Below are 57,671 nucleotides of genomic sequence, written 5' to 3'. Positions count from 1 at the left end.
CAAGGACCTGCTCAACGCTTGTGCCGGCGTCGACGTGTTTTTGCCCAATCTTGAAGAGGCCGAAGCGATCACTGGTCATTCTGACCCGGAAGCGGCCATCAGGGCATTGGAGCAGGCTTTTCCGATCGTCGCCCTCAAAGGCGGCGCACAAGGTGCATGGGTGTCTTCTGTCGCCGGGCTTCACCATGAGGCAGCTCAGAAGGTCCCGGTGGTCGACACGACCGGCGCGGGCGATGCGTTCAATGCCGGCTTCATCGATGCCTGGCTGCGACGAGAGAAAGAAAAACTGTGCCTTGAGGCCGGTATTGCAGCGGGAAGCCTAGCCGTGCAGGCGGCAGGCGGAGCACCGAAGGTGACCGCCGCCGCGTGAGGTTCCCTGCCCGCATCATTCCCCGCGCGGAAAACGCTGGTTTTCCTCCAGCACGTTAAGGTCCATGTGGTTGCGCATATAGCGTTCCGACGCTTTCTGCAGCGGCTGGTAGTCCCACGGATAATAAGCGCCGTTGCGCAGCGCCTTGTAGACCACCCAGCGCCGCGCCTGGCTTTCGCGAACGGCGGCGTCGAACACCGGCAATTGCCAACGCCGGCCAATCTCGGCGGAAAGCGATGAGAGTACATCGCTGAAAGCGGGATCGCCGGCAAGGTTGGTGCGCTCTTCCGGATCAGCCTTGAGATCATAGAGCAGCGGCGGGTCGGCCTCGCAGACCGACAGCTTGTAGCGGCCATCGCGGAGGGCGACGAGCGGTGCGATGGAGCCTTCGGCGGTATATTCCATCGGCACCGGACCACGCCCACCGGTACCGTGCGCCAGCGCCGCCAGATCCTCGCCATCCGTCCAGCGTTTGAGTGACGTAATATCGAGACCAGCCAACCCACACAGCGTCGGCGTGACGTCGAGTGTCGAGACTGGCGTGTCGATCAAAGCCGGCTGCCAGCCGGGTGCGGCCACCATCAGCGGCACACGGGCGGAACCTTCGAAGAAACACATCTTGAACCACAGACCACGCTCACCCAGCATATCGCCATGGTCTGACAGAAAGAGAATGATCGTGTCCTCCTCCATCCGCGTCGCCTTCAGAACCTCAAGGATTTCGCCGACCTTTTCGTCGATATAGGAGATATTGGCGAAATAACCGCGCCGTGCCCGGCGTATCTGCTCGCCTGTGATCTCGAATGCCCCGTGATCGCAGGCTTCCAGCAGCCGCTTCGAATGCGGATCCTGCTCCTCGAAGGCAATCGCCTGCGACTGCGGCTCGAGCGCCGGGCAATCCTCGTAGAGGTCCCAGAATTTGCGCCGCGCCACATAGGGGTCGTGCGGGTGGGTGAAGCTGACCGTCAGGCACCACGGCCGGTCGTCAAGGCGGCGCGACAGGTCGTAAAGCTTGCGGGTGGCGTTATAGGCCACCTCGTCGTCATACTCCATCTGGTTGGTGATTTCGGCGACACCGGCACCGGTGACCGAACCGAGATTGTGATACCACCAGTCGATCCGCTCACCCGGCTTGGTATAATCGGGTGTCCAGCCGAAATCCGCCGGATAGATATCCGTCGTCAGGCGCTCCTCGAAGCCATGCAACTGGTCAGGCCCGACGAAATGCATCTTTCCCGAAAGGCCGGTGTAATAACCCGCCGCCCGCAGATGGTGCGCATAGGTCGGGATATCGGAAGCAAATTCAGCGGCATTGTCGTAAACCCGCGTGCGGCTCGGCAATTGCCCGGACATGAAGGACGCACGGGCCGGCGCGCAGAGCGGGCTTGCCGTATAGGTGTTGACGAAGCGGACGGACCGCTTCGCCAGTGTTTTGAGATGGGGTGCATGGAGAAAATCGGCCGGGCCGTCGGGAAAAAACGTCCCGTTAAACTGGTCGGCCATAAGGATCAGGATATTGGGACGCGGCATTTCCACTTTCCGGCTTAGAGACCAAGCTTGCCCTTGACGGCGTCCACTCCCGGCTTGCCATCCAGCGTGGTAACACCCTGCAGCCAGCCATCCAGCGCCTGCGGATTGGCCTTCAGCCAGGCCGCTGCCGCCGCCTTCGAATCCTCGCCACCGAGAATGGAGCCCATCAGGCTATTTTCCATGCCGATATCGAATTTCAGGTTCTTGAACAGCGTCGCCGCATTCGGGCATTGCTGCGGCCAGCCGGTGCGGGCGAGCGTATAAACTTCCGCGCCGCCGAAATTCGGACCGAAATAGGCGTCGCCGCCGGAGAGATAGGCGATATCGATCTTCTCATTCATCGGATGCGGCGCCCAGGCGAGGAAGACCACCGCCTTCTTGTCCCTGCCCGCCCGTTCCACCTGCGCCAGCATGGCCTGTTCGCCGGATTCGACGAGCTGCCAGCCCTTCAGGCCGAAATCATTGGCGTCGATGATCTTCTGGATATTCTGGTTGGCGGGTGCGCCCGGCTCGATGCCGTAAATCTTGCTTTCGAATTCGTCGGCATGTTTGGCGAGATCGGCAAAATCCTTCACGCCCTTTTCCGCCATATAGGCCGGTACTGCCAGCGTGAACTTGGCACCTTCAAGGTTCTTCGTCATCACCTGCGCCGCCTTGGCAGTATTCAGATCATCGACGAAGGATTTCTGGGCAGGCATCCAGTTACCGAGGAAGACGTCGATTTCACCGTTTTTCATGGCCTGGTAGCCGATCGGCACCGACAACGTCTTGACGTCGGCTTCATAACCCAGCGCATCCAGAAGCACGGCGGCGACGCCATTCGTCGCGGTGATGTCGGTCCAGCCGGGATCACTGAGACGGATCGTCTTGCAGGCCGCGTCGTCGGCTGCATGAAGCGGGGTGGAGAAGGTCGCCACGGACAGAAACAGACCGGCTGCAATGTGGAAGAAACGAGAATCGGTTTTCATTGCGGCTCCCCTTTTATTAGTTGTGTTTATTGAACACCACATTGTTTTTGGCTGTGAAGCGGGTATTTTTCGATAATTGATATAAGGATTCTTAATGTCAGACCGGCCGCTCGATCTCGGATGGATGCGCATTTTCACCGAAATTGCCCGCCGCGGCAGCCTGACGGCGGCGGCGGGATCGCTGCGGCTGACACAGCCCGCCGTCAGCTATCAGATCCGCAGGCTGGAGGATGAGCTGGGCGTGGCTCTCATCCGCCGCAAACACCGTGGCATTGAGCTGACGGCCGAGGGGCAAAAGCTGTTCGATATCGTCTCGCGCAATGTCGACGCCATCGATCTCCTCGTCCACCAGCTGCGCCACACGGCAGAGCGGCAGACAATCCGCCTGCATACGGACTACGCCTTCTCGTCTCTCTGGCTCATCCCGCGCATGCATGGTTTTCGGGCGCTGAACCCCGATATCAACATCCAGATCGTCGCCACACAGGACCCGCTCGGACAGGGCAAACATGACAGCGACGTAATGATCATTTTCGGCACGCGGCAGGAGGCGGGTGACGGGGCGGTGTTGCTGCTTTCGGAAAAAGTCACGCCCGTTTGTGCCCCGGCGCTTTTGGCTGAGGCAACGGCCCCCTCGGGCGTTGCGGATTTTTCACGGCGGAAGCTCATCCATCTCGAAAACACCTCACAGGCGCACTGGTTCGACTGGCCCGCCTATTTCCGGCATTTCGGCGTGTTGAGGGGTGCCGAACATGATGGCGGCGATATCAGCTTCAACAATTACACCATGGTGGTTCAGGCAACGATCGGCGAACAGGGTTTCGCGCTCGGCTGGGCCGGGCTGGTCGATCCGTTGCTAGAGGCGGGGGTGCTGGTGACCGCAGGCCCAAGCCTTGATGCGCCGGGACGCGGTTACTGGCTGATACGGCCGAAAAGCAGCGACAGTGCGGTAAAAAAACTCACCGGCTGGCTGATCGACGAGCGGCGATGATGCCGCCCGCCGGCCAGCACTTCTTCCGGTTCAGATCGGATAATGCAGCGGACCATCCTGCAGCGTGACCCAGCGCAGTTCGGTGAATTCCGCAATACCCGCCGTACCACCGAAGCGGCCGTAACCAGAGGCCTTGACGCCGCCGAAAGGCATCTGCGCCTCGTCATGAACGGTGGGGCCGTTGATGTGGCAAATGCCGCTTTCGATGCGCGCGGCGACGGACAGCGCCCGCGCCTGATCCCGGCCGAAAATCGCAGCGGAAAGGCCGAATTCGGTTTCATTGGCGATGCTCACCGCCTCATCGATGCTGCCCGCCCGGATGATGGAGACGACCGGGCCGAAGCTTTCCTCTGAATAAAGCCGCATGGCCGGCGTGACCCCATCGACGGCGATTGCATCCAGCATGGTGCCGTTGCCGCCGCCGCCGGCCACAAGCCGCGCCCCCTTGGAGACGGCGTCATCCACCAGCGCGCGAATGCGCGAACTTGCCTCGGCGCTGACCAGCGAGCCGAGCGGGGTTTTTCCCTCGCGCGGATCGCCGGCCTTCAGGCTTGCCGCTTTTCCGGCGAAAGCGTCCACGAAGGTATCGGCGACGCTGTCGAGCACGATGATGCGCTCCGTCGACATGCAGATCTGACCCTGGTTCATGTAAGCACCGAAGGCCGCCGCCGAGACGGCCGCATCGATGTCGGCATCGTCAAGCACGATGAAGGGCGCCTTGCCGCCCAATTCCAGCAAGGCGGGTTTCAGGTAGCGACCCGCCGTTTCGGCAATCACCCGGCCGACGCGGGTGGAGCCGGTGAAATTCACCCTTCGGACCGCCGGATGGGCGATCAACGTTTCGACGATTTTCGCCGCATCTTCCGGCGCATTGGAAACCGCATTCAGCACGCCCTTCGGCAGGCCAGCGGAAGCGACCGCTTCGATGATCAGCGCATGGGTGCGTGGGCAGAGTTCTGATGTCTTCATCACCACCGTATTGCCGCAGGCAAGCGGCGTCGCGATGGAGCGCACACCGAGAATGACCGGCGCGTTCCATGGCGCGATGGAGAGCACGACGCCGGCTGGCTGACGAACCGCCATTGCCATGGTGCCCGGCCGGTTGGAGGGGATGATCTCGCCCTTGATCTGGGTCGTCAGGCTCGCCGCCTCGACCAGCATGTCGCTCGCAAGCTTCACATTGAAGCCGGCCCAGGCGTCCGTCGCGCCGATCTCTTCCTTCATCGCCTGCGTGATATCCGGCCCGGCGGCGAGAAGCGCCTGCGCCGCCGCAAGGAGTAGCCGGCGGCGCTCGCCGGGCGGCGTTGCCGACCAGACCGGAAAGGCGGCTGCTGCGGCATCGGCCGCACGCGTCGCATCCTCCGGCGTCGCCGCCGCCGCGTCGGTCGCCACCTCACCGGTGATGGGATTATGGCGTTCGAAGCGCTTGCCACCTGTGGCCGGGCAATGGTCGCCGCCGATAAAAAGATTGACAGTCTGCATATGTCTCCTCCTGTCGGGCGACCTTCTCCTCAAGGTCTTCCGCCCGTTATGACCGAAGTTTAGCAACGACAGCCCCTGATAAAATGCACTAGTATGGCTGCTTATTGTACTTTTGAGGGTTGAATGGCGTTTCAAAATCACAATGCCGGCAACGGCCAGGCCACGCTGGCGCGGATGTTGAATTCATCGCTGCGAGTGAGCGAGGTCAAATTGACGGCGGGTAATGCCCACCTCATCCTTCTTGCCGCCGGCCATGCGCAAATCATTCGGGAAAGCGAAACCATTGCCCTGCCCGCACCGGGATTGGCTTGGCTGCCCGCGGGCCTTACCGGGCGCCTGCGACTGGAGGCGGGAAGCCGCGCCTCGCTGCTTTCCGCCTCGGAAATCGGCCTTGCGCATGCAATGCCGGCAGGGACAAGCGCAATCACCCTTCGCAATGGCCTGCAACGGGTTCTGACTGAGACACTTGCGGAGAGGGATCATGCGGAGCTGGCAGGTTATCTGGAAACCATCGCCGCTGAAAACCTCAGACCAACAGCGGCCACGGAAACGATCATCACCAACCTTCTGTCCGTCGCGCTGATCCGCATATGCCAGCATGCTACAGCGGAAATCAGCGCGGTTTCCCTGCCGTCGAGCATGACGGAACGTTTTGTTCTGCTGGTCGCGCAATATAAACGCAACCATTGGAGCGTCGATGACTATGCCCACCACCTCGGCATCAGCCGCGATCGGCTGGGCTCAATCATCAAAAACGCGACAGGCCTTTCACCGCAGGCCTACATTCATCGCGAACTACTCGCGGAAGCGCGCGAGCTTCTTCTGAACTCTTCCCTGCAAGTCGCTGAAATCGCGTTTCGTTTGGGATTTCAGGATCCGGGTTATTTTAACCGCTTTTTCACCCGCAAGGAGGGCAGATCTCCCGGCCGGTTCCGCAGGGCAGCGATTCGGGCACAAGATATTCCTCCCCATTCCTATGCCGCTTGGCCGTGAATTTCCGCCAATAGCGTAACGCCCTGTCTGGAACCCACCCCTTCGTCATCCGTTGTGTCATGGACAAACCAGGACCAAGGGAGACAGTGATGAGCGAGAAAAAGGAAACGGGCAACGTCGCCGACAAGAAACGCGAAGAGCAGGGCCGTGGCGTGATTGTTGCCGGCCCCGATGCCCATGAAAATGAGAAGAATGGAAAGGCGCCTTCGGGAAAAACCGAAAAATCGTCACCTGAACGGCAGGTTCCGCCCTCGGGCCATCGCTGACCGATGAATATGGCGTGCCGTTGATCTCGACGGCGAGAAATAAAAACACCTCCCCGATCGCTCGGGGAGGTGTTGTTTTTTCGGCGAATGGGCTTTCCGCTCAGAGCAGGTCGAAACGGTCGGCGTTCATCACCTTCGTCCAGGCGGCGATGAAGTCGCGGACGAATTTTTCCCTGCTGTCGTCCTGCGCATAAACTTCCGCATAGGCGCGCAGGATGGAGTTGGAGCCGATCACGAGATCGACACGGGTCGCCGAATATTTGGCTGCGCCGGTCTTGCGATCACGGATCTCATAGAGATTGTTGCCGGTCGGAACCCAGGAATAGGCCATGTCCGTCAGCGTCGTGAAGAAGTCCGTCGTCAGTGCACCCGGCTTGTCGGTGAAGACGCCGTGCGCCGCACCACCGTAATTGGCGCCGATGACGCGCAGGCCACCGATGAGGACGGTGAGTTCCGGCGCGGTGAGGCCGAGAAGCTGCGCACGGTCGAGCAGCAGCTCTTCGGGGCTGACCACATAGTCCTTCTTGACCCAGTTGCGGAAACCATCCGCCAGCGGTTCAAGCGGCGCGAAGCTGTCGGCATCCGTCTGTTCGGCGGAAGCGTCACCACGGCCAGCCGCGAAAGGCACGGCGATGTCGAAACCGGCCGCTTTCGCCGCCTGCTCCACACCGTAATTGCCGGCCAGAACGATCACATCGGCGATGCTTGCGCCGGTTTCACGGGCAATCGGCTCGAGAACCGAGAGCACGCGGGAAAGACGGGCGGGCTCGTTGCCTTCCCAATCCTTCTGCGGTGCCAAGCGAATACGTGCGCCATTGGCGCCGCCGCGTTTGTCCGAGCCGCGGAAGGTGCGGGCGCTGTCCCATGCGGTCGAAACCAGATCGGCAACCGAAAAACCGGAAGCAGCGATCTTCGCCTTGACGGCAGCGACATCGTAGCTCGTCGAACCTGCCGGGATCGGATCCTGCCAGATCAGGTCTTCAGCCGGAACATCCGGGCCGATGTAACGGGACTTCGGCCCCATGTCGCGATGCGTCAGCTTGAACCATGCGCGGGCGAAGACCTCGGAGAAATGGTCCTGATCATCCTTGAACTTCAGCGAAATCTCGCGGTAGATCGGATCGACCTTCAGGGCCATGTCGGCATCGGTCATCATCGGAATGGTGCGGATCGAGGCATCCTCGACGTCGACCGGCTTGTCCTCTTCGGCGATGGTGATCGGCGCCCATTGCGATGCACCGGCGGGGCTGTGCGTCAAGGTCCACTCATGCTTGAACAGCATGTCGAAGAAGCCATTGTCCCACTTGGTGGGCTCGCTCGTCCACGCGCCTTCGATACCCGACACCACGGTGTCACGGCCGATGCCGCGACCCTTGGTATTGATCCAGCCGAGACCCTGATATTCCGGACCAGCGGCTTCCGGATCGGGGCTGAGATTGGCGGCGCTGCCATTGCCGTGCGACTTGCCGATGGTGTGGCCACCGGCGGTCAGGGCAACGGTTTCCTCGTCATCCATGCCCATGCGGGCGAAGGTTTCGCGCATCTGCGCCGCCGTCGCCAGCGGATCGGACTTGCCGTTGACACCTTCCGGGTTGACGTAGATCAGGCCCATCTGCACGGCGGCAAGCGGGTTTTCCAGCGTCTCGGGCTTGCTCACATCGCCATAACGGCCGTCGCTCGGCGCCAGCCATTCCTTTTCATCACCCCAATAGGTGTCCTTTTCCGGCGCCCAGATATCTTCGCGGCCGAAGGCGAAACCGAAGGTCTTCAGACCGGCGACGTCGTAGGCGATGGTGCCGGCGAGCGCGATGAGATCGGCCCAGGAAATCTTGTTGCCGTATTTCTTCTTGATCGGCCACAGCAGGCGGCGGCCCTTGTCGGTGTTGACATTGTCCGGCCAGGAATTGAGCGGTGCAAAACGCTGGTTACCGGTGTTGGCACCACCGCGACCGTCGGTCACACGATAGGAACCGGCGGCATGCCAGGTAACGCGCGCCATCATGCCGACATAGCTGCCCCAGTCGGCCGGCCACCATTCCTGGCTGTCGGTCATCAGGGCGCGCAGATCGGCCTTGAGGGCTTCGACATCAAGGGTCTTGAGCGCTTCACGATAGTTGAAGGAGGTGCCGAGCGGATTGGTCTTGGTGTCGTGCTGATGCAGGATATCGAGGTTCAGCGCGTTCGGCCACCATTCGGTAACCGATTTGCCAGAGGCCGTATTGCCTCCATGCATGACGGGACACTTGCCAGCCGGTTTTGAAGTTGCGTCCATTTCGCCCTCCGATGGGTTTAGCAATTAAACGAAATAATCAATTCGACATGTGCAGCATGCTGGAATTCTAGCCCGCGACGGACCCTGGGAAAACCCCGCAACGACGCTTCTGATCTTTCACAGCTACAGCCTCTTTCTGTCATGACGATGACTAACAGCCGGGTTCCATAATTTCCAATTGTATATTCTAAAGGCTGCGATATGCTGAGCTTATGATTGCGCTCTCCATGAAACATCTCCGCTATTTCGACGCGCTGGCCAAGATCGGCCATTTCGGGCGCGCGGCGGAATCCTGCGCCATTTCCCAGCCCGCGCTGTCTTTGCAGATCCGCGAACTGGAGGAACTGATCGGCGCGCCGCTCGTTGAACGGGGCAGCCGCCAGATCCGGCTGACGGCGCTTGGCGAGGAATTTGCCGAGCGCACCCGTGCAATCCTGCGTTCAGTAGACGAGTTGCAGGATCTGGCGCGCGCAGGGCATGGCCCTCTCAGCGGCCGCCTGCGCATCGGCGTCATTCCCACCGTCGCGCCCTACCTTTTGCCGCAGGTAATCAAGACGTTGACCCGGCACTATCCCGGACTGGAGGCACGCCCGCGCGAGGCGGTAACGCAGAAGCTCATCGAAGACCTTCTGGAAGCCCGGCTCGACATGGCGATCGTTGCGCTGCCCGTCTCGGAACCCGCGCTGGAAGAGGTTCCGCTGTTTTCGGAGGAGTTCATTCTGGTGCGGCCGATGGAGGATGCCGGCATGCCGGTTCCGAGTGCCGACAAGCTGGGTGAAATGCGCCTGCTGTTGCTGGAGGAAGGCCATTGTTTCCGCAACCAGGCACTCTCTTTCTGCAGCACTACGAATGCACCGCCGCGCGTGCTGATGGAGGGCAGTTCGCTTTCCACGTTGGTGCAGATGGTCGGCGCGGGCATCGGCGTCACGCTCATTCCGCAGATGGCGGTCGATATGGAAACGCGGCAATCCACCGTCTCGGTGTTTCGTCTGGCGGAACCGCGCCCGTCGCGCACCATCGGCATGGTCTGGCGCAAGAGCAATCCGCTTTCGGCGCAGTTCGCCCATATTTCCGAGATCGTCCGCGAATGCGGCCTTCAGAAACTCGGCCTCGCATCATGATGGCTCGGCCGGATGATCGCGCACATCGCAATGCGCGCGACCAGAGATGTGGCGGCTGACTTATCGCGATGCCGCCCCTGCGTGTCTGTCGGTCCATTCCGGTGGTGCGCCGAACTTGTCGGCCACCATGCCCTTCAAGCCGCGTGACCGGCCATAGGCGTCACATTCGACATATTTCGGTTTCCCGCCCAGAGCGGACCGAATGCGATGGCCGGAGGGAATGGAGAGGTTCAGCCCGTCGGAAACCTTGCCTGTCACCAGAATGCGCGCGAAATAATTGGAGAAATCAGCCGCAAGTCCATAAGCATCGCCGATTTCCGATACACGGGGGTCGCTGGTGATGGAATTCGCGCCCTTGGACCAGATGGCTGCCGCACGCTGGACACCGGTGTTATCCACCGCTTCCGCCTCGACGGCGAGACCGCCGAGCCCGAATGGCAGACGCGGCACACTGACCGGCAGGACAAAACTGCTGCCGAGCGACACCGCCGTCGATACCCCCGCCATAGTCTTGTCGGTCGGCACGAGATCGGTGATGACGGTGCGCACCGTCATGTCTGCCGGCTGGCCAAGCGCGGCGATGCGGTACTTGTCGCTGAGCGCCACGCAGATGGCACGATCAAGCGCGTTCGAGACAAGCGCGCGGTCCTTTTCCGATGTGACGCGCGACGAAGCGGCGAAGGAAAATGTGGTCGGCACGATGGCAACGGTTTTAACCGCCGCCAAGCCATAGGCGTCCACGAAGCTCCGCGATTTGGTGAACTTGCCCTTGGCGGGGCTCAGTTGTGCATAGGAGGTCAGCGTGCCACCCTCCTTGAGCGGCACGGAGGTGCAGCCGGACATGATGATGGCGAAGGGCAAGGTCGCAAAGGCGATGCCGCGGCTCCGGGCCGCCTTATCGCCGGAAGCCCGGGCAAACAGATTCCACTGCTGTTTCACTGCATATACTCCGGTTGGCATGGTTGAACCCCCGCCCACACGGTACGACGGCGAAAATTGCGGCAACATTACAATTACGCCTCTGTATGACATTCAGGACGGGCTCAAAAACGCAACCGGAAGGTGCTTCCGAAGGCGCTGCTATCCAGGAAGATTCGCCCGTCGTGATTGGCGACGATCTGCTTGACGAGGCTAAGCCCAAGCCCTGCCCCGGTGCTGCGCGGCGTGATGCGGTAAAAAGGCTCGAAAATCCGCTCCTGCTGGTCTTCGGCTATTCCCCGTCCCTCGTCGGAAATCGCGATTTCGCCGTTGGCGAGAACCGAAACATGGATCGTCCCACTGTTTCCACCGTGATCGATGGCGTTGCGCACGATATTGCTGATGGCGCGCGGCAGGGTGAACGGGTTGCCCTGCACCTCGTATCGCGCGCTCTGCGTCTCGAAGGAGATCTCATAGCCCGCCGAGAGCGCAAGCGGCGCAAGATCGGCGACGACGGTGCGTGCCATCTCGACAAGGTCCACCGTCTCGCGCCGGTCGTTCACCTGATCGTTGCGTTCGAAGGCCAGAAGCTGTTCGGTGGTTTCCCCAAGCCGCGCGACATCCTCCATCAGGCGCTGCTGTTCCGGCCCGGGCAAACCCTCGATCCGGGTCTGCATGATGGCAATCGGCGTTCGCAACTCATGCGCCGCATCGATGAGAAAACGCTGCCGCGCCCGAAACTGCTCCTCCAGCCGTTCGAGAATGCTGTTGAAGGCAAGGATCAGGGGAACGACCTCGCGCGGCACATCGTCGACGGGAAGCCTCGCGCCCGGCCGACGCGGATCGATCTCGGGCGCCTTTTTGACGACGGAACTGAGGCCGCAGAGCGCCTGGCGCACGATGCGCGGAACCGAGAAGAACACGGCAGGCAAAATGACGGCCAGCAGGGGAACGTAAATCTTGTAGGTTCCGGCGAGAAGCGTCAGAAACTGCCCGCTGACATGCGTGGCTCCGCCGAACATAACCCTTACGGGACCGAGATTCGTCTCCATGCTTTCAACCAGGGCGACCTCGACGATACCCTTTCCGCCGCGAATATCGGCATCCGTCATCAGATGCAGATACTGCGACAGTTCCTCATAAACGGCAGGTACGGCGCCATAGGTCGCCACCTGCCCGTCCAGCGTGGAAGCCACGAACCAGAGCGTTGAATTCTCCGCCTTGAGAGCCCGCAATGCCGGGCCTTCGGCAATGACCAATCCTTTTTGCGGATCGAGCGAAAACGTCCCGTCTAGTGTCGCCGACAGGTCGTCCCAGAGCGCAATGTTGGGCGAAAGCATCGTCACGCCATAAAAGCAGAGACCGATGATAACCACAGCGATCATGGCGGAGACGACGACGCTGAGCTGCCAGCTTAATTTCCACCACAATGACGGATTGGACTTGTCCTGCGCTGTCATGTCTCTTCCTTCAGCAGATAACCGATGCCGCGAATATTGTGCACGCCGACCCCGGCCGATGCATCGAGCAGGCGTTTTCGCAGCCGCGATATATGCGCATCGAGCGCATTGGACTGGATTTCCTCTTCGTAATTATAAACCGCCGCCTCAAGCGTGGAGCGCAATACGGATTTGCCCTTCCGTTTCGCCAGCGTAACGAGAACCAGAAGCTCGCGTCTCGGCAGGTCGAAGGGAACCGAATTGATCGTGACGCTCAGATGAAGCGGGTCGATGACGATGCGGCCGGCGGTGATCTCGGCCGGCGCGAGGTTTGCCGGCCGTCTTAAAACCGCGCGCACCCTTGCCAGCAGCTCTCCGATGAGGAACGGCTTGCCGAGATAGTCGTCGGCGCCGCCATCCAGTCCGGCAATCCGCTCTTCCGGCTCGTTCATGGCCGTCAGCAGAATGATCGGCGTATCGACGCCGGCGCGGCGCAACTGCGGAATGAAGGCAAGGCCCTCCCCGTCCGGCAGGCGACGGTCGAGCAGGATGGCGTCATAGACATGCTGGCGCGTCAGCTCCATGGCGTCGCCGAGCCACATCGTATGGTCGACGACAATGCCCTGCCTGCCAAGCGTTGCCGTCAGCGCATCCGCCATTTCCTTTTCGTCTTCGATCAACAGAAGTCTCATGCGTCACCGTCCCTTCGCCTTCCCTTGTCTGCCAGAAAGGTTGCGGCAGTATTGCGGCAAGGCGGCCGCGGCAGGGTAATGCTGCTGCAATTATAGGCGCTTATCCCTAAGCCATCAGCCTGCAGGACAGGCAACATGACCCAGCGGTCACAGGATATGAGTTTTGCCTGGAGGATTACGGTATGTGGATGAAGAGAACGATCAAGGCGGGGATGGCGCTTGCGGGCTGCGCCCTCGTTGTCACCGCTCTCGATCCGGCGCGCGGAAACGTCGATGCGAATGAGCGTATCAAGGATATCGTGGCGACGACCGCGATGAGCCCGGCCGGCATTCCCTTCGAACTGACGTCGGCGGAAATAGCGAAGATCGGCGCGCGCCCGATGTCGGAGCGGCTCAGCATCAGCGGCGAGCTTCAGCCGGTCAACCGCGTCGTGATCCGCGCCCGTGAGGCCGGCAAGATTCTCGAAATGAATGTCCGCGACGGACAGGCGGTGCGGGCGGGCGACGTGCTTGTGCGTTTCGAAACCGACGATTTGCAATCGACACTGCTTTTACGGCAGAGCGACCGGGATGCGGCCGAGGCGGAGCTGACGCTGGCGATGCAGGCCCTGACCCGAACCGAACAGCTGGCTGCAAAAAACATCACCTCGGCCGAACAGCTCGACAAGGCGAAAAGCGACGTCGTGGTGAAAACGGCAAGGATTCAAAGTCTTTCAGCACAGGTGGACATCGCCCGGATCGCCCTTCACAACGCCGAAATTCGTGCGCCATTTAGCGGCACCGTTACCCGGCGACTGGCGGAGGCGGGCGCGCGTATCGGCGCGGATGGCGAGCTGCTCACGCTGGTCGATACCAGCGTGCTGGAAGCGAAGGTCCTTGTCGCCACCCGCGATATTCCCCGCGTCGCACGCGGCCAGACGGCGGAACTGGAGATCGACGGCCTCGCCGGCCAGATCGTCAAAGGCACGGTCGAGCGCGTCAGCCCGGTTGCCGAGGACGGCACACGCGTCGTTGCCGTCTATCTCAGGCTTGCCAATCGTGACGGGCAATTGTGGGGCGGAATGTTCGCCGGCGGATCGATCCTGCTGCGTGAAAAAAACGATGCGCTTGTCGTTCCCGCCATAGCGCTGCGCAAGGACGAGACCGGTTACCACGTCCTCAAGGTACAGGACGGCCACCTGCGCCGTCAGACGGTTGCCGTGGGGTCACGCTGGAACGGCGACAGCCTGGTTGAGATCGGCGCGGGCCTTGCGGGTGGCGAAACGATCCTGACGGCGCCGCTTCCCGAATTGCGGCCCGATATAGCTGTCACCATCGACAAGGCAGGTTGAGATGTTTTTGACCCGCATATCCGTTGCCCATCCCGTCTTCGCCACCATGATGATGGTGGCGCTTCTGGTCATGGGCGCCTTTTCATTGCAGCGGCTGGGACTGGACCAATATCCCAATGTCGACGTTCCCGTCGTGGTGGTCGTCACCGCCTATCCCGGCGCGACGCCGGAGACGGTGGAAACCGAGGTAACGCGCCCGGTCGAAGATGCGCTGAACGCCATCGGCGGCCTCGATGAGGTGACATCCACCTCTTACGAAGGGCGCTCGGTCGTCGTCGCGAAATTCAAGCTCGAAGTCCAGAGTTCGGCCGCCGCACAGGAGGTGCGCGACAAGATCGCCACCATCGAGGCGAATTTCCCGGAGGACGCCAAAAAGCCGGTCATATCGCGGTTCGACCCCGCCGCCGAGCCGGTTCTGTCGCTGGCGATCAGTTCCACATCACTCGATGTGCCCGCACTCACCACCCTTGCCGACCAGAGGGTGGTGCGGCAGTTGACGACCGTTGCCGGCGTCGGGCAGGCGACGCTGGTGGGCGGTCGCAAACGGCAGATCGACGTCACAATCGACGAGACACGCATGCGCGCGCTCGGCATCGGCGTCAACGAGGTGGTGAACGCGCTGCGGACCGGAAACGGCAACAGCCCGGCCGGCAGCGTCGTTGATCCCGTCTCCGAACGCACCATTCAGGTGCAGGGGCGCATTGAGGAACCGCAGGCATTGCTGGATATGGTCGTGGCAAGGCGTGGCGGCGTGGCCATCCCGCTTCGCGACGTCGCCAGGCTTTCGCAAGGGGCTGCCGATGCCGAAAACCGCGCCCTCTATAATGGCCAGACGGCGCTGGCGATCGACATCGTCAAGGTACAGGACGCCAATACGGTTCAGGTGGTGAGCGATGTGCGAAAGCGCCTCGATGCGCTCAACGCCGAACTTGCCGCGCAGAACGTGCAATTGCGTATTGTCACGGATACATCGGTCCCCATCCGGGAATCCGTCACACAGGTCCAGACCACGCTGATCGAAGGTGCGGCGCTTGCCGTCGCCATCGTCTTCCTGTTCCTCAATTCCTGGCGTAGCACCGTCATCACCGGGTTGACGCTGCCGATCGCGATCATCGGTACGCTCACCGTGATCGATTTCCTCGGTTTCACCCTCAACACGCTCAGCCTGCTGGCCCTGACGCTGTCCATCGGCATTCTGGTGGATGACGCCATCGTGGTGCGCGAGAATATCACCCGCCATCTTCACATGGGCAAATCCCATCTGCGCGCCGCCCTCGAGGGCACCAACGAAATCGGGCTTGCGGTGATCGCGACGACGGCGACGATCGTGGCCGTGTTCCTGCCGGTTGCCTTCATGGACGGTATCGTTGGCCGATTTTTCTACCAGTTCGGCGTCACCGTTTCCGCTGCCGTGCTGATCTCGCTTTTCGTCGCCTTCACGCTCGATCCTATGCTGTCGAGCATCTGGTATGATCCGGATGCGCAGGCCGATGCGAAGCGTGGCCCGATTGGCCGGCTGATCGCCCGTTTCGACCGTGGCTTCGAGTGGATGGCCGGGCAATACCGGCGTGCGATCGGCTGGACCTTGCGCCACCGGTTCGTCACCCTGCTTGCCACGGCCGGGATTTTTATCGGCAGCCTGTTCATGGTGCCGCTGGTGGGCACGGAATTCGTTCCGAATGCCGATGAGGGCCGCTTCCAGATCAATGTCACCGCGCCGGTCGGTTCTTCGCTCGATTATACGACGGCGAAGCTCAGGCAGGTCGAGAAGGCGCTCAGGGAATTTCCGGAGGTCGAGACGCTGTATTCCACCGTCAATACAGGCGGTGCGGCCGGCAAACATCGCGCCGCCGTTCTCGTGGGGCTGGTGCCGCTTTCGGCACGCACGCAGACCCCGCTTTCCCTTGCGGAACCGGTCCGCAAACGCCTGTCGGCAATTCCCGGTATCGAGATCAACATCCTGCAGAACGGTCTTGGCGGCGGCGAAAGTCCGGTACAGCTCAGCATCCTCGGCGACGACCGGGCAGTCATCGAGAAAATCGCCGCCGGTCTGGTGGAGGATATGAAAAAAATTCCCGGCCTGGTGGATGTGACCTCCAGCGCCAAGGATGTGACCGCAATCCTGTCCGTCCGACTGAAGCCCGCCGCGGCAAGCGATCTCGGCATTGCCAGGGCCGATCTAGCTGCCGCCCTGTCTCCCCTCATCGGCGGCGAGGATGTTTCTAAATGGACCGATGCAAATGGCAACAGCTACGATATCGTCATTCGCCTGCCCGCCGAGCGTCGCTCCGATGCGGCAAGGCTGGGTGACCTGATGATCGCGACCGGCCGCACCGGACCGACCGGTGCGCCGCAGATGGTGCGTCTGGATCAGGTCGCCGATATCGCCACCGTGCCGGCGCCGGCCGAAATCCGCCGTATCGACAATCGCCGCGAAATACTGGTATCGGCCAATATCGCCGGCCGCACGCTTGGCGACGTGACGGAGACCCTGCAAAGGCTGACCGCCGGCCGCGATCTGCCGGAGGGTTACCGCATCCGCTTCGGCGGTGAGGCCGAAACCATGCAGGAGACCATCGGCCACATGGTCACGGCGCTCAGCATGGCCGTCATCTTCATCTATATCGTGCTCGCCTCGCAATTCGGCAGCTTCCTGCAACCGCTCGCCATCATGGTGTCGCTGCCGCTGTCGCTCATCGGGGTCCTCATCGGCCTCATGGTGGCCGGCAGCACCATCAACATGTTCTCGCTGATCGGCTTCATCATGCTGATGGGCCTCGTCACCAAAAACGGCATATTGCTGGTCGATTTCGCCAATCGCGAACGACGGCGGGGGCTCTCCCTCAACCAAGCGCTGGCAAATGCCGGCGTCATCCGCTTCCGCCCGATCATCATGACGACGCTTGCGATGATCTTCGGCATGATCCCGCTCGGCCTTGCCGTGGCCGGGGGTGGAGCGCAGCGCGCGCCGATGGCGCATGCGGTGGTTGGCGGCCTCATCAGTTCCACGCTGCTGACCCTGATCGTGGTGCCTGCGATCTTGTCCTGTATCGACAGCATCACGCGGCGTTTCGCCCACCTGCTGCCAAAGGCGCCGGATGCGGCGAGCGACGCGGAACCTGCGCGTCACCCGGCCCAGTGACTTAAGGCCCGGCGGCGCGAAAGCCGCCGCCACTGACACGCCGCTAGTTGCCCTCCTTCGTCCGGCCTTTCTTTTTGCCTTTGGGCTTGAAATCAACCAGCAGCGATTTCAGCTCGATATCGCGAACGCGCCTTGCCGCCTCGTCAGGGCGCACCCATTCCAGGAGGCGTTCGCCGCTTTCCTTGAAAAGCGCATCGGCCTCCGTCACCTCGATCTGGAACACGTCGACCATGCAGGGCACGACATCGCCATCATCGAGCATCTTGAGATAGGTATAGCGACCGATGGCGTCCTTTCTCACCCGGCCGCGCACGCCCGCCTCCTCCCATGCCTCGATGGCCGCCGCCTGATGCGGCTTCTTGCGTTTCATCGGCCAGCCACGCGGAATGATCCAGCGTCCACTGGTCCGAGAGGTCACAAGGAGGATTTCGACATCCCCACCATTGCCGGCATAACGGAAGCAGAGCGCGGCATATTGCTGCCGGAAAGCACCGGTGAAGAGCTTTTCCGGAACAGCAGCCAGCTGCTGGAGCAATGTGAGTGGACGGGCCGGGCGGGTCTTCCGGCGTTTCTTGGCGAGTTTCATATCCGTTGATAGTGCCGATTTTCCGGGTTGCATCAATGCCCCGCGTACATTTATGACAGTTTTATGACAATCACCCCCCACAACTAATAAAGCGCCATTGAGGGCCAATTCGCATGATGAGTATTTTTCGCAAGCTGATGCCGCGCGAGGACCGTTTCTTCGACATGTTCAGCAAACATTCCGAAACGGTCATCAAGGCGGCTGAAGCGCTTGACCATCTTTTGAGCGGCGTCGACGTCGAGAAGAACTGCGACCTCATCGTCGCGCTGGAACACCAGGCGGACGATATTACCCGCGACGTTCTGCTTGCGGTCAGGCGCAGCTTCATCACGCCCTTCGACCGGGGCGACATCAAGGACCTCATCCAGTCCATGGATGACGCCATCGACATGATGCACAAGACGGTCAAGACCATCCGGCTTTTCGAACAGAGCGAGTTCGACCCGCTGATGAAAGAGATGGGCCACGAAATCGTCCGCGCGGCCGGCCTCATCGCGGAGGCCATCCCGCTTCTCAACAAGGTCGGCACGAATGCGCATCGCCTGTCGTCCATCGCCGAAGAGGTGACCCGCGTTGAAGGCCGCTCGGACGAACTTCATGACCTGGGTCTCAAGGACCTCTTCCGCCGCCATGGCGCGAGCGGCAATGCCATGGCCTATATGATCGGCAGCGAGATCTACGGCGAACTCGAAAAGGTCGTGGACCGCTTCGAGGATGTGGCCAATGAGATCAGCGGCATCGTGATCGAGAACGTCTGATGGATGTCGCACTTGCCCTGCCGCTGCTTGTCGGCCTCATTGCCATCGCGCTGTTCTTCGATTTCCTGAACGGCCTGCACGACGCCGCAAACTCCATCGCCACCATCGTTTCCACCCGTGTGCTGCGGCCGCAATATGCGGTCGCCTGGGCGGCATTCTTCAATTTCATCGCCTTCCTGTTCTTCGGGCTGCATGTGGCGGAAACACTCGGCACCGGCATCATCGATCCGGCCATCGTGTCACCGCAGGTCATCTTCGCGGCGCTGATCGGCGCGATCGTCTGGAACATCGTCACCTGGATTTTCGGCATTCCCTCCAGCTCGTCGCACGCGCTGATCGGTGGTCTCGTCGGTGCGGGCTTTGCGAAGGTGGGCTTTAATTCCATCGTCTGGTCCGGCCTGATCAAGACCGTGGGCGCCATCTTCATGTCGCCGGCCATCGGCTTTTTCCTGGCGCTGCTTCTGGTCCTTGCCGTGTCGTGGCTGTTCGTACGGCAGACGCCTTTTGCGGTCGATCGCACCTTCCGCGTCATGCAGTTCATTTCCGCCTCGCTTTATTCGCTCGGCCACGGCGGCAATGACGCTCAGAAGACCATGGGCATCATCGCCGTGCTGCTGTTCAGCCAGGGGCATCTCGGCGAAAGCTTCTACGTGCCCTTCTGGGTGGTGATTTCCTGCCAGTCGGCCATGGCGCTCGGCACGCTGTTCGGCGGCTGGCGTATCGTGCACACGATGGGATCGAAAATCACCCGGCTCAATCCGATGCAGGGTTTTTGCGCTGAAACCGGCGGCGCGCTGACGCTGTTTGGCGCCACCTGGCTCGGCATTCCCGTGTCCACCACCCACACGATCACCGGCGCCATCGTCGGCGTGGGTGCGGCCCGCCGCGTCTCGGCGGTGCGCTGGGGTCTTGCCGGCAATATCGTCATCGCCTGGATCGTGACCATGCCGGCCGCGGCACTCATCTCCGCCGCGGTTTATGGGCTGACGTCGCTGTTCGGCTGATAGCTGCCGATTGCCACTCCCCCGGAACAAAAGCCGCCCCGTGGCTGTTGTTCCGGGGGACCAATGGCGAAACGGACAGCAAAATGGCACGGCAGGTTTTCTGGAAGGGTTATCTGAAGCTGTCACTGGTGACGGCCTCCGTTTCGCTGACGCCCGCGACCACCGAGGGCAACAAATACACCTTCCACATCCTCAACCGCAAAACCGGCAACCGCGTCGAAAGCCGGTACGTTGACAGCGTCACCCACAGGCTGGTCGCCGCGAAAAACCAGGTGAAGGGTTTTCCCCGCAACGAGGACGATTATGTGCTGCTGGAGGATGACGAGATCGATGCTGTGGCGCTGGAAAGCACCCGCACAATCGACATCAAGACCTTCGTTCCCAAGGGTTCGATCGACTGGATCTGGTACGACCGTCCGCATTTCCTGCGCCCGGAAGACAAGATCGGCACTGAAGCCTTCAGCGTCATTCGCGAAGCCATGAGGGCGAACGATGTTTTCGGTATTGCGCGGCTGGTGATCTACCGCCGGGAACGGGCAGTTTTGCTCGAACCGTCCGGCAAGGGCATCATCCTGTGGACGCTGCATTATGGCGAGGAGGTGCGTGAAAGCATCGATGCGCTGGAGCCGAAAATGAAGATTGACGCGCCGCTGCTGGAAGCCATGGAAAAACGCATCGGCAAACAGGTGACGGAATGGAAGCCGGCTTTGGTGCAGGACCCCATTCAGAAGAAGATCAAGTCCCTGCTCAAGTCCAAGGGAGAGGAAGTCTCCTCCTCCAAAAAACAAACCGGCGCAAAGGCGCGCACGGGTGGCAATGTCATCAACATCATGGATGCCCTGAAAAAGAGCCTTGCGAGCGAAAAAAGACGCTAGAGCTTTTTTGCTTTGTCCGGTGGAGACCGGGACCAGTTTTTGTGAAAATGCATGAGAGGATCGCGGTCCTCAGTTCGCCTTTTTCGGCAGCGGTTCGGCCGCGGCAAAAAAGCCATCCCAGGGGTCTTTCTTCAGGGCGGAAAGGCGCGCACCGATATTGCTGAGGGTGAAGTGGGCCGGGCCGATCTCGGCCGTAAGCTCCGACCATTCCAGCGGCGCGGAAATGGCCGCACCCGGACGGGCGCGCGTCGAATAGGCCGCAACCGCCGTATTGCCTCGGCCATTGCGCAGATAATCGATGAAGATGCGGCCCTGCCGTTTCGCCTTGGTGGCGACGGATAGATATTTTTCCGGCTCTGCCTTCGCCATATCCGCCGCCATGGCTTTGGCGAAGGCGTTGACGGCAGCCCAGCCCGCCTGCGGTTTCAGCGGCGCGACAACATGCAGCCCCTTGCCACCGGATGTCTTGACGAAAGCGGCAAGGCCGGCCGCCTCGAAACGCCGTTTCAGTTCGCGCGCCGCCTCGATCACCGCTTCCCAGGCCACGTCGTCACCGGGGTCGATATCCATGGTGATCATGTCCGGCCTCTCCCAGTTGGCGGTGGTTACGCCCCATGGGTGAATTTCAAGCGCGGCGGATTGCACGAGCGCCATCATGCCATCGAAATCGGTGATGCGGATCAGCGGTTCGCCGCCCTTGTCCTTGGGATCCTTGATCTGCTCGATCGCCTTGTTGATGCCGCGCCAGGCATGTTTCTGGAAAAACCGCTGCCCTTCTATGCCCTCCGGGCAGCGCAGCAGCGCCAGCGGCCGGTTGACGACGAAGGGCGCCATGTGCCGCCAGACCTGCGCATAATAGTCGGCAAGCCCCTCCTTGGTGACGCCGTCATCCGGCCAGTAGAGCCGGTCCGGATGAGTGAATTTGATCTTCGATAACGGCGCATTGGTATCCGACACGGCCTTCTCCTCGCGTTCGATGTCTCCTGCCGGCTTGTCTTCGCGCAGGCCCCGGAAGGATGCGTGGCGCAGATTGCCATCTCCCGACCAGGCGCGAAACTCCACTTCCGCCACCAGTTCCGGCTTCACGAAATGAAGATCGCGGCGGGCAAGCGCGGTCAGCCTGTTGCCGAAGGGGCTTTCCCTGCGTTCCAGTGGTGCCAGGCGGCCGAGCAGCATCTCCGCCACCTCCCCCGTAAAACCGGTGCCGACGCGTCCCACATGGCGCAGCCTGTCATTTTCATGGACGCCGAGCGCGAGCGAGCCGATGGCATGATCCGACGTCGAGGAGAGCGTATAACCGCCAATGACGAATTCCTGCCGCATCGAGCATTTGGACTTTACCCATTCGCCCTTGCGGCCGGACACATATTTGCTGCCCTTGACCTTGGAAATCACCCCTTCGAGGCTGAGCCGGCAGGCATGGTCAAGCACAAGTGCACCGCTTTCCTCGAAATGCTGGCTATAACGGAGATGGGGATCGCCCGCCGGCAGCAGTTTTTCCAGCAGCGCCTTTCGTTCGCTCAGCGCAGCACCGCGCAGGTCGCTGCCATCCAGATAAAGGAGGTCGAAGGCGTAAAAGACAAAACGGTCGCTGCGTCCTTCGCTCAGATCCTGCTGCAGGGCAGAGAAATCGGAGGCGCCGCTGTCGCGTTCGACGACGATTTCGCCATCGATCAGCACCGTTTCCACCGGCAGCGCCCGGAGCACCGCCGTCACGGCACCGCCGAATTTCTCCGTCCAGTCCAGCCCGCTGCGGGTCAGGAGCTGAAGTTTTCCCTGATCGACACGCGCCTGCAAACGGTAACCGTCAAATTTGATTTCATGCAGCCAGCGTGAGCCCTCCGGCGGTTTCGGCTTCAGCATCGCAAGCGCCGGCGGCACGAAGGGCGGCATGGCCTGTTTGCGCGCGCCTTTGGGCAGCGCATGCGCCTGTTTTTGGCCGGAGACCGAAGCGGCGGCCTTTTTCGAGACCGGCTTGGAATTCCACGTATCTTTTGGTTTGGCCGCGACCTCCTCGACGCTGCGCCCGGTCTTTACCGATTCCGGCCGTTCCTCGAGAATATCCGCACCGCCACTATGTCTCGCCTCTTCATCGTCACCCTTGATCAGCAGCCAGTTCTCCCGGCTTTCCCCAGGTTTTCCATGCATGCGCACCAGATGCCAGCGGCCTTTGAGCTTTTTGCCTTCCAGTTCGAACTCCAGATGGCCCTTGCGATAACCCTTGCGCGCATCACCGATCGGCTGCCAGGTGCCACGATCCCAGACGATGACAGTGCCGCCGCCATATTGTCCCTTGGGGATAACGCCTTCGAAATCACCGTAACTCAGCGGATGATCCTCCACATGCACGGCAAGGCGCTTGTCCTCCGGATCGAGGCTCGGGCCGCGCGTCACCGCCCAGCTTTTCAGTACGCCGTCCATTTCCAGACGGAAATCATAATGCAGGCGGCGGGCATCGTGTTTCTGGATCACGAAGCTCGATCCCGATTTTTCAGCCTTTGTGCCTTCAGGCTCCGGCGTCTTGTCGAAACGGCGCTTGGCATTATAGGTCTGCAATCCCATCGATCAGCTCGCTTTCCGCGAGGCCTTGCGGCCGCCCGCCGTGGCCTTTTTTCCGCTGCCGGCGCCGGCTCCGGCACTGCGGCGCAGGGCCTCCTTGAGATCGATAATATTGTCTTCCCTGCGCGGCTGCGGCCTGACGATTTCCCGGCCCTCGATCTTGGCCTTCACCAGTTCCGCCAGCGCATCGTTATAGCGGTCGCTATAATCCGCCGGATCGAATGTGCCGGCGCGCTTTTCGATGATGTGGCCGGCAAGCTCCAGCATCTCATCATCGAACTCGATATCCGGGATCGACTTGAAGACGGTGGTTTGCGAACGAACCTCGTAACTGAAATTGAGCGCCGTCGCGACAAGCGCCCTGCCGCTTGGGCGGATCAACAGAACACGGTTACGGCGAAAAAGCACTGCCTCGCCGAGTGCGGCGACATTCTCGTCCTGCATGGCCTTCGCCAGAAGCGTCAACGCCTCCTCGCCTCCCTCTCCGGTCGGTGCAAGATAATAGGATCTGTCAAAATAAAGCTTGTCGATCCCGTCCATCGGCAGAAAGTGCCTGATGCGGATGACCTTGTCGCTTTCCGGCATCAGCTTCGCGATCTCGTCTCCCTCGATGACGAGGTAATCGCCATTATCGAGTTCATATCCCTTGACCTGATCCTCGCGAAGAACTGCTTCACCCGTATCGCTATCGACATATTGCCGCTCGACACGGTGGCCGGTCTTGCGGTTGACGATATTGAACGAGATTTTTTCCGCCGAACTCAACGCGGAATAAAGGCCGATTTCGCAGTTGAAATCGGCAAACGCCAGATGGCCTTTCCAGCTTGCTCTCCGGTTCATGTCCGTCGTCCCTCGCCGTCGCTGCGGGTCGGCATTTTTCCATTATGGACGTGCTTCCATGGCGCATTCCATGACAGGGCATCATACCGCCCGGCCATTTTTGCCGATCTGGCGAAACCGCATGGACACACCACACGCAAGCCTAACGATCTGCCTGCGCTCTCGTTCCATCAAATATGGGAAAGGAGGGAGCAACGGCGCTGCACGCCGTCGCATCCTTCATCAGGCGGAATGGGTCTTCCGCTTGATGGCACTTGCGGCCGGGGCCGGTGCCACATCCGGTTTGCCGAAGAGATAACCCTGCGCCTGCGCGCAGCCCTCATCGACCACCATGCGATATTGCGCATCCGTTTCGATCCCCTCCGCCGTCACCGGCAGGTCGAGACTGCGGCCAAGACCGATCACCGCACGCACGATGGCGCGGGCATTGTCGTCCTCGCTCATGGCGGCGATGAAGCTGCGGTCGATCTTGATCTTGTCGAAGGGGAAACTCTGCAGGTTGCTGAGCGAGGAATAACCCGTGCCGAAATCATCCATGACAATGGCAACGCCGAGCGCTTTCAGCTGGTTGAGGATGATCAATGTCGCCTTGCGGTCCTTGAGGAGTGCTGCTTCGGTAATCTCCAGCTCCAGCCGGTTCGGCGAAAGCCCGGTCTGCATCAGGACCGTGCAGACGACGTGACCGAGATTGGCGAGTGAAAACTGCAAGGGCGAAACATTCACCGCGATCTTCAGATGTGGTGCCCATGTGCTTGCCTGGCGGCAGGCCTCACGCAGCACCCATTCGCCGAGCGAGATGATGATCCCGCTTTCTTCGGCAATCGGAATGAAGATATCCGGCGATACCACGCCCCTTGTCGGGTGCTGCCAGCGCACCAGCGCCTCGTAACCGACGACCTGACCACATTCGACGGACAGGACCGGCTGATAATTCAGCAGCAATTCGTTACGGTTGACGGCAAGCCGCAGATCCGTCTCAAGCTGGCGGCGCTCGCGGGCCTCCTGATCCATCAGCGGATCGTAAAAGGCCAATATGCCGCGTCCGCCCATTTTGGCGCGGTAAAGCGCAAGATCGGCGGCATGCATGATGCTTTCATGATCCTGCCCGTCACGCGGGAAGACGGCGATGCCGATACTGACGCCAACGGCGGTCGGATCGTCCGCGGCATTCATTTTCAGCCCGAACATCGCCAGGATCGTCTCGGCAAGCAGGCGCGCCTCGTCCGCCTTCGTATGCCGGGCGGTCAGGATGACGAATTCGTCGCCGCCGAGGCGGGCGACCACATCGCCAGCCCTTGCACATTCATCGAGAATGGCGGCGACTTTTTTCAGCACGCGGTCGCCCTCGGCATGCCCGAATATGTCATTGACCGCCTTGAACCGGTCGAGATCAAGCGCCAATAGCGCGAACTCATCCTCCTCGCTGCAATGCTCGATCTGCTGGTGAAGCCGTGTCTGGAACATGGTGCGGTTGGAGAGGCCCGTCAGGACGTCATGGCGGGCGAGATATTCGATTTCACGCTGCGCTTCGCGCTTTTCCGTCAGGTCACGAATGGCCATCACCTCGCAGGGCCGGCCGCGATATTCGATCGTGCGCACGCCGAGTTCGAATACCTGCGCCTGCCCGGCGCGCTCGCGGATCGCCTCCACCGGCGCATGGCGCGGCAGATAGGCGGGCTGCCCGTCGATGGCCTTGAAGAGATCATCGGGGTTCTGCCCGATCAGCGATGCCTCGTCGCGGCCGAGAAGGCCGGCAAAACGCGTGTTCAGCTCCACGATCCGCCCGTCGCGAACAACGGCGAGACCATCCAGCGTCGCATCCACGAGGCCCTTGAGATCGACAAGATAACGATCGACCAGCGCAGCCGCGGCGGTGCTGGACAGGATCAGGAAGGTGACGCCGGAAATGGCGACGATCATGATCAGCCTGGCGACATTGTCAGGATCAGGTCCGGAGATGGACGGATCCGGCGACAGCACCGTTGCCGACATGGTGGTGAAATGCAGCGCGCAGATACCGAAGATCGCCGCGCCGGCCGGAGCGGCAATGCGCCTCCAGGAACCAAGACGATGGAAGAGAAAAAAAGCGGCAAGAAAAGCCACCCAGGCAACGGCAAAACCGCCAAGAACCGGCCCCCAGCGATAGCTGATCGTGGCGGCGACATCCATGCCCGCCATGCCGACGAAATGCATGACGGCAACCGACAGGGTGACCAGCGTTCCGACGATGACCGCACTATAGCGTGCCTGCGAACGGGCCGTGAGCGCCAGCCAGAAACCGAAAACGGCGAGAACCGCCGAAAGAGCCGTGAAGGAGAAATCATAGCCGATCGGAACCGCGCCCTTATAGGCCAGCATGGCGACGAAATGGGTGGCCCAAACGCTTAGTCCTGCGGCAAAGGCGGCAACCAGCACCCAATAGGGCTTGCGGCCCGCCGGACTTTCCTCCGCACGCAACAGAAGGTGAAAAAAAGCAAACATGCCGAGCAGGCAGATAACAGCCGCAAGAAGAACGACCACCCGGTCGTGCTGTATGGCAACGCATTCCAAAACCGTGAACATGATGCACTCTCCCAGCCTCTGAAGAACCGCTCACGGTGGCACTATGGGAGTGGTTTATTTATAAATCTCTAATGCAACTATTGATAATTGTATCAATCTTTTTTCACGCGCACAAAAGACTTCGGGACAGCGTGCCAAGCTGTAACACTTTCGGCAAACCGGCCCGAAAAAATGATCGACCGAGGCTATTACTTCCAGCTTCGATAATCTGCCGCGGTGCATCCGAAAGGTGCCGGACCATCGGCGAAACGTTCCTGCAGATGGGCACAACCCCACTCATTGAGTGCTGCCGGCAGCATGTTGTTGATGTCCATGCCGGGCGAGTTGAATTGCGACGGAGCACTGGTGACATACCACAGCCAGTAACCGAAGACGGCGACGATGATGACGGCCACGATGGCAATGAAGGTTCCCAGCCTGCGGAGGAGGCCGGGCCCTTTCTTTATCGCGGCGCCCTCGGCCGAGGCACCCGCCTGTGTGTCATTCGCAAGCAACGGGGCAAGCGAAGCGAGAGCCAGCGCCCTCTCCTGCTCCGTAAGGTCGATCCGCTCCAGCTGATCGTCGAGCAGAACCGGCAGTGCGCTGTTTCCGTGCAGAACCGCCAGCGCCACATCATGTTTGCCGGTATGGCCAACGACGACTGGAATGCGACCCCGCTCCAGATGGGTGAAGGATTGCCGCTTGGTCTTGTTGTCCCTCACCGTATCGGCATAGGTGACGAAAAGACGGCTGCGTTTTTCGGCAACTGCCGTCAGCGCAACCGGGATAACGGTCAAAGGCGCAGGCTTCCGCAATTGCAGGCGCACCCGCAGGACACGGATGAGTGTGAACAACATCGCGAGACTGCCGAAACCGAGCAGGGCAACAAACACGCCGAGCGTGATGATGCGGTTCCAGAGCATGTCGAGCCCCAGCGAGATCGTTGCCAGTTCCGGGTTCTTCGCGGAAACGACCAGCCCGGTTTCGTAATCGCCGGAATGGAAATCGACGAACATGACCTCGACGTCCTTCTTGTAGCTGACGCCGCCATATTCGTAGGAAAGGTCCGCCTCGCAGGTGGTGAAGATCGCCTTGCGCGTCTTGCAGCTGCCGCTGATATCGCCACTTTCGATCTCCAGCGGGTCCTTGCTGATCTGATAGTCGCGCATGATGCCCGGGCCTTCGGCCACGAGCATGACGGCGAGGATCGCCACAAGCACCGGAATGGAGAAATAATAGGCCGCCGGCACCGAAATGACGCCACGCTTGAGGATGAGCGGCCGCGACGGAAGTTTTATCTGTGCAAGGTTCATTGTCGTCAACGCATTCTTCGGGAGATGGGTGAGCGGAGTTCGCGACTCTCGCCCGACGGAAGGAATAGTCGTTCGACGGTCTAAACCGATGAAGTCCTTGAGAAAACCCCCGAAACTCCGGGATAATGACGATAATTCACCACCGCGACCGGGATTCGCGCCGGGCCGCCGATAAAAACGGGCGGTAAAACCGCCCGTCACAGGTTTGCAGAGGCTGTGCTTTGCCCTTAATCCTTCGTGACCTTTTCCAGCCGGGTCGTCTGGCTGGGATGGCCCACATAATCCTTCACGCGCGCATTCAGCACGATCGGCTCGAATCTCTCGAACATCGGCAGCACCGCCGGTTTCTGGGCGACGAACATTTCCTGCATCTGGGTATAGATTGCCCCGCGCTTCTTGGCGTCGGGCTCGATCGATGCCTTTGCCGTCAGGGCCGTCAGTTCCGGAATGTCCCAGGCCGAGCGCCAGACGAAATTGCCGGCATTGTTGGCGGCCAGCGAATTGTCGGGGTTGCTGGAAAACTGCTCCATCGAGCCCAGCACATTCGGCATGTAGGCGCCGGTCTGCGGAATGAGCAGATCGAAATCCCGCGCGCGGTGGGCGGCAATCACGTCCGAGCCATTACCCTGCTGGATATTGACCTTGATGCCGATCTGGCTGAGCGAGGCCTGGATGGCGGTGGCGAGGTCGATGCGCGGCGTCTGCGCAATCGTCTTCAGATTGAGCGTGAAACCGTTCTCATAACCGGCCTCCTTGAGGAGAGCCTTAGCCTTTGGAACATCGAGCTTCCAGTCCGGGCTCGGAACGGCATATTCGAAGTTTTCCGGCACCGGCACCGTGCGCGCCCGGCCGTAAGGGCCCATGATCGTCTTTTCCATGCCCTTGTAGTCGATGCCATAGGCAATCGCCTCGCGGACCTTGGGGTTGGACAAAGGCTCCTTGCCGGCATTCATGGACAGGACGTAGAAGCCGCCCGTCGGCACACGCTGGATCTGGAAACCTTCCTTGTTGTTGAAGATCGCAAGGTCGGCAGCCGTCAGCGCACTGGCGATGTCGATATCGCCGCGCTCCAGCATCAGGCGTTCCACCTGGCTTTCCGGCACGTGCCGCACGATGACACGGCGCATTTTCGGGCTGCCGGCCACATAATCCTTGTTGGCCTCGAGAATGATGATCTCATTGGGTGACCAGCGATTGAGCGTAAAGGGACCGGACCCGGCAGAATTGGTTCTCAGCCAGCCATTGCCCCAATCACCGTTGACCTCATGCGACTTGAGTTCCTTGCTGTCGACAACGCTGGCGATGACCATGGCCAGACGATAAAGAAGCAGTTCGGATGTCGTTTCACCGGAAAGATCGATGCGGACGGTTTTTTCATCCGGCGCGCTCACCAGCTTGTCGACATTATCGGCATTATAGCCAACACGCTTGAGGTTGGCTGCGGCCGCCTGGTTCATCTTCAACAGCCGACTGAGCGAATAGACGACGTCTGCCGAGGTCACCGGATTGCCGGAAGCGAAATTGGCCTCACGAAGATGAAAGGTGATGCCCTTGTCATCCGTCTCCCAGCGTTCGGCAAGCTGCGGAGAAACCTTGCCCGAACCATCCACCGAAATCAGGCGATCATAGAGGTTGGCCATGATTTCGTTGGCTTTTGCCTCGGTGGCCTGATGGGGATCAAGCGACAGGACCTGCGCCAGCGACGTTCCGATAACCAGCTGGTCGTTCGGTGTTTTGGCCGCGACCGGGGACACCTGCACGAGCATGGCGCCCAGAACGGTGGTGAATGCGAGACGGATCAATGACTTTCTCATACCTGCTCCTCCTACAGATCGGTAATTCACGTTCGGGAAAAAGCCGGCGGCGCAGCAGGGCGTCGCTGACCTAAAACGGTCAAAAGTGTTTGTTATCAATCGCTTCGATCAAGGCGGCGATGTAGCCGTAGCAGAAAGCGAAAGCGACACCGACGGCATCGCGCCCGGCAATCGTCGGCACGTGGTCCGGCATGATCATGTAGCGATAGCCGAGTTCGTGATAGAGTTTCAGCGAACGCACCATGTCCATGTCGCCCTCATCGGGGAACGTCTCCATGAAGGAGAGTTTGCCGCCGCTGATATTGCGGAAATGGACGTTGAAAATCTTGTCGCGGCTGCCGAACCAGCGAATGATGCCGTCGATCTCCTCGCGCGGATTATCGAGCATCTCGCCGATCGACCCCTGGCAGAAATTCAGGCCGTGATAGGGGCTCTCGCGCATCTGCACGAATTTCTTCAGCCCCTCGACCGTGCCGAGAACGCGGGTGACCCCCTTGTAGCCCGGAGGGGTATAGGGATCATGCGGATGGCAGGCCAGGCGCACACGGTTGCTTTCGGCCACCGGCACGACGCGCTCGAGGAAATAGTCGATGCGTTCCCAGTTCTCGTCCTCAGAGAGCACACCTGCGAGGCCCGGCGCGGCATCATGGTCCGCCTTGTCCCAGCGCCAGGCCTCGTTGAGCGAACCGCCGCGGCCGCGCTCCATTTCTGTGCGCGGAATGCCGATGAGGTTGAGATTGTATTTCGCGGCAGAGATTCCAGCCCTGGCGATATTCTCGATCATCGTGCAGACCGCATCGATCTGCCGGTCGCGATCAGGCCCGGCAAGCAGGATGTCAGGATACGACGCCTGTTCGATGGGCCGGGACGGCAGCGGCAATTGCACCATGTCGAGAACGAGGCCAAAGCTTTCGACCTTGTCGCGGTGGCGTTCAAAATCCTCAAAAGTCCAGCTCGCGGGCTTTCCGGGCGGATCCGCGTTGATATTCTTGACGCCGAGCTGCGCCCAAACCCTGAAATCCTCATCATCGCGCGCAGCAACCTGGGTGCCGACATACATCGATTCTCTCCTCTCTCCATGCAAGTCATCATATGACATCGCATGAAATAAGATGAGTGTCGAGATGCTATTGCGCTTCGGAGAGCAACCTGTATCGGCGCTGGCTCGCAAGCATATGTTCGCGCATGGCTTTTCGCGCCGCGTCGGGATCCTGCTCGACGATGGCGCGCAGGATTGCCTCGTGTTCGGCCTGCACTTTGCGAAGATAATTCGCGTCGCCGGTTTCCGGCAGGGTCGGGAACTGCCCGCGCGGGATCGAGCGCGACCCGAACTGACGCAGAGCCTCCAGATAAAAGCGGTTATTCGTGGCGATCGCGATGGCCGTGTGGAACTCGTAATCAGCATCGACGGTGGTCTCACCCGCATCGATGGCGCGGGCCATTTTCCGGTGCGCCGCAGAGATTGCCGCCTCCTGCTGGGCCGTGCGGCGATAGGCGGCGATTGCCGCCGCCTCCCCTTCCGTCGCAAGCCGGAACTCCAGCATTTCCAGCGTTTCCGCAATGGTTCCGACTTCGGATTGCGTCAGCTTCACACCGGCCCATTCACTGGCATTGCTGACGAAAACCCCCTTGCCCTGGATAGGAACGACATAGCCGGCAGAGCGCAAATCGGCGATCGCCTCGCGAACCACTGTCCGGCTCACGCCATAGCTGCGTTCGAGCTCCGGCTCCGTTGGAAGCTGATCACCGTTTTTCAGTTTTCCACTGCGAATTTCTGCGCTGAGATTATCGATGATCTGTTGTGCCCGCCTCTCCCGCGGCCTCGCCCTGTCGCCCATCATGCCACTCTTCCCTCTTGCAGAATACGAATCCCTTCGCTACTCATATGATGACATGGCTGCACGTCATATGTTTTCATGTTAACTCAGGGAGGAGTTGGGATGAAGTACCATCAAGAGTTTTTGCAATGGAGAATTGCGCGTCTGCGGCGAGCAGCGCGCAAGGGTTCCGACGCTGACGGCGTTCTCACAGGGAAGTGCGGCCAGCAATGACGGAAATCTCACTACGCGGGCTTGGACATCGTTTCCTGCAACTGATCGTCAGCCTCTTCATCCTGCTCTGCATCACCTTCATTATTGGACGTGTCATGCCGACCGATCCGGTGGGCGCGATCGTCGGCGAACTTGCGGACCCGAAGGCCTACGAGGCGATGAGGGCGCGGCTGGGCCTTGACCTGCCGCTTTACCAGCAGTTCTTCATCTATCTGCGCGGCCTGCTGCATGGCGATTTCGGCATTGCGATCCTCACCGGCAACCCGGTGACCCGCGATCTGGCGCAGGCCTTCCCCGCCACCTTTGAACTCGCCACGCTGGCGATCATCATCTCGACGGTCATCGGCGTGCCGCTCGGCCTTGCCGCCGCGCTCTTCCGCGATACCTTCATCGACAAGTTCGCACGCGTTTTTGCGCTGGTGGGGCATTCAATACCGGTCTTCTGGTTCGGCATCGTCGGGCTGGTGATTTTTTACGCGAACCTCAACCTTGTCGCGGGACCCGGCCGGGTCGACGTCTTCTACGAAGGCCTTGTGGAGCCGAAGACGGGATTGATGCTCGTCGACAGCCTGCTTGCGGGCGAGACGGAAATCTTCTGGAACGCGCTTGGACACATCATCCTGCCGGCCATTATCCTTGCCTATATGGCCATGGCCTATATCACCCGCATGACGAGGGCCTTCACCCTCGAACAGCTCAGCCAGGACTATGTCATCGCAGCACGGGCAAAGGGCGTCAGCCCCGCACGCACCATAACCCGCCATGTGCTGCCCAACATCGCCGTGCAGCTCATCACCGTTCTGGCGATCTCCTATGGCAACCTGCTGGAAGGCGCCGTTGTCACGGAGATCGTCTTTTCCTGGCCCGGCATCGGCCAGTATATGACGAATGCGCTGCTCATCGGCGACATGAATGCGATCTTGGCCGCTACGATCGTCATCGGCTTCATATTCATGTTGCTCAACTTCCTCGCCGATCTGGCTTATACAACGCTCGATCCCCGTACACGGGAGGCCGCACGATGACCGATATCGCGCATAACAATACCGTTGATCGTCCCGGCGCCCTGTCGCGCCTGTCGACCACCACCGTGCGGACGCTTCGAAAGCTCAGCGACGAACCGCTTGGAATGTTCGGCTTCGCCATTCTGGCCATACTGGTTCTGGTCGCCATTTTCGCTCCGCTGATTGCGCCTTACGATCCTGCCCGGCAGGCGCTCGAAAACGCGCTTCAGCCTCCCAGCTGGGCGCATCTGGCCGGAACCGACGAATTTGGCCGCGATATTTTCAGCCGGCTCGTCTACGGCACCCGCATCACCATCCAGACCGTTTTGTCGGTCTCGATCATCGTCGGTCCGATTGGCCTTGCCATCGGCGTGATGGCCGGTTTCTTCGGCGGGCGCACCGATGCGATCCTGATGCGCGCAACGGATATCGTCCTGTCCTTTCCCTCGCTCGTGCTGGCACTTGCCTTTGCGGCCGCCGTGGGCGCCGGCCTCGGCACGGCGATCATTGCGATCTCGCTGACCGCATGGCCGCCGATTGCGCGTCTTGCCCGTGCGGAAGCGCTTGTCGTGCGCAATACCGATTATGTCGCCGCCGCCCGTCTCTACGGTGCTTCGCCGCTACGCATCCTGTTCTTATATATTGCGCCGATGTGCATTCCCTCGGTCATCGTTCGCCTGACGCTGAACATGGCCGGCATCATCCTGACCGCCGCCTCGCTCGGCTTCCTCGGCCTTGGGGCCCAGCCGCCGCTGCCTGAATGGGGTGCGATGATCTCCAGCGGCCGCAAATTCATGCTCGATTACTGGTGGGTCGCCGTCATGCCCGGCATCGCCATCCTGCTGACGAGCCTTGCCTTCAACATCGCCGGCGATACGCTGCGCGACCTGCTGGATCCGCGCCATGCCCGTTCCTGATAGCTCCCCCATCCTCTCGGTGCGCGACCTCAATGTCCGTTTTGGGCGCAACACCATTCCCGCCGTGTCCAACGTCAATTTCGACGTCGGGCGCGAAAGGGTCGGTATTGTGGGTGAATCCGGCTCCGGAAAATCCACCACCGGCCGGGCCGCCATGCGGCTTCTGCCGAAAAGTGCCACGGTGACGGCGGAGAGGATGGATTTCCTTGCCGAACCGCTGCTCACAAAGTCCGAGCGGCAGATGGGCGCGATCCGTGGCAGCGAGATGGCGCTGATCATGCAGGACCCGCGTTATTCGCTGAACCCGGTGCTGCCCATCGGCAAACAGGTGGCGGAGGCCGCCGAACTGCATCTGGCGCTGACCGGCCAGACGGCGAGAAAGGCCGCCCGCGACATGTTGCTGCGCGTGCGCATCAACGATCCCGACCGGGTGATGGCGCTTTATCCGCACCAGATATCGGGCGGCATGGGGCAGCGTGTGATGATCGCCATGATGCTGCTCGCCAAGCCGAAGCTGGTCATTGCCGACGAACCGACTTCGGCCCTTGATGTCAGCGTCCGCAAGGATGTGCTTTTGCTGCTGGACGAGATGGTGCGCGAGAATAATTCCGGCCTGATCCTCATCAGCCATGACATCCGCATGGTCGCGGCCTTCTGCGAGCGCGTGCTGGTCATGTATGGCGGGCGCGTGGTGGAAACACTGACCAAGCTGGAAGATGCACAACATCCCTATACCCGGGGGCTGATCGCGGCCATGCCCGATCCCCGCAATCCGGTGCGGCGTCTCAAGGTGCTGGATCGTCAGGCCATTGATGCGGAGGTGATGCGATGATCACGGTAGACAAGCTCGACGTCGTCTATGGCGCCAAGGAAAAACGCAATCACGTCGTGCGCGGCGTCAGCCTCACGGTCAACAAAGGTGAAACGCTGGGCATTGTCGGCGAGAGCGGCTGCGGCAAGTCGACCTTGCTGCGGTCGCTGGCCGGGCTAGAGGGCGGCTGGACCGGTTCGATCAGCTTTGACGGCAAACCGGTCGGCAAGACCCGCAGCCGCGATGAACTGAAACTGGCGCAGATGGTGTTTCAGGATCCCTACGGTTCTCTGCATCCACGCCACCGCATCGGCCGGGCGCTCGCCGAACCGATCCGCGCGATGGGGCTTGGCGACGGCTGGCCGAAGGTTCCCGCGGCCTTGCAACAGGTCGGCCTGCCCGCACATTTTGCCGAGCGCTTCCCGCATGAACTTTCCGGCGGCCAGCGCCAGCGCGTGGCAATCGCCCGCGCATTGATCCTCGAACCGCCGATCCTGCTGCTCGACGAGCCGACATCCGCGCTCGACGTCTCCATCCAGGCGGAAATCCTGAACCTGCTTGCCGACCAGCGCGAAGAACGCGATCTCACCTTCGTTCTCGTCAGCCACGACCTTGCGGTCATCGCCCATATGTGCGACCGCGTGCTGGTCATGCAGAACGGCGTTTTTGTCGATGAACTGACCAAGGCCGATCTCGAAGCGGGCGTTACCCATTCGGCCTATTCGGGCGAACTGTTCGAAAGCAGTTTCCTGTAACGGTCACCCCACAACGGCCACATCGGGCGGCCCATCCACGGCCGCCCGCCTTCTCACATGGCGCGATTTGGGGATTTCGCCTGCGCGGCAGGGGACGAGCGACCTTTTGGGCCGATAAATTTCACGACCGACTGCCTTCAAACCACCGGAACAATGCGTTCAGCATTTGTTCTGGATTGCTGTTTGAGTCTTTGCTAATCATTGCGACGACAGGGCAGACAATGGCCGGAGATTCCGACGACTGCCATCTCTGAACAAGGTTCTCACCCGTGGGGACAGGCAGGTTATCTAAGGATTGCTGGCATGGCGGTTGCCTATCTGGAAAAGCTCAACGAACAGCAACGCAGGGCCGTGGAGCATGGCGTTGGGCTGGCAGAAGGACACACGGCCGGGCCGCTGCTGATCATCGCCGGGGCCGGTTCGGGCAAGACCAATACGCTCGCCCACCGTGTTGCGCATCTGATCGTGAATGGCGCCGATCCCCGCCGTATCCTGCTGATGACGTTTTCGAGGCGTGCCGCAACGGAAATGTCGCGGCGGGTCGAACGTATCTGCAAACACGTTATCGGGGCGAATTCGGCGATCATGACCGATGCGCTGGCCTGGTCCGGTACGTTTCACGGCATCGGCGCACGCCTGTTGCGCATCTATGCCGACCAGATCGGGCTGAATATCGATTTCACCATCCATGACCGCGAAGACAGCGCCGACCTGATGAACCTTGTCCGGCATGAGCTGGGTTTTTCCAAGACCGAGAGCCGCTTTCCAACGAAGGGAACGTGTCTTGCCATCTATTCGCGCGTGGTGAACTCCCAGACGCCGCTAAAAGACATTCTCCGCCAGCATTATCCCTGGGTCGCCAACTGGGAGAGCGAACTTAAGGAACTGTTTGCAGCCTATGTCGAGGCCAAGCAGGTCCAGAACGTGCTCGATTACGACGATCTCCTGCTCTACTGGGCGCAGATGGTGAGCGACCCCATTCTGGCGGACGACATCGGCAACCGCTTCGACCATGTCATGGTCGACGAATATCAGGATACCAACCGGCTGCAGGCCTCGGTGCTGATGGCGCTCAAGCCCGGTGGCCGCGGCCTCACCGTGGTGGGCGACGATGCACAATCGATCTATTCCTTCCGGGCCGCGACCGTGCGCAACATCCTCGATTTTCCGGCATGCTTCAGCCCGGCGGCCGATATCATCACGCTGGATCGCAACTATCGCTCCACGCAGCCGATCCTGGCCGCCGCCAATGGCGTGATCGATCTGGCGCGCGAACGCTTTACCAAGAACCTCTGGACCGAACGGCAATCGCTCGAGCGTCCGAAGCTCGTGACAGTGAAAGACGAGACCGAACAGGCGAATTTCATCATCGACCAGATTCTCGCCAATCGCGAAACCGGCATGACGCTGAAACAACAGGCCGTGCTGTTCCGCACCTCCAGCCACAGCGGGCCGCTTGAAGTGGAACTGACCCGCCGCAACATCCCCTTCGTCAAGTTTGGCGGCCTGAAATTCCTCGACAGCGCCCATGTGAAGGACATGCTGGCCGTGCTGCGCTTTGCGCAGAACCCGCGCGACCGCGTCGCCGGTTTCCGGCTGCTGCAGATGCTGCCGGGCATAGGGCCGAAGAAGGCCGGTAATATTCTCGACACGATCGCGGCGGATCCGGAGCCGCTGCTGGCCCTTGCCGAAATTCCACCGCCACCGAAGACCGGCGATGACTGGGCAGCTTTCACGCAGATGCTGGTGGGCCTCCGGCAGGCACCGAATGACTGGCCGGGCCAGATCGGCCAGGCGCGGCTGTGGTACGAACCCCATCTGGAACGCATCCATGAGGATGCGGACACCCGCAAGGCCGATCTGCTGCAGCTCGAGCAGATCGCCGGCGGCTACCCCTCGCGCGAGCGCTTTCTGACCGAGCTGACGCTCGATCCGCCGGACGCCACCAGCGATCAGGCGGGCGTGCCGCTGCTTGATGAAGACTATCTCAGCCTCTCCACCATCCATTCGGCAAAAGGCCAGGAATGGCGTTCCGTCTTCATCCTGAATGTGGTCGATGGCTGCATACCCTCCGATCTCGGGGTCGGCACCCCGCAGGAACTGGAGGAAGAGCGCCGGCTGCTTTATGTCGCCATGACCCGTGCCAAGGACAGCCTGTCGCTGATCACCCCCCAACGCTTCTTCACCGGCGGCCAGAACCAGCAAGGCGACCGGCATGTTTACGCCGCAAGAACCCGCTTCATACCGGCGACATTGCTGCAATTTTTTGAGACGGCCACCTGGCCATTGGTTTCGGCTGCCGCATCGGAACGCAGCGCGCAGCAGATCCGCATAGACGTGGGTGCGCGGATGCGCGCCATGTGGAAATAGTGGATGACGGATGTAGCCCCCGTAATCAGTGGTTTGGGCGGCAAACCGTGAGAGCAACGAATGTCCAACGGATTTTGTGATTGACGGACTTTTTTATGCTCGGTCAGAACTTCTGCTTTGCCCATCTAGGCACAAAGTCAGTTCCGTTATTGAGGAGCGCTTCGGCGACACCTGCAGCACATTGGCTGATCGCTTTAGTTTTGCCTTACCCATTTTGCGGATAGGCACTCATATTCCCAGCGAAAGGATGATTTTGAAAGGCCGGCTTCCAAACCCTGGCGCCGACCCTATAGGCAGCAGAAAGCAGAGGCTCTAATCAAAAATATCAAAGGTCTGATCATCGATCATGGGTTCATTGGCGTCTTTTCCGGCGTTCCGGATCGCATTCTTTTTGGCGGCGGGGGCGAGCGTTGACAGGTTGTCAAGAACGATACGAAGTTCCGGCCATGGGAACTCATCCGGCAGGCCCTGCTGCTCTCCGGTGACGAGAATGGCATGCAGTTTTACAATGGCTCCGGCAATAGATGTGGAAGGTTCTGCCCACAGGGCTTTTGCCAGCTTCATTTCAAGACGATCAGATCTTATTTCGGCTTTCTGGGCGCGAGTGTATCCCCAAGCCTCGTCCAAACGATCCCAGGCTTCCTGTCGCTCCCAAAAGGCGGCTAGTGCCTGAGCTTTGATGACCTGATGCTCGGAAGCGTCGCCATATGTCCGTTCAATTTCCTCCTGACTGGAGGCAAAAACCGTCACCGCCCTCCCCGGCAATGGGATTTTGACCTGCGGAAATCCAACAGCGGCCACCATCCTACGTTCAATGCCCTGTTGCAGCTTACAAAAGCGCTGAGTTTCGTCATGTGCTGTCAGCCATTTTTGCCAGAGGTCCATCACCCGATAATTCGTCCCTGCGTCAGGCGGAGTTTTCGCTCCCATTGCTTCATCAATCCCGCTAGTTTGCAACGCCAGCAATGCCGCAGATGTGGAAAGCACTCTACGTCGTGTTATGATAGGCGAAGTTCTGCTAATCTCAGAATCACTCATGATTCGAGCTCCCTTCAGCTTGCTTGTGGTCATTTCTCAACACGCGCTTTTCGTATCATTGATACGATATCGAAAGCATCCGTCGAATTCAACAGAAATCGTATCGTAGTTACGAAATGAACTCTATTCAATGTAAAATGGCTCGCGCAGCTTTGGGATGGGGAACAAGGGATTTGGCGAAAGAGGCCCAAATATCTCCTGATACCGTGGCGCGTTTGGAACGGGGAGAGACTTTAAAATCCTCCACAATCAATGCCGTGCGCGCTACTTTCGAAGCTTCCGGCATCGAATTCATAGAAGAAACCACTGGCAAGGGAGTGGGCGTTAGGCTCGCAAGACCTCAGAGTAAATAAACAAGCATCAACCGCATTCAGCGGTAATTGTCGTTATCCGACTTGTTGGGTAGTCGCGATTTGAAAAGATTGGCAATCAAATGATTGATTGTGGTGCGCTTCGCGCAGAACCTGGGTGACCGTGTCGCCGGCTTCCGGTTGCAGCAGATGCGCCCGGCATCGGACCGAAGAAAGCCGGCAATATTCTCGATATGCTTCCGACAACCCCAGAACCACTACTTGCCCTTGCCGAAATTCCGCCGCCACCGAAGACCGGCGATGACTAGACAGCCTGTCGCTGATCGCGCCGCAACGTTTCTTCACCGGCGGGCAGAACCAGCAGGGCGACAGGCATGTCTACGCCGTAAGAACCCGCTTCATACCGGCGACATTGCTACAATTCTTCGAAACGGTAACCTAGCCACTGGTGTCGGCTGCCGCTTCCGAGCGCGGCACGCAGCAGATCCGCATCGATGTGGGTGCGCGGATGCGAGCCATGTGGAAATAAAAAGCGGGCGTTCACCCTGCTCTCATGACTGGCGATTGTTTTCCGATCGCCGCCGATGTCAGAACTTCACGCTGGCCGTCAGGCTGACATTGAAGGGCTCGCCCACGGCATTGGCATAGCTGGTGGAGCCGATGGACGAGGTGTAATAGGTCTTGTCGAAGATGTTCTTCAGATTGAGCTGCAGCGTCACCGGCTTTTCGAACTGAAGCGTATAGGTGGCGAAGGCATCGAAGACCGCATAGCCCGGCAGATTATAGGAATTGTCGTTGATGCCGGCGCGCTCACCCACCGCCCGGACGCCGCCGCCGATGCGCAACGTATTGCCGTTCGGACCGACCTCGCCGACATCATAGGCAAGGAAGAGCGAGCCGGTGTGGCGCGCCACATTCGGCAGGCGTTTGCCGGCATAGGTGGGATCCTCAAGCACGAGCGCATCCGTATAGGCATAACTTGCGATGAGATCGAGATCGTCGGTCAGGCTGCCGGCAATATCGACCTCGACACCGCGGGAACGGACGAGGCCGGCGGCCTTCACCATGGAGACGCCGCCGACATCTTCCGAATAGGCGACATTGCGCTTGCGGGCGTTGAACAGGGCGATATTGGCGTTGAGCCCGGCGAAAAGATCGAACTTGGCGCCCACTTCGTAGGAAATGCCCTCTTCCGGATCGAGCCCGCCATAATAGGCGCCAATGGATGATTGCGGGCGGAAGGTTTTGGCCACATTGGCGTAAAGCGAGGCATTCGGAGTGAGCTTGTAGACGAGGCCGGCATTGGGGATGAGTTCGCCGCCATCCTTCTCGGTATTGACGACGAAGGGACGGCCCTTGCCGGCATAGATGTCGTAATACTGGTAACGCAAACCGCCGACCGCGATCCATTGATCGTTAAGATGCAGGGCATCCTGCATATAGATCGACGCGGTGGAAAGCTCTTCGGTCTGGTCGCTATCGACAGCCCTTACCGTGGTGCAGACCGGCAAGCGGCCATAGACGGGATTGTTGACGTTGAAATTCGTGGAATTCGCGCAGCGCAGCATATCGGTGCGCAGGGTATCGCTGTAATCATAGGACGCACCGAACAGCAAGTCGTTGCGCAGCCCGCCGATTTCGGCCTCGCCCGTCAGATCCGCCCGCACCGCGTGATTGTAGATCGTCGAATATTGCGTCGCATCGGCCCGTCGCGTCACCTGCCCGGTACGGGAATTATAGCCCATCACGCGCGCCTGATTGTCCGAATATTCGTTGCGGCTATAGGCGTAGTTCAGCGACAGCTTCCAGTCGTCGGACAGTTGCCGGTCTATGGCGATGCTCGCCAGATCGGATTTGCCGTCGGTGATGTTATAGGCTTCATCAAGGCGCAGGCGGCGGCTGACATTGATCGCCCTGCCGGTCGCCGGATCGAAGATCGTACCGCGATCGAACGGCACACTATAGTCCTCATGCATATAGGAAACCGTGATATCGGTATCCTCGCCGCTCCATTTCAGCGACGGTGCGATGAGCCAGTTCTTCTTCTCACCGAAATTACGCCAGTAATCGCTGTTTTCCCCCTGACCGATCAGGCGATAGGAAAAATCCGTGTCCGCAATCGGGCCGGTCACATCGAAACCGCCTGATGTGCCGTATTTGCCCGCACCATAGGCTGAGAAGCGCGAATAAGCCTCCGCCGTAAACGTGTCTTCCGGCTTTTTCGTCACGACATTCACCATGCCGCCGGGATCGAGGATGCCGTAAAGCGTCGAGGCAGGGCCCTTCAGCACTTCCACTCGCTCGACCGTATCGTTGAAGGAACGCGGCAAGGCCGTCTTCAGCCCGTTGACGAGGATGGAGCCGTCGCGATTATCGCCGAAACCACGGCGGATGACGGCATCCTGCGTACCGCCGAGCGTATTGGCCTGGGTGACGCCGCTGACATTGGCCAGCGCTTCATCCAGCGAGCGCGCTTGCTGGTCGCGCAACACCTCAGCCGTCACCACATTGACCGATTGCGGAATGTCGAGGATCGGCGTTTCGGTGCGTGTCGCCGTGCCCGTCGTCACCGGCTGATAACCGCGCGCGCCTTTTTTGACATCGGCATTGACGGTTATGGTTTCGAGCACGGTCGTCCCGTCGGCATTTTTCTTCGGCGTCGTACTCTCCTGCGCAAAAGCAGGCAAGGCGACCCCGACCAGAAGAAACGCCAGCAGCGCCCGCGAGCGCACCCCAATGATCATCGAACCGTCATGCATCCTGTCTTGTCCCCGACTGTCCCAAATCGTCATCGCGACGATGCATCGCTCTTTCAATTGATGAATGTAGTAGTCAACTTTATTTCCGCATTAACGGGACGAAACGTCGGCACCGAGAGGTGCATTCGTGCCTTCCCGCGTGTCATTTCAGCCCGTGACAGCCGCTTTTTGTTCAAATCGACCGGCAAAAACCGCATTTTTGAACGCTATATACTTGACTACTACAGTCATCAATAATTCTGGTGGCAACGCATTCTGACGGGGACGAATTTGAACGACGGCATGAGACCCACAAGCACGAATACAGGCCTTGCGACGCAGGCGATCGCGCTTGCCTATGGCGACACGCCGGTGCTTGCGGATATGTCCGTCGATATCGCGCCGAACCGCTTCACCGTCCTGCTTGGCCCAAACGGCTCTGGAAAATCCACGCTTCTTTCCGCACTTGCCCGTCTGCACCGGCCGGTACGCGGCCATATTCTTCTCGATGGCAACGATATCTTCCGCCACCCGACCAAGGAGGTGGCAAAAAAGCTCGGCATGCTGGCGCAGCAGAACCACACGCCGGAAGGGCTTTCGGTTTTCGATCTTGTCTCCCGTGGTCGTTACCCGCATCAGGGATTTCTGAAGCAATGGAGTGAGGAAGACGCCCGCGCGGTGGAAGAGGCGCTTTCCGTAACCGGCATGTCCGAACTGGCGGAACGAGCGGTCGACAGCCTCTCCGGCGGCCAGCGCCAGCGCGCCTGGATCGCCATGGCGCTGGCGCAGCAGACGGATATCATTCTTCTCGACGAGCCGACAACCTTCCTGGATCTGCACCATCAGATAGAGGTGCTGGACATGCTGGCGGGCCTCGTCACCCTCCACAACCGCACGATCGTCGCGGTGCTGCACGACATCAATCTTGCCCTGCAATATGCCGATCACCTGATTTTCCTGAAGGACGGACGGCTGCGGCACCGGCTCGAAACGGCGGCAACCTGCAATGCCAGCATCATTTCCGATGTATTCGACATGGCAGTTGCCCAGCTCACGCATCCGGTCACGGCGCGGCCGGTATTTCTTCCCCTGCCCGGACGGGCCGGCGCGGCATGACCCCCAGCAATACCAGCGCAAGCATCCTTGCCCTTAGAGAGCGAGCCTATGGGCGCACGCTCGCGGCAGCACTTCTTCTGCTGCTCGCCATGCTGCTTCTGGTGCTGGCGCATATAGCGACCGGCCCGCGCCCCGTTGCGCCACATGTTCTGCACGACCTGATATTTGCTTATGACGCCCGCAATTTCGACCAGCAGGTTCTGATGCGCCTGCGCCTGCCGCGTCTTTTGGCTGCGCTGCAGGCCGGCGCCTGCCTTGGAATAGCGGGGCTTCTGCTTCAGACCCTGCTTCGAAATCCGCTCGGCGAGCCGCATATTCTGGGCTTGAATGCCGGGGCAAGCCTCGCCGTCGTTCTGGCGACAGTGCTGCCGCTCGGGCTGATCGCAACGCCGCTGTTCCGCCCATTGCTGGCGGCGACGGGCGCGGGTATCAGCTTCTCGCTCGTGCTTCTCCTTGCTTCCGCCGGGCGGCAGGGGTTGACGCCGGCGAAACTCGTCTTTTGCGGTATTGCGCTTTCCACGCTTGCCGGAACCCTCACCTCCGCCATCCTCATTCTCAACGAAGAAACATTGCAGCAGATGCGTTTCTGGCTGGTGGGCGATACGGCCGGCGTTTCCATGGCAGCCATCGCCGCCACCCTGCCCGCGGCCGTGATCGCGCTCATCCTCGCTTTCGCCGTCGCGCCCCGGCTCGATCTTCTGGGGCTGGGCGACAGCACGGCCGCAGCGCTCGGCGTGCCGGTCCGTTCAACCAGGCTTCTGGCGCTTGTCTCCATCTCGCTGTTCTGCGGGGCGGCCATCGCCGTCGTCGGTCCCATCGGCTTCGTCGGTCTGGTGGTGCCGCCACTCGTCGCGCGTCTGAAAACGGGACGGCTGCTGCTTTCCATACCCATCGCAGCACTCGGTGGCGCGGTTCTGCTGATCGCCGCCGATCTCGCCGCCCGTCTGATCCTTCTGCCGAAAGAATTGCCCACCGGCGCGATGACCGGCCTTGTCGGCGCGCCGGTCTTCCTCTGGCTGCTGCGCAGGGTGCTGAAATGAACCGCTACCAAGTCCTGAGACTGGGACGTTTTTCCCTTCGCTTCATGCCGCTCGGGCTCGCCATTCTGCTGGCACTCGCCCTTTTCCTTGTGCTCGTCGCCGCATGGTCTCTCACGGCCGGCAGCCAGCACATTCCGGCCTCCGCGCTCTGGTCCCTATTGACTGCTACAGACGTCAATCCCGCCATGGCCGACGCCGTGGTTCTCGACTTCCGGCTATCGCGTCTGGCGCTTGCAATGGTGGCCGGCGCCATGCTCGGCATTGCCGGCGCCATCATGCAGGCCACCACCCGCAACGGCCTTGCCGATCCCGGCCTGCTCGGCGTGCGGGAAGGCGCATCCCTTGCCGTGCTGGGTTGCCTGTTCCTGCTGCCTTCCCTGCCGGTAACATTACGCCCCGTCGCGGGTATTGCAGGCGGGATGGCAAGTGCCGCAATCGTCCTGACGTTTTCCGGCGCGACCTCGCGTCTGCGCTTCGTACTGACCGGCATCGGCTTTTCATGGTTTTTATCGGCTTTGCTGCTTATCCTCATGGCATCGCTCGATATTCGCAATTTGCAGACGGCGATGATCTGGATGGCTGGCAACCTGCAGGGCGCAAGCTGGACAGCGGTTTCAATCCTCTCTTTCATCCTCGTCATCGCCCTTGGCCTTCTCGCCCTGACCGCCCGCGCCGCCGACATGCAAGCCCTCGGCGATCATGCCGCGACGGCGCTTGGCGTTCATACACGCCTGATGTCGGCGCTGCATGTTGGGCTTGCGGTCACCCTCACCGCATCCTGCGTGTCTTTTACCGGCAGCATCGGTTTTGTCGGGCTGATCGGCCCGCATATCGCCCGGCTCCTGCTGCCGGGCGGTTCCTATCTCGGGCTTACGCTCGGCGCGGGTCTGACCGGGGCAACGCTGGTAGCGGCTGCCGACACCATCGCACGAACCGCCTTTTCACCGCTGGAACTGCCGACCGGCCTCGTTCTTTCCGCCGTCGGCGCACCCACGCTTCTTGCTCTTCTCTGGTTTCACCGGCATCGCCTATAGGTTCCTCATGCGCAAGACCCTTCTCGCTCTTCTTTCCGCCGCGTGCCTGTTCCTCGGCACAGCCATGGCACATGCCGAAGAGCCTCTCCGCACCTTTACCGACGATCTCGGCCGCAACGTTTCCATTCCGGTAAAACCGAAACGTATTGTGACACTTCACGATATAGACCTCACCATTCCGCTGATCGAACTGGGTGTGACGCCGGTGGGCAGCCACGGCCGCATGGGAGCGGGCGGCAAACCCTATCTGCGCTCCAGCGCCATTCTGACGGGTGTTGATTTCGATAATAGCGACATCGCCTATATCGGCTCCATCAATGCCGATCTGGAGGCGATCGTTGCTCTCAAACCCGATCTCATCGTGACCGAACCGGACCGCCCCACCCCGATCGAAAAGCTGGAACAGATCGCCCCCACCGTCGCCATCGACAATACCAAGGACGGCGCGCCGCATATTTACAAGGTATTGGCCGAGCTGACCGGCACACAGGCACGTCTTGCCGTGCTGGACCGGCGCTACCGAGCGCAGATCGAGGCGCTGAAGGCGTCGGTCGATACCGGCGCCATCACCGTTTCGGTGTTCCAGCCGCTCAATGGCAAGATCAGCGTCTACCACACCTATCGGGCGCTCGGGCGCGTGCTGCGCGATGCGGGCTTCCGTTTCCCCACTATCATCGACACCATTCCGGATGGCGATCGCATCGAAATCAGCGCCGAACGGTTGCCGGAACTCGATGCCGATATCATCTTCGATCCCTATCGCTCCGATACCGGCGCCTCGCCGCAGGCGGAAATCGACATGATGGAAGCCGTGATGCCGGGTTTCTGCAATTTTCTGGAGGCCTGCCGCAATGGCCGTTACATTCTCCTGCCGCGCGAGGAAGCAATTTCCAACTCCTATGCCGCGCTCAGCCTCATGGTCTCCGCCGTTCAGTCACATTTGACGGTGCGGCCGGCGGCCGAAAAGTGACGGTAACGACCATCGCGGACAAAAGCGCTTGCCTCCCGGCTTGGCACGCTGCTAATCCGAGAAGAAGAGTAGAAAACTCAGCTTCACGGAACAACCCATGTCGGCTGGCGAAACACATACATCAAGGCTTCGGCGGACCGACCGTTTCGGTGAGCAGCTGCGCAGGCGCCGCGACCGCCTGTCGCCGGGCCTGCTTGCCGTTGCCGAATATATTGATGGCCACCGCCATGCCGTTCTCGCCAAATCGGCCCTGGAAATCGGCTTCGAGACCAATACGTCAGATGCGACCGTTATCCGCGCCATACAGGCGCTCGGCTTCCAGGGGCTGGTCGATCTCAAGGAAACGCTGGAGGCCTATCTGGGCGTGACGGATTCGCCCGTCGAAAAAATGGCGGCGACGACAAAATCCATATCCGGCGACTGCGATGCGGCGATAGATTTCGTTCTCGACAATCAGAAGAACACGCTGGAGATGCTCTCTAGCGTGGAAAACCGCGAAGCCATGGCGGCGGCCGTGCGGCTTCTATCGCAGGCGCGCGGCATCGGCGTGCTTGGCATCGGCGCCTCCGGCATCATCGCCACCTATGCGGCAAGGCTGTTCCAGCGCTCGGGCGTCCGCTCCTATGCGCTCAACGCCACCGGCATTACGCTTGCCGAACAATTGCTCGAACTTGAAAACGGCCACGTCCTCATCATGCTCCTGCACGGCCGCGCCCACCGCGAAGCCCAGACCGCCATAGCCGAGGCCGGCCGCCTCGATGTCCCCATCATCATGCTGCTCGGCCAGGAAGACAGCGTGCTCAAAAAACACGCCAATGCCAGCCTCTTCCTGCCCCGCGCCAAAAACGAAGGCGTGGCGCTGCACGCCCCGACCTTCATCGCTATGGAAACCATGGCGCTTGCCCTCTCCGCCGCCTGCCCCGAGCGAAGCCTTGAGACGCTGGAGCGGCTGGTGGAACTGAGGACGTCGATCAGGCCGCACAAGCGGGTTTAGCTTTTTTGGAACTCTTCCCCATCACGCCCCAGTCGCAAAAAATAGGCGGTGATCAAACAAGCTTTCTCGATACTGTCCGAAGGAGTTTCCGTCGCTCTTGTGTGGGCGATCAATAAAGCGTTATTGACTGTCCCTACCGATAAAGCCATATCACCCTGAGTAGGCAGACCAGACAGGATCCGCATAGTGCAACTAGAAGCATTCTCGATATCAGGCTTGAAAAAGATAACTCCGGCTCGTTTCGGCGACAGCAGGGGTTATTTCAGCGAGGTTTTCAAGAGGGAGTGGTTTCGCGAAAACGTAGCGGACGTTGAGTTCGTGCAGGACAATGAATCCCTCTCCGCACAGGCCGGAACCGTACGAGGGCTTCATTTTCAGACAGAACCTTTTGCACAGGGCAAGCTCGTTCGCTGCATTCGGGGACGGCTGCTGGATGTCGCGGTGGATATCAGAACGGGATCGCCCACCTTCGGACAATGGGCCGCTGTCGAGCTCTCGCCCGAAAATGGCGAACAGTTGTGGGTTCCGGCAGGGTTTGCCCATGGCTTCATGACGCTCGCTGACGACACGGTCATCTCATACAAGGTGACGGCCCCCTTCAGTGCAGCCAACGACCGCGGCGTCAAATGGGATGACCCTGCCATCGGTATCAACTGGCCGAAGCTGGAAGGCTGCATCCTTTCTGAAAAGGATGCAAAGCAGCCGCTTCTGTCCGAATTGCCTGAATATTTCACTTACCAAAATACTGGGAACTGATGATGCGCGTTCTAGTTACCGGCGGCGCCGGATTTATCGGCTCGGCCCTCGTACGTTATCTCGTGAGCGAGGTTGGCGCAGATGTTCTCACTGTCGACAAGCTGACATATGCAGGAAATCTGGCTTCCCTCAAGCCGATCGAAAATGCACCCAATCACCGCTTTCTTCAGGCCGATATTTGTGACCGGGCGGCGATGAATGAGGCATTCGCGACATTTCAGCCGGATTACGTGATGCATCTGGCCGCCGAGAGCCATGTCGACCGCTCCATAACCGGCGCCGCGGATTTTATTCAAACCAATATCAACGGCACTTTCACGATGCTGGAGGCAGCACGGCAATATTGGAGCGGCCTTGCGGAAGAGGCGAAGGCGAATTTCCGCATGTTGCATGTTTCGACAGACGAGGTTTATGGCTCTCTCGGGGACAATGGTCTTTTCGAAGAAGCCACACCTTACGACCCTTCGTCGCCATACTCGGCTTCGAAAGCGGCGAGCGATCATCTTGCAACCGCCTGGCAGCGCACCTACGGCCTCCCGGTCGTGATTTCCAACTGCTCCAACAACTATGGCCCATTCCATTTCCCGGAAAAGCTCATTCCGCTGATCATACTTAACGCGCTGGAAGGCAAACCGCTGCCGGTCTATGGAAACGGCGCCAATATCCGCGACTGGCTTTATGTGGAAGACCATGCCCGCGCCCTTTGGCTCATCGTTCAAAAGGGCCTTGCCGGCGAGAAGTATAATGTTGGCGGCAGAAACGAGCAGAAGAACATCGATGTCGTCGACTGCATCTGCTCCATCCTCGACGAGTTGCGCCCGCAATCGAAGCCCTATGCCGAGCTTATCAGATATGTGACGGATCGCCCCGGCCACGATGCACGCTATGCCATTGACGCGACGAAGCTCGAAACCGAACTCGGCTGGAAAGCGCAGGAGAATTTCACCACCGGCATCCGTAAAACCGTGGAATGGTATCTCGACAATGCGTGGTGGTGGCAACCGCTCCGCAAGGGTGTTTACGCCGGAGAACGCCTCGGCGTTCTGACAAAGGGCTGAGCGAATGCGGCTGGCAGTTACGGGCAAAAATGGTCAGGTCGTCAGCGCCCTCCAGGCATTGGCGAATGGGGAACTGGAGATCGTAGCTCTTGGTCGACCGGAACTTGACCTTGCACGGCCTGAGACTGTTTTGAAGGCGCTACGCGAGGTCAAACCCGATCTCGTGGTATCGGCTGCGGCCTATACCGCTGTCGATAAGGCAGAAAGCGAGCCGGACATTGCTTTTGCCGTTAATCGGGATGGAGCAAGGGCTGTCGCACAAGCGGCAAGTGAGATCGGCATTCCCGTTATTCATCTTTCTACGGATTATGTTTTCGACGGCACCAAGGCCACCGCCTATGTCGAAAGTGATCCGACAGGCCCTGCTTCCATCTACGGCCGCTCGAAGCTCGAAGGCGAACAAGCCATTTCGGAGGTTACCGGCAACTACGCCATTCTGCGGACCGCCTGGGTATATTCGGAATATGGCAACAACTTCGTAAAAACCATGCTCCGACTGAGCGAGAACCGCGACGAGATCAATGTGGTCGCGGACCAGTTCGGATGCCCAACTTCAGCCAACGATATCGCTGCCGCTATTGTCGCTATCGCAAGGAAACTCCTGGAAGATTCCTCGCCCCGTCTTCGTGGCGTTTTTCATCTTTCCGGAACCGGTCAAACGAACTGGGCTAATTTCGCAAAACAGATATACGCATTCTCTGAAGAAAACGGCGGGAAGTCGATGATCGTCAACGACATCACGACTGCGCAATACCCTACCCCGGCCCGGCGCCCGGCAAACTCGAGGCTTGATTGCAGCAAGCTGGAAGAAGTTTACGACATAAGACTGCCGAACTGGCAAACATCAACGCGCGCGGTGGTCACCGCTCTTGCGCAGAGCAAAAAGGAAACGCCATGAAGGGCATCATTCTGGCCGGAGGCAGCGGCACGCGTTTGCATCCAATGACATTGGCGGTCTCGAAGCAGATCTTGCCGGTCTACGACAAGCCGATGATTTATTATCCGCTGACCACGTTGATGCTGGCGGGCATTCGTGAAATTCTCATCATCTCGACACCCCATGACATGCCGCTTTTCCAGTCTCTTCTGGGTGACGGCGCAAAATGGGGTCTTTCCATCGAATACGCTGTTCAGCCAAGCCCGGATGGGCTGGCGCAGGCCTATATGATCGGGGCAGACTTCGTGGCGGGTTCACCGTCATGCCTTATCCTGGGCGACAACATATATTATGGTCACGGATTGCCGGAACTTCTGCAGGCCGGCACGGGCGTAATCGATGGGGCGACTGTTTTCGCCTATCATGTGAACGATCCCGAGCGTTATGGCGTCGTCGATTTCGATGACGAAATGCGTGCCCTTTCTATCGAGGAAAAGCCCGCGAACCCCAAGTCGAATTGGGCCGTTACCGGCCTTTATTTTTACGACGCGGATGTTGTCGATATCGCGGCTAGTCTCAAACCTTCAGCGCGCGGCGAATACGAGATTACGGACGTAAATCGGACCTATCTTGAGCGCGGCAAGCTCAAGGTGTCGATCATGGGTAGAGGTTACGCATGGCTTGATACGGGCACGCCTGACAGTCTTCTGGAAGCTGGCGAATTCGTTCGTACTCTGGAGAAGAGACAGGGTTTCAAGATCGCCTGTCCAGAAGAGATTGCATTGGCAAAGGATTTCATAACACAGGCAGAATTTGCGTTACTCGCAGAAAATGCAGGCAAAGGCGATTATGGCGTTTATTTAAGAAAGCTGGCCGCATCGTAAGGGGTGCTTAATCGTTCACTTTCTGCAGTGAGCCGCTAGCTGCCTTTGGATAGACAGAACTCAACGGCAGATGCTATTGGAGTAAAATGACAGCGTTGCCACTCTCCGCCGTTACGGTGGTTTCGGTTTGTTATAAAAGCGATAGGCTTATCCGGGATTTGGTCACAGCAATCCCGGAGCAAACGCCGATCATTTTGGTCGACAATGGCCAAACCAATACTTTTGCCGATCTCCCCGCCGACAGGAACGTGGAGATTGTGAAACTGGCCAATAATCTCGGATTTGGCCGGGGGTGTAATGCTGGAGCCGACGTTGCGCAAACTCCCTGGATTTTATTTTTAAACCCAGACGCCAGACTCAACCCGGGAGCAATCGAAGCCCTTCTTGAAGCCGCTGCTCAGTATCCCTCAGCGATTGCTTTTAATCCGCGAATTTTCCACGAAGACGGATCCGCTTATTTCAAGCGACGATCATGGCTTTTGCCTCGCCAACTCTACATGAAAAAAGGATGGCCAAGCGAAGACGCTCTCGTCCCAGTGCTTAGCGGCGCGGCGCTATTCGTAGCAAAGAAAAGTTTTGACTACATCGGTGGTTTCGACCCCAACATCTTCATGTACCATGAAGATGATGATTTATCTCTTCGTTTGGCGGCACTTGGCGAATTGAGATTTGTGCGAAACTCGACAATAGTTCACTCTGCTGGTCACTCCTCTGGACGATCTCCGGAGATTGCTTGGTTCAAGGCATATCACATGGCTCAGTCCAGAATTTATGCCGGGCAAAAGCACCATAGACCTTTTGCTAAAACTTCAACCCTGTTGCAAGGCTGCCTTCTCCTTCTATCACCGCTCGTTTTATTTTCGGCCCGAAGAAGGGCAAAAGCTCTTGGATTTCTTCAGGGTGCTCTTGCCAAAATCCGGTCCGAACTCTCAAACGCGGAGCCGCTCAGGTCTCACAAAGAACCTTAAATGCCGGATATTCGTAGAAACACAGCCTAAGTATCGCGATACACCCATAAGATCATGCGCTCGACTTGCAAGCCATAATACGGTATCGCGATCCAAACGCGAAGCATGTCGCCGGAACTGTGCAGAGTTAGGAATACGATTTGGCCGCACGCCGTGAAGACGAAAGTATACAGATGGAAAATCTCTTCGCGGATATCGATTTCATATCCGGAGAGGTGGATTCACTCCAACGTGGAAATTGGGCAAGCAAGGTATCGCTGGTGCGACTGCTCAAGAACCTGCTTTACTCACGCCTGCTGTACAGACTGGCGAAAATCGAACGGTTCAGTGGGCGTCGACGCGCACGATTTTTCAAGTCTGCAGAGAAACGTGATCCGATGTTGCTGGTGCAAAAGGTCGATCAATTCTGCATGAACTACTATCGGCGCATCAAAAAAAATGAGGTGCTGGCAAAACGTAACGCTGAGTTGGGCAACAATAACGGGCTAACGGTGACGGCTATTATTCCCAATTATAATCATGCGAGATACCTGTCACAACGCATTGAGAGTATCCTTAATCAGACTTATCCGCTTATTGACATCATAATTCTGGACGACTGTTCGACCGACAACAGTCGCGAGGTCATTGAGGCCTACGTTCACAAATACCCGGGACGCGTAAAGGCGATATTCGCGACAAAGAATTCAGGCAACGTATTTCGGCAGTGGCAGAACGGTCACTCGCAGGCCACGGGGGATATCGTGTGGATTTGCGAAAGCGATGACTTCTGCGAGCCAACCTTTGTAGAACGTGCAATTCGCGCATTCAGAGACCCTAGCGTGATGCTTTCGTTTGGAGGCGTTCAATACGCCAATACGGCAGGCGAATTTGTGGAGGGACTGGATGAATACCGCGAAGGATGCGAACCGGGTATATGGGGTCGCACAATCGTCCGGCCCGCGTCCGAATGGTTTTGCAACGGCTTTGGCGTTAAGAATGCCATACCCAATGTTGGGGGTTCACTATGGCGTCGTTTTCCTATTTCCAATGACGTTTGGAAAAAAGCCTCAGAATTCAAGATTATGGGCGATTGGTACCTGTATTCGGTTATTGCTGGAGGAGGTCAAATTGCCTACGAACCGGCCGCCGTGAGTTATTTTCGCATTCATTCAAACAATACATCCGGCAAAAAGGCTCAGAGTTCGGCGTCATATTATGACGAGTACTTTCGCATCATGAAAATCCTGAAATCAAAATGGCCTATACCAGAAGAAACGCTGAACCGATTCCTCTCTGAGGCGCATAAGAACTTTCGTCGATCACGCGTAGGCGGGGCAAAGTTCGAAACCCTTGTTAATGTCGATGAGTTGAGAGCGACTTCACGTGTCCAACCCCACGTGCTGATTGGACTGCTTGGCTTTACCTTTGGTGGCGGTGAAATTTTCCCTATTCACTTGGCAAACGCGCTTCACGAACTGGGAATAGACGTTTCGCTTTTACAGATTCAAACAACTGACGATCAACAGCGAGTAAAGCAATTACTAAGTCCTGCGATACCAATCTACAATGCGAACCATGTCAGAGAGGCAGGGGTGGTGAATTTTCTCGAGCGCGCAGGGGTGTCGCTTGTCCATTCCCATGTCGCCAATGTCGATAAGCTCTTTCTCGAGAACGGCGACTTACCATGCGCATATTTTTCCACCCTGCATGGTTCATATGAAGCCATGAAAATTTCTAAACCGAGGGTCAGTCGATGGAGTAAAAAGGTCGATCGTTTTGCCTATTTGGCCGAACGCAACCGTGTGCCCTTCGAGGGGTTAAACGTTCCGGAAAATAAGTTCCTCAAGGTAAGAAACGCTATTCCGGTGGATGAAAGGCCCTTTCCCAAAACGCGCACGGACTTAGGCATATCGCAAGACGCGGTCGTCTTTTCCCTAGCCGCACGGGGCGTTGAGGGCAAAGGGTGGACGGAGGCCGTCAGAGCTTATCTGAAACTACGTGAACGTCGTCCGGAATTCCCCATGGCTTTACTTATGGCGGGAGAAGGAACCAGCGTCGACGATGCTAAAATGATCGCGGCAGGTGATTCCACGATCCATTTTCTAGGCTTCATCGGCGAGGTCCATGGACTCTACCGCCTTAGCGATGTCGCCCTGCTCCCGAGCCGATATCCAGGAGAGTCGTTTCCCCTAAGCCTTATTCAGGCGTTTCAGGTCGGAGTTCCGTGCATTGCAACTGATGTCGGCGAAATCAGACGGATGACAACGATCGAATCAAGGCAAGCTGGCATTATCTTCAAACCTACCGATGAAACGGAGATGTTCATAAATGAGCTTTCGCAAAAATTGGAGGAGATTCTCGACGAAAACCTGAGAGAAGAGCTGCGCGAGACAGCAATCGCCTTGGGTAAAACTTTTGACATGAGCCAATTGGCGTTAGAATATCTTGGGGAATACCGTTCTTTGATCGAACAACACGGCTGACCTGACATTCTTTATTAATGACGAACAGTAGGTTTGCGCGAGGGCGACCGGAGACTTGCCTCAGTAATACCCCCTTTACGGGCGTCCGCAGCGGAATTCACATGGCAATTTTCACTTTCTTTACGGACGTTCTCGGCAATGCCATCTTGGGCCGTTCGCTGTTGGAGGTCCATAGCCACTGCGTGGCGAATTCCTCGTGAGCGTCCGGTGGAGAGTGAACTGCCCCCCATTTCGACCGGACACTCGGCATAAGCAGAAAGGCTCAAGCACAGGCTTGAGGACAGGCTTATGTCTAACGAGTATCGACACGTTGAATTGCTGACCGGTGATGTCCGCCATAGGCGGTGGACAACCGAACAGAAGCTGACGATCATCGAGCAGAGTTTCGAACCTAGCGAGACGGTATCGTCCACCGCTCGCCGCCATGGCGTTGCGCCCAATCTGCTTTACCGGTGGCGCAGGCTCTTGAGTGAGGGAGGTACTGCAGCCATGGATTCTGACGAGGATTGTTGGCAATTCGGAAGTGAAGAAGCTGGAGGACCGCCTCCGCGAGCTGGAGCGCATGCTCGGCCGCAAAACGATGGAGGTCGAGGTACTCCGCGAGGTCTGAATAGCCCCGAGATTTGTGGACGCCTTCTTTCCTAATTTTGAGGTAGGAGGCCTTCATGGGCAAAGCCGTCCCCCGACCCTGCGGGTGTCTTTTTTTCTATTGATAGATAGGTGGCCGGCCTATATGAGGGAGCAGCCGCACGCCCCCTGAAAGAGGCTGCGGTATTGAGGCCCGCAATTAATCCCGGCGGATGCGGGCCTCTTTCGTTTTATGGGTGCCGGGTTACGCTACCGGCCAGGCAGAACGAGACCGCTGCCCAGCCGATGAAAGCCGATGGCGGCTGAGAAGACTTAGCCGATTGAATTTGCTCAGCGCTTTGACCACTCAAAATTGATAGCTGATCTAAGCCTGTCCTTCACGAAAGGGAGCTCGTTATCGGCATTGCCACGACCAAAGAATGATTGAATTGCAGAAGTTATCACTCTTTTTTCGGTGAGCGCGCTCTCCCAAAAAGACGGATACCAATACTCATGAGTTATAGGTGTATAGTCGGAATAGTACCTTCCGCCCCAATACCTGCTTGAGAGGTATGTCGGGGAATGCCCTAACAGTTTGGCCTCATAAGCGGACCCAGAGGATATGGTGATAACGTTTAGATGTTCACTTTGGCTGAATAATTCATAAGACGAGATATCGGGGAAAATCTCAACTGTGGTTGGGAACGTCCCAAGCCAAAAATCGAATGATTTCTGGTTACTTTCTAATGGGTGTCTTTTGTAGAATATGGGCTTACCGGCGCGAACTAGCTTCTTTAGTTTTTCCGCAAATTCATCGATCCTCGTGAATTTTCCTTCCTCAATTAAGCTTCCGTCTTGACTGGTCTGGGCCATAAATACTGTGGAGTTTCGCGGCAACGTGTTCTCTCCCCCACGCCACCGCTTGCGACAGTCGTCTATCTCGCGACGCACAAAGTCGCTGCGCATCGTGAAGCGCCTCAGATTTCTAGCTATATACTTATCGTTGGTCTTCACTGCGAATATGAGGTCAGACGCAAAACGCAGGGGATGAACCCGAAAGTTTAAATATGTATGCCCAGCCTCGTCTATGGCTGAGAGCATCGAAGGCGGTGCCTCAAACAATACAAACATCGCAGGCCCCATGGCCTCCAAAAGTAGTATCCGTGCTGGCAGAGGGAGATGCGTATCGTAGTGCGCCGCCCACTTTTCATGAATGCTCGTGCTAGCTCCGACGCCGTCATAAAGAGCCTTGTGAAATCGGTTCGCTGGAAAATCGTCGTCGGTGGCGCCGAAGGTATCTACACTACAACCAAGGTCTTCAAAGATCGGTCTGAAAACCTTGGAGAACCACGTAATATTTGGGGCTTGGTGCATCTCCATGTTGTCGTTGACTCTCGTCAAATCGCCCGTGATAACGATCCTATCGCTTAACATTGCCCTACCAGTAATTTTATTTCCGCCCTCGCGCCTTACCAGATTGATTTAGGAATATCCTTAAAGATTCACCTAAAAAACTTACGGTTGACACTATCCCCAAATACGTTCGGCATCAGAGATGATGCTGTAGCAAGTGTAACGTCTCTAGTCAAATTGCTACGTTGCCGCGCGTGATCAAGGCCCACCAGCGCTTCCTCTCAGAGACGAGGAAACGCTTTTGACGATCCAGATAAACTGAAATTCACGCTAAGCGGCGCAGCAACCGTGCTTTGTATCTGTGGCGCACTTTCTCGAAGTTTCTATCGAAAAGCCACCACATGCCAACGCCGAAGGCAAAAATAAACACCATGCCGACGAGCATAGCAGCTACGCCAAAAACCCTGTCTACGAGGAAGAGCATAACGTAGTTATAGAGATAGATCGAATAAGACGCTGCCGCTACTAGGCTAATCGCCTTGCCGAGACCGAGCTCTCCAGAGCGGAAAGGGGATGTTGCCACGAGCGCAAAACCAAGCGCGCCACCAAGAAGAAGCCTTGCAAAAACGTTCGTGTCAAACGGCTTTACAAGCAGCATTACAGCGACCGAGCCCGCGATCAGCGGCCAGAAAAGCCACGTCAAATCTCTGCCGTTCTCGTCATGCCTCTCATAGATAAAGACGCCAAGCATAAAGAGAGGAAGGAACGTGACCACATTCCATCTCAGGGGGTACATAAGCCAATGCGACTCAGGCACAACCACCGTAACACCCAACGAAACTAGTGCACAGAACCCGAGTACCCAAAACCTCTGCCGCCACGTGAGGGACGCCAGAAGAGGAAATAGCAGGTAAAAATGCACCTCGACAGCCAAGCTCCACATCACACCTGAAACAGAGAAGAATGAGCTTGGGAACAACGTGTGAGTGAATGTTAGGTGGCTCAGAATATGAAACAGACCGACCGGCTTCTGGGCGTAACCGGTAGATACGATCACAGTGACCCAAAACACGATTGCGATCACGTATGCAGGCATCAATCGAAGCAGTCGTGACCGTAGAAATGAACGACTTCCGCTAGCAAAATTCCCGGCCTGGCGTTCCCACGTCAACGCCATCACATAGCCCGAGATGACGAAGAAAACGTCTACCCCGATGTACCCGTGCCTGAACACGCCGTAGAGATCAAAAGATCCAACTTGCGCATCCACGGGAAAGGCACGCGATAAATGATAGGCCGTCACGAGAAAAATCGCTATGACGCGGGCCAGATCGATGTGAAACAATCGGTTCATGGGGACTTTACTTACCGAACAGCAAGTTCACTGTCTATTAGATGCAGCTTGCGTTCCATCGACCTAGCACTATTTCGGAGCGCCGGCCGAATAGCAGGCGCTCTTTGTAGGGATTAATTTGAGAAGACGTATGTTGGTGACGTGACGTAATACAGATCGTCGTTGTGCGGCTCAGACCAGTCAGCAAAATGCAGAGAGTAATCAGACTTCAAGATGAAGCACCTCTGACACTTCGCAAAATATTTATCGGCTTCCGCCTTGGTTTCATCAAAGAACCGATCGAACAGCTCCATTGACATGGCTCGGGGCGGATGAGCCGCCAATGTTCTCGACGCACCTCTGAGAAACGCAGCTTCGGCTCCCTCGACGTCAACTTTCATGAAATCGAACGGGACATCTGGGCAGGCATCGTCCAATCTTTTCAATGGAACATCT

Annotated in this window: 46 protein-coding genes and 2 pseudogenes (2 of these 48 only partly in view); 28 read left to right on the top strand and 20 right to left on the bottom strand. The window is 58.9% G+C overall.

Going from position 1 to position 57,671, the window contains the following annotated elements; genetic code table 11:
• On the top strand, positions 1-370 hold the 3' end of the coding sequence (locus O3S81_RS11705) for a carbohydrate kinase family protein (RefSeq protein ID WP_269343526.1). The gene continues 524 nt to the left of window position 1, outside the view; 370 of the gene's 894 nt are visible here — the last part of the coding sequence; the start codon falls outside the window, past its left edge; its stop codon occupies positions 368-370.
• Positions 371-385: 15 nt separating this feature from the next.
• On the opposite strand, the gene betC is transcribed toward O3S81_RS11705, so the two are convergent.
• Both betC and choX read right to left on the bottom strand, forming a co-directional pair.
• A complete protein-coding gene (betC, locus tag O3S81_RS11700) occupies positions 386-1,900 on the bottom strand; it encodes a choline-sulfatase (RefSeq protein WP_269343298.1) in 1,515 nt (504 codons plus the stop codon).
• 14 nt (positions 1,901-1,914) lie between these two features.
• Positions 1,915-2,868 carry a choline ABC transporter substrate-binding protein gene (choX, locus tag O3S81_RS11695; protein WP_269343296.1) on the bottom strand — a complete coding sequence of 318 codons (954 nt, stop codon included), beginning with the start codon at positions 2,866-2,868 and terminating at the stop codon, positions 1,915-1,917.
• A 94-nt stretch (positions 2,869-2,962) separates the two neighbouring features.
• On the opposite strand from choX, the gene O3S81_RS11690 reads away from it, so the two are divergent.
• On the top strand, positions 2,963-3,859 hold the full coding sequence (locus tag O3S81_RS11690) for a choline sulfate utilization transcriptional regulator (RefSeq protein ID WP_269343294.1): 897 nt from the start codon (positions 2,963-2,965) through the stop codon (positions 3,857-3,859).
• 30 nt (positions 3,860-3,889) lie between these two features.
• Here the strand turns inward: O3S81_RS11690 and O3S81_RS11685 are convergent, their stop codons facing one another.
• Positions 3,890-5,341: an aldehyde dehydrogenase gene (locus O3S81_RS11685; RefSeq protein WP_269343292.1), complete on the bottom strand. Its 1,452-nt coding sequence runs from the start codon at positions 5,339-5,341 to the stop codon at positions 3,890-3,892.
• Positions 5,342-5,464: 123 nt separating this feature from the next.
• On the opposite strand from O3S81_RS11685, the gene O3S81_RS11680 reads away from it, so the two are divergent.
• Together O3S81_RS11680 and O3S81_RS11675 are read left to right on the top strand one after the other, a co-directional pair.
• A complete protein-coding gene (locus O3S81_RS11680; RefSeq protein WP_269343290.1) occupies positions 5,465-6,334 on the top strand; it encodes a helix-turn-helix transcriptional regulator in 870 nt (289 codons plus the stop codon).
• Between the two features lie 89 nt (positions 6,335-6,423).
• Entirely contained in the window at positions 6,424-6,600 is a 177-nt protein-coding gene (locus tag O3S81_RS11675; protein WP_269343289.1) for a hypothetical protein, read from the top strand.
• A 100-nt stretch (positions 6,601-6,700) separates the two neighbouring features.
• Here O3S81_RS11675 and katG read toward each other — a convergent pair whose 3' ends face one another.
• Entirely contained in the window at positions 6,701-8,872 is a 2,172-nt protein-coding gene (katG, locus tag O3S81_RS11670) for a catalase/peroxidase HPI (RefSeq protein ID WP_269343287.1), read from the bottom strand.
• Positions 8,873-9,084: 212 nt separating this feature from the next.
• On the opposite strand from katG, the gene O3S81_RS11665 reads away from it, so the two are divergent.
• A complete protein-coding gene (locus tag O3S81_RS11665) occupies positions 9,085-9,993 on the top strand; it encodes a hydrogen peroxide-inducible genes activator (protein WP_269343285.1) in 909 nt (302 codons plus the stop codon).
• A 60-nt stretch (positions 9,994-10,053) separates the two neighbouring features.
• Here O3S81_RS11665 and O3S81_RS11660 read toward each other — a convergent pair whose 3' ends face one another.
• The 3 genes from O3S81_RS11660 to O3S81_RS11650 form a co-directional block, all read right to left on the bottom strand.
• The gene (locus tag O3S81_RS11660) at positions 10,054-10,932 is read right to left on the bottom strand and encodes a DUF3313 domain-containing protein (protein ID WP_269343283.1); all 879 of its coding nucleotides are present in this window, start codon (positions 10,930-10,932) and stop codon (positions 10,054-10,056) included.
• 104 nt (positions 10,933-11,036) lie between these two features.
• Entirely contained in the window at positions 11,037-12,371 is a 1,335-nt protein-coding gene (locus O3S81_RS11655) for a sensor histidine kinase (RefSeq protein WP_269343281.1), read from the bottom strand.
• Complete coding sequence (locus O3S81_RS11650; RefSeq protein ID WP_269343279.1) at positions 12,368-13,042, bottom strand: response regulator transcription factor; 675 nt, start codon at positions 13,040-13,042, stop codon at positions 12,368-12,370. Before O3S81_RS11650 ends, O3S81_RS11655 begins: the two co-directional genes overlap by 4 nt.
• Positions 13,043-13,224: 182 nt before the next feature.
• On the opposite strand from O3S81_RS11650, the gene O3S81_RS11645 reads away from it, so the two are divergent.
• Together O3S81_RS11645 and O3S81_RS11640 are read left to right on the top strand one after the other, a co-directional pair.
• On the top strand, positions 13,225-14,373 hold the full coding sequence (locus tag O3S81_RS11645; RefSeq protein ID WP_269343277.1) for an efflux RND transporter periplasmic adaptor subunit: 1,149 nt from the start codon (positions 13,225-13,227) through the stop codon (positions 14,371-14,373).
• A 1-nt stretch (position 14,374) separates the two neighbouring features.
• Positions 14,375-17,515: an efflux RND transporter permease subunit gene (locus O3S81_RS11640; RefSeq protein ID WP_269343275.1), complete on the top strand. Its 3,141-nt coding sequence runs from the start codon at positions 14,375-14,377 to the stop codon at positions 17,513-17,515.
• Between the two features lie 43 nt (positions 17,516-17,558).
• Here O3S81_RS11640 and O3S81_RS11635 read toward each other — a convergent pair whose 3' ends face one another.
• Positions 17,559-18,101 carry an NUDIX hydrolase gene (locus O3S81_RS11635; RefSeq protein WP_269343523.1) on the bottom strand — a complete coding sequence of 181 codons (543 nt, stop codon included), beginning with the start codon at positions 18,099-18,101 and terminating at the stop codon, positions 17,559-17,561.
• Between the two features lie 113 nt (positions 18,102-18,214).
• Here O3S81_RS11635 and O3S81_RS11630 point away from each other — a divergent pair, with 113 nt between their 5' ends.
• The 3 genes from O3S81_RS11630 to ku (O3S81_RS11620) all read left to right on the top strand — a co-directional run bounded on the left by O3S81_RS11630 (position 18,215) and on the right by ku (O3S81_RS11620) (position 20,738).
• Positions 18,215-18,859, top strand: coding sequence for a DUF47 domain-containing protein (locus tag O3S81_RS11630; RefSeq protein ID WP_269343273.1), 645 nt, complete (start codon positions 18,215-18,217; stop codon positions 18,857-18,859).
• On the top strand, positions 18,859-19,863 hold the full coding sequence (locus O3S81_RS11625; protein WP_269343271.1) for an inorganic phosphate transporter: 1,005 nt from the start codon (positions 18,859-18,861) through the stop codon (positions 19,861-19,863). Before O3S81_RS11630 ends, O3S81_RS11625 begins: the two co-directional genes overlap by 1 nt.
• An 83-nt stretch (positions 19,864-19,946) precedes the next feature.
• Positions 19,947-20,738 carry a non-homologous end joining protein Ku gene (gene ku, locus O3S81_RS11620; RefSeq protein WP_269343269.1) on the top strand — a complete coding sequence of 264 codons (792 nt, stop codon included), beginning with the start codon at positions 19,947-19,949 and terminating at the stop codon, positions 20,736-20,738.
• A gap of 69 nt (positions 20,739-20,807) precedes the next feature.
• Here ku (O3S81_RS11620) and ligD read toward each other — a convergent pair whose 3' ends face one another.
• From ligD to O3S81_RS11585, 7 genes are all read right to left on the bottom strand, one after another.
• Positions 20,808-23,300, bottom strand: a complete 2,493-nt coding sequence (ligD, locus tag O3S81_RS11615; protein ID WP_269343267.1) for a DNA ligase D — start codon at positions 23,298-23,300, stop codon at positions 20,808-20,810.
• A 3-nt stretch (positions 23,301-23,303) separates the two neighbouring features.
• Positions 23,304-24,137 carry a non-homologous end joining protein Ku gene (ku, locus tag O3S81_RS11610; protein WP_269343265.1) on the bottom strand — a complete coding sequence of 278 codons (834 nt, stop codon included), beginning with the start codon at positions 24,135-24,137 and terminating at the stop codon, positions 23,304-23,306.
• Positions 24,138-24,359: 222 nt separating this feature from the next.
• On the bottom strand, positions 24,360-26,699 hold the full coding sequence (locus tag O3S81_RS11605) for a bifunctional diguanylate cyclase/phosphodiesterase (RefSeq protein ID WP_269343263.1): 2,340 nt from the start codon (positions 26,697-26,699) through the stop codon (positions 24,360-24,362).
• A 188-nt stretch (positions 26,700-26,887) separates the two neighbouring features.
• Complete coding sequence (locus O3S81_RS11600) at positions 26,888-27,991, bottom strand: hypothetical protein (protein ID WP_269343521.1); 1,104 nt, start codon at positions 27,989-27,991, stop codon at positions 26,888-26,890.
• 227 nt (positions 27,992-28,218) lie between these two features.
• Positions 28,219-29,757, bottom strand: coding sequence for an ABC transporter substrate-binding protein (locus O3S81_RS11595; RefSeq protein WP_269343519.1), 1,539 nt, complete (start codon positions 29,755-29,757; stop codon positions 28,219-28,221).
• Between the two features lie 127 nt (positions 29,758-29,884).
• Complete coding sequence (locus O3S81_RS11590) at positions 29,885-30,865, bottom strand: mannonate dehydratase (protein ID WP_269343261.1); 981 nt, start codon at positions 30,863-30,865, stop codon at positions 29,885-29,887.
• A gap of 67 nt (positions 30,866-30,932) precedes the next feature.
• Positions 30,933-31,646: a FadR/GntR family transcriptional regulator gene (locus O3S81_RS11585; RefSeq protein WP_269343259.1), complete on the bottom strand. Its 714-nt coding sequence runs from the start codon at positions 31,644-31,646 to the stop codon at positions 30,933-30,935.
• 206 nt (positions 31,647-31,852) lie between these two features.
• On the opposite strand from O3S81_RS11585, the gene O3S81_RS11580 reads away from it, so the two are divergent.
• The 5 genes from O3S81_RS11580 (at position 31,853) to O3S81_RS11560 (ending at position 37,713) form a co-directional block, all read left to right on the top strand.
• Complete coding sequence (locus tag O3S81_RS11580) at positions 31,853-32,881, top strand: ABC transporter permease (RefSeq protein WP_269343257.1); 1,029 nt, start codon at positions 31,853-31,855, stop codon at positions 32,879-32,881.
• Entirely contained in the window at positions 32,878-33,777 is a 900-nt protein-coding gene (locus O3S81_RS11575) for an ABC transporter permease (RefSeq protein ID WP_269343255.1), read from the top strand. The genes O3S81_RS11580 and O3S81_RS11575 overlap by 4 nt, the downstream gene beginning before the upstream one ends.
• Complete coding sequence (locus tag O3S81_RS11570) at positions 33,764-34,609, top strand: ABC transporter ATP-binding protein (RefSeq protein WP_269343253.1); 846 nt, start codon at positions 33,764-33,766, stop codon at positions 34,607-34,609. Before O3S81_RS11575 ends, O3S81_RS11570 begins: the two co-directional genes overlap by 14 nt.
• Positions 34,606-35,343 (top strand): ABC transporter ATP-binding protein, encoded by a 738-nt coding sequence (locus O3S81_RS11565; protein WP_269343252.1) that lies wholly within the window; start codon positions 34,606-34,608, stop codon positions 35,341-35,343. The genes O3S81_RS11570 and O3S81_RS11565 overlap by 4 nt, the downstream gene beginning before the upstream one ends.
• A 303-nt stretch (positions 35,344-35,646) precedes the next feature.
• Complete coding sequence (locus O3S81_RS11560) at positions 35,647-37,713, top strand: ATP-dependent helicase (RefSeq protein ID WP_269343251.1); 2,067 nt, start codon at positions 35,647-35,649, stop codon at positions 37,711-37,713.
• Between the two features lie 312 nt (positions 37,714-38,025).
• Here O3S81_RS11560 and O3S81_RS11555 read toward each other — a convergent pair whose 3' ends face one another.
• Complete coding sequence (locus O3S81_RS11555; protein WP_269343250.1) at positions 38,026-38,751, bottom strand: hypothetical protein; 726 nt, start codon at positions 38,749-38,751, stop codon at positions 38,026-38,028.
• Between the two features lie 437 nt (positions 38,752-39,188).
• Here O3S81_RS11555 and O3S81_RS11545 point away from each other — a divergent pair.
• A pseudogene (locus O3S81_RS11545) lies at positions 39,189-39,591 on the top strand (hypothetical protein); the annotation flags it as partial.
• A 58-nt stretch (positions 39,592-39,649) separates the two neighbouring features.
• Here O3S81_RS11545 and O3S81_RS11540 read toward each other — a convergent pair.
• Complete coding sequence (locus O3S81_RS11540) at positions 39,650-41,821, bottom strand: TonB-dependent siderophore receptor (RefSeq protein ID WP_269343246.1); 2,172 nt, start codon at positions 41,819-41,821, stop codon at positions 39,650-39,652.
• A 282-nt stretch (positions 41,822-42,103) separates the two neighbouring features.
• Between O3S81_RS11540 and O3S81_RS11535 the strand changes: the two genes are divergently transcribed.
• From O3S81_RS11535 to O3S81_RS11480, 12 genes and pseudogenes are all read left to right on the top strand, one after another.
• On the top strand, positions 42,104-42,916 hold the full coding sequence (locus O3S81_RS11535; RefSeq protein WP_269343244.1) for an ABC transporter ATP-binding protein: 813 nt from the start codon (positions 42,104-42,106) through the stop codon (positions 42,914-42,916).
• Complete coding sequence (locus O3S81_RS11530) at positions 42,913-43,956, top strand: FecCD family ABC transporter permease (RefSeq protein ID WP_269343242.1); 1,044 nt, start codon at positions 42,913-42,915, stop codon at positions 43,954-43,956. The genes O3S81_RS11535 and O3S81_RS11530 overlap by 4 nt, the downstream gene beginning before the upstream one ends.
• The gene (locus O3S81_RS11525; RefSeq protein ID WP_269343240.1) at positions 43,953-44,990 is read left to right on the top strand and encodes a FecCD family ABC transporter permease; all 1,038 of its coding nucleotides are present in this window, start codon (positions 43,953-43,955) and stop codon (positions 44,988-44,990) included. Before O3S81_RS11530 ends, O3S81_RS11525 begins: the two co-directional genes overlap by 4 nt.
• Before the next feature lie 7 nt (positions 44,991-44,997).
• Positions 44,998-45,960: an ABC transporter substrate-binding protein gene (locus O3S81_RS11520; RefSeq protein ID WP_269343239.1), complete on the top strand. Its 963-nt coding sequence runs from the start codon at positions 44,998-45,000 to the stop codon at positions 45,958-45,960.
• Between the two features lie 97 nt (positions 45,961-46,057).
• Positions 46,058-46,954, top strand: a complete 897-nt coding sequence (locus tag O3S81_RS11515; RefSeq protein ID WP_269343237.1) for a MurR/RpiR family transcriptional regulator — start codon at positions 46,058-46,060, stop codon at positions 46,952-46,954.
• 186 nt (positions 46,955-47,140) lie between these two features.
• Positions 47,141-47,710 (top strand): dTDP-4-dehydrorhamnose 3,5-epimerase, encoded by a 570-nt coding sequence (gene rfbC / locus O3S81_RS11510; RefSeq protein WP_269343235.1) that lies wholly within the window; start codon positions 47,141-47,143, stop codon positions 47,708-47,710.
• A 2-nt stretch (positions 47,711-47,712) separates the two neighbouring features.
• Positions 47,713-48,768 (top strand): dTDP-glucose 4,6-dehydratase, encoded by a 1,056-nt coding sequence (gene rfbB, locus O3S81_RS11505; protein ID WP_269343234.1) that lies wholly within the window; start codon positions 47,713-47,715, stop codon positions 48,766-48,768.
• 4 nt (positions 48,769-48,772) lie between these two features.
• Positions 48,773-49,666, top strand: a complete 894-nt coding sequence (gene rfbD / locus O3S81_RS11500) for a dTDP-4-dehydrorhamnose reductase (RefSeq protein ID WP_269343233.1) — start codon at positions 48,773-48,775, stop codon at positions 49,664-49,666.
• Positions 49,663-50,529 (top strand): glucose-1-phosphate thymidylyltransferase RfbA, encoded by an 867-nt coding sequence (gene rfbA, locus O3S81_RS11495; protein WP_269343232.1) that lies wholly within the window; start codon positions 49,663-49,665, stop codon positions 50,527-50,529. Before rfbD ends, rfbA begins: the two co-directional genes overlap by 4 nt.
• Before the next feature lie 86 nt (positions 50,530-50,615).
• Positions 50,616-51,497: a glycosyltransferase family 2 protein gene (locus O3S81_RS11490; protein ID WP_269343231.1), complete on the top strand. Its 882-nt coding sequence runs from the start codon at positions 50,616-50,618 to the stop codon at positions 51,495-51,497.
• A 140-nt stretch (positions 51,498-51,637) separates the two neighbouring features.
• The gene (locus O3S81_RS11485; RefSeq protein WP_269343230.1) at positions 51,638-53,962 is read left to right on the top strand and encodes a glycosyltransferase; all 2,325 of its coding nucleotides are present in this window, start codon (positions 51,638-51,640) and stop codon (positions 53,960-53,962) included.
• A 288-nt stretch (positions 53,963-54,250) separates the two neighbouring features.
• A pseudogene (locus O3S81_RS11480) lies at positions 54,251-54,566 on the top strand (transposase); the annotation flags it as partial.
• A 314-nt stretch (positions 54,567-54,880) separates the two neighbouring features.
• On the opposite strand, the gene O3S81_RS11475 reads toward O3S81_RS11480, so the two are convergent.
• From O3S81_RS11475 to O3S81_RS11465, 3 genes are all read right to left on the bottom strand, one after another.
• A complete protein-coding gene (locus tag O3S81_RS11475) occupies positions 54,881-55,963 on the bottom strand; it encodes a hypothetical protein (protein ID WP_269343229.1) in 1,083 nt (360 codons plus the stop codon).
• Positions 55,964-56,207: 244 nt separating this feature from the next.
• Positions 56,208-57,236: an acyltransferase family protein gene (locus O3S81_RS11470; protein WP_269343228.1), complete on the bottom strand. Its 1,029-nt coding sequence runs from the start codon at positions 57,234-57,236 to the stop codon at positions 56,208-56,210.
• Positions 57,237-57,349: 113 nt separating this feature from the next.
• Positions 57,350-57,671 carry the 3' portion of an FkbM family methyltransferase gene (locus tag O3S81_RS11465; protein WP_269343227.1) on the bottom strand. Its footprint extends 566 nt past the window's final position, so the window shows 322 of its 888 coding nt (coding positions 567-888); the start codon falls outside the window, past its right edge; its stop codon occupies positions 57,350-57,352.

This window comes from Agrobacterium sp. SOY23 (assembly GCF_027212525.1).
Lineage (GTDB): Bacteria > Pseudomonadota > Alphaproteobacteria > Rhizobiales > Rhizobiaceae > Agrobacterium > Agrobacterium tumefaciens_I.
Note: the sequence above shows the minus strand (reverse complement) of the source record. Positions and strands in the feature narration are given on the sequence as shown.

Coding starts and splice junctions, on each gene's coding strand:
- O3S81_RS11640 (WP_269343275.1), top strand. CDS start 14,375: ATGTTTTTGACCCGCATATCCGTTGCCCATCCCGTCTTCGCCACCATG.
- O3S81_RS11490 (WP_269343231.1), top strand. CDS start 50,616: ATGACAGCGTTGCCACTCTCCGCCGTTACGGTGGTTTCGGTTTGTTAT.
- choX (WP_269343296.1), bottom strand. CDS start 2,868: ATGAAAACCGATTCTCGTTTCTTCCACATTGCAGCCGGTCTGTTTCTG.
- O3S81_RS11600 (WP_269343521.1), bottom strand. CDS start 27,991: ATGAACCTTGCACAGATAAAACTTCCGTCGCGGCCGCTCATCCTCAAG.
- ligD (WP_269343267.1), bottom strand. CDS start 23,300: ATGGGATTGCAGACCTATAATGCCAAGCGCCGTTTCGACAAGACGCCG.
- O3S81_RS11570 (WP_269343253.1), top strand. CDS start 33,764: ATGCCCGTTCCTGATAGCTCCCCCATCCTCTCGGTGCGCGACCTCAAT.
- O3S81_RS11595 (WP_269343519.1), bottom strand. CDS start 29,757: ATGCTCGTGCAGGTGTCCCCGGTCGCGGCCAAAACACCGAACGACCAG.
- O3S81_RS11525 (WP_269343240.1), top strand. CDS start 43,953: ATGAACCGCTACCAAGTCCTGAGACTGGGACGTTTTTCCCTTCGCTTC.
- O3S81_RS11475 (WP_269343229.1), bottom strand. CDS start 55,963: ATGTTAAGCGATAGGATCGTTATCACGGGCGATTTGACGAGAGTCAAC.
- ku (WP_269343269.1), top strand. CDS start 19,947: ATGGCACGGCAGGTTTTCTGGAAGGGTTATCTGAAGCTGTCACTGGTG.
- O3S81_RS11645 (WP_269343277.1), top strand. CDS start 13,225: ATGTGGATGAAGAGAACGATCAAGGCGGGGATGGCGCTTGCGGGCTGC.
- O3S81_RS11625 (WP_269343271.1), top strand. CDS start 18,859: ATGGATGTCGCACTTGCCCTGCCGCTGCTTGTCGGCCTCATTGCCATC.
- O3S81_RS11520 (WP_269343239.1), top strand. CDS start 44,998: ATGCGCAAGACCCTTCTCGCTCTTCTTTCCGCCGCGTGCCTGTTCCTC.
- O3S81_RS11470 (WP_269343228.1), bottom strand. CDS start 57,236: ATGAACCGATTGTTTCACATCGATCTGGCCCGCGTCATAGCGATTTTT.
- O3S81_RS11665 (WP_269343285.1), top strand. CDS start 9,085: ATGATTGCGCTCTCCATGAAACATCTCCGCTATTTCGACGCGCTGGCC.
- O3S81_RS11585 (WP_269343259.1), bottom strand. CDS start 31,646: ATGATGGGCGACAGGGCGAGGCCGCGGGAGAGGCGGGCACAACAGATC.
- betC (WP_269343298.1), bottom strand. CDS start 1,900: ATGCCGCGTCCCAATATCCTGATCCTTATGGCCGACCAGTTTAACGGG.
- O3S81_RS11685 (WP_269343292.1), bottom strand. CDS start 5,341: ATGCAGACTGTCAATCTTTTTATCGGCGGCGACCATTGCCCGGCCACA.
- rfbD (WP_269343233.1), top strand. CDS start 48,773: ATGCGGCTGGCAGTTACGGGCAAAAATGGTCAGGTCGTCAGCGCCCTC.
- rfbB (WP_269343234.1), top strand. CDS start 47,713: ATGCGCGTTCTAGTTACCGGCGGCGCCGGATTTATCGGCTCGGCCCTC.
- O3S81_RS11565 (WP_269343252.1), top strand. CDS start 34,606: ATGATCACGGTAGACAAGCTCGACGTCGTCTATGGCGCCAAGGAAAAA.
- O3S81_RS11690 (WP_269343294.1), top strand. CDS start 2,963: ATGTCAGACCGGCCGCTCGATCTCGGATGGATGCGCATTTTCACCGAA.
- O3S81_RS11580 (WP_269343257.1), top strand. CDS start 31,853: ATGACGGAAATCTCACTACGCGGGCTTGGACATCGTTTCCTGCAACTG.
- O3S81_RS11540 (WP_269343246.1), bottom strand. CDS start 41,821: ATGCATGACGGTTCGATGATCATTGGGGTGCGCTCGCGGGCGCTGCTG.
- O3S81_RS11675 (WP_269343289.1), top strand. CDS start 6,424: ATGAGCGAGAAAAAGGAAACGGGCAACGTCGCCGACAAGAAACGCGAA.
- O3S81_RS11535 (WP_269343244.1), top strand. CDS start 42,104: ATGAGACCCACAAGCACGAATACAGGCCTTGCGACGCAGGCGATCGCG.
- O3S81_RS11515 (WP_269343237.1), top strand. CDS start 46,058: ATGTCGGCTGGCGAAACACATACATCAAGGCTTCGGCGGACCGACCGT.
- katG (WP_269343287.1), bottom strand. CDS start 8,872: ATGGACGCAACTTCAAAACCGGCTGGCAAGTGTCCCGTCATGCATGGA.
- O3S81_RS11560 (WP_269343251.1), top strand. CDS start 35,647: ATGGCGGTTGCCTATCTGGAAAAGCTCAACGAACAGCAACGCAGGGCC.
- rfbA (WP_269343232.1), top strand. CDS start 49,663: ATGAAGGGCATCATTCTGGCCGGAGGCAGCGGCACGCGTTTGCATCCA.
- O3S81_RS11575 (WP_269343255.1), top strand. CDS start 32,878: ATGACCGATATCGCGCATAACAATACCGTTGATCGTCCCGGCGCCCTG.
- O3S81_RS11555 (WP_269343250.1), bottom strand. CDS start 38,751: ATGAGTGATTCTGAGATTAGCAGAACTTCGCCTATCATAACACGACGT.
- O3S81_RS11680 (WP_269343290.1), top strand. CDS start 5,465: ATGGCGTTTCAAAATCACAATGCCGGCAACGGCCAGGCCACGCTGGCG.
- O3S81_RS11655 (WP_269343281.1), bottom strand. CDS start 12,371: ATGACAGCGCAGGACAAGTCCAATCCGTCATTGTGGTGGAAATTAAGC.
- O3S81_RS11650 (WP_269343279.1), bottom strand. CDS start 13,042: ATGAGACTTCTGTTGATCGAAGACGAAAAGGAAATGGCGGATGCGCTG.
- O3S81_RS11605 (WP_269343263.1), bottom strand. CDS start 26,699: ATGTTCACGGTTTTGGAATGCGTTGCCATACAGCACGACCGGGTGGTC.
- O3S81_RS11590 (WP_269343261.1), bottom strand. CDS start 30,865: ATGTATGTCGGCACCCAGGTTGCTGCGCGCGATGATGAGGATTTCAGG.
- O3S81_RS11635 (WP_269343523.1), bottom strand. CDS start 18,101: ATGAAACTCGCCAAGAAACGCCGGAAGACCCGCCCGGCCCGTCCACTC.
- ku (WP_269343265.1), bottom strand. CDS start 24,137: ATGAACCGGAGAGCAAGCTGGAAAGGCCATCTGGCGTTTGCCGATTTC.
- O3S81_RS11530 (WP_269343242.1), top strand. CDS start 42,913: ATGACCCCCAGCAATACCAGCGCAAGCATCCTTGCCCTTAGAGAGCGA.
- O3S81_RS11630 (WP_269343273.1), top strand. CDS start 18,215: ATGATGAGTATTTTTCGCAAGCTGATGCCGCGCGAGGACCGTTTCTTC.